This window comes from Modicisalibacter sp. (assembly GCF_055145905.1).
This window is the reverse complement of the sequence record NZ_JBSREH010000047.1, coordinates 56,102-102,826: the sequence shown is the minus strand read 5'-3', so window position 1 is coordinate 102,826 and position 46,725 is coordinate 56,102. Positions and strand designations below refer to the sequence as shown.

45 protein-coding genes (1 of these 45 running past the window's edge) are annotated in these 46,725 nt (G+C 66.3%); 27 read left to right on the top strand and 18 right to left on the bottom strand.

Features of this window, described 5'->3' with window-relative positions; all coding sequences use genetic code 11:
- Nucleotides 1-48 precede the first annotated feature (48 nt).
- Nucleotides 49-1,437: an STY4851/ECs_5259 family protein gene (locus ACTCB7_RS14360; protein WP_463007210.1), complete on the bottom strand. Its 1,389-nt coding sequence runs from the start codon at nt 1,435-1,437 to the stop codon at nt 49-51.
- A gap of 486 nt (nt 1,438-1,923) precedes the next feature.
- The gene (locus ACTCB7_RS14355) at nt 1,924-2,268 is read right to left on the bottom strand and encodes a DUF427 domain-containing protein (RefSeq protein WP_463007209.1); all 345 of its coding nucleotides are present in this window, start codon (nt 2,266-2,268) and stop codon (nt 1,924-1,926) included.
- A 208-nt stretch (nt 2,269-2,476) separates the two neighbouring features.
- On the opposite strand from ACTCB7_RS14355, the gene ACTCB7_RS14350 reads away from it, so the two are divergent.
- On the top strand, nt 2,477-3,124 hold the full coding sequence (locus ACTCB7_RS14350) for a 5'-methylthioadenosine/S-adenosylhomocysteine nucleosidase (RefSeq protein WP_463007208.1): 648 nt from the start codon (nt 2,477-2,479) through the stop codon (nt 3,122-3,124).
- Here the strand turns inward: ACTCB7_RS14350 and ACTCB7_RS14345 are convergent.
- The 3 genes from ACTCB7_RS14345 to ACTCB7_RS14335 form a co-directional block, all read right to left on the bottom strand.
- Complete coding sequence (locus tag ACTCB7_RS14345) at nt 3,115-3,612, bottom strand: hypothetical protein (RefSeq protein ID WP_463007207.1); 498 nt, start codon at nt 3,610-3,612, stop codon at nt 3,115-3,117. The two genes, ACTCB7_RS14350 and ACTCB7_RS14345, sit on opposite strands and share 10 nt — an antisense overlap.
- Nucleotides 3,609-4,829, bottom strand: a complete 1,221-nt coding sequence (locus ACTCB7_RS14340; RefSeq protein ID WP_463007206.1) for an AAA family ATPase — start codon at nt 4,827-4,829, stop codon at nt 3,609-3,611. The genes ACTCB7_RS14345 and ACTCB7_RS14340 overlap by 4 nt, the downstream gene beginning before the upstream one ends.
- A 115-nt stretch (nt 4,830-4,944) precedes the next feature.
- Complete coding sequence (locus ACTCB7_RS14335) at nt 4,945-5,814, bottom strand: LysR substrate-binding domain-containing protein (protein ID WP_463007205.1); 870 nt, start codon at nt 5,812-5,814, stop codon at nt 4,945-4,947.
- A 92-nt stretch (nt 5,815-5,906) separates the two neighbouring features.
- Here ACTCB7_RS14335 and ACTCB7_RS14330 point away from each other — a divergent pair, with 92 nt between their 5' ends.
- From ACTCB7_RS14330 to ACTCB7_RS14305, 6 genes are all read left to right on the top strand, one after another.
- Nucleotides 5,907-6,971, top strand: a complete 1,065-nt coding sequence (locus tag ACTCB7_RS14330) for an NAD(P)H-dependent flavin oxidoreductase (protein WP_463007204.1) — start codon at nt 5,907-5,909, stop codon at nt 6,969-6,971.
- A 187-nt stretch (nt 6,972-7,158) separates the two neighbouring features.
- Nucleotides 7,159-7,770 (top strand): hypothetical protein, encoded by a 612-nt coding sequence (locus tag ACTCB7_RS14325; RefSeq protein ID WP_463007203.1) that lies wholly within the window; start codon nt 7,159-7,161, stop codon nt 7,768-7,770.
- A gap of 236 nt (nt 7,771-8,006) precedes the next feature.
- A complete protein-coding gene (locus ACTCB7_RS14320; RefSeq protein WP_463007202.1) occupies nt 8,007-8,972 on the top strand; it encodes an ornithine cyclodeaminase family protein in 966 nt (321 codons plus the stop codon).
- Nucleotides 8,973-9,201: 229 nt separating this feature from the next.
- The gene (locus tag ACTCB7_RS14315) at nt 9,202-10,407 is read left to right on the top strand and encodes a GGDEF domain-containing protein (protein ID WP_463007201.1); all 1,206 of its coding nucleotides are present in this window, start codon (nt 9,202-9,204) and stop codon (nt 10,405-10,407) included.
- A 323-nt stretch (nt 10,408-10,730) separates the two neighbouring features.
- Nucleotides 10,731-12,017, top strand: coding sequence for an MFS transporter (locus tag ACTCB7_RS14310; RefSeq protein WP_463007200.1), 1,287 nt, complete (start codon nt 10,731-10,733; stop codon nt 12,015-12,017).
- Between the two features lie 119 nt (nt 12,018-12,136).
- Nucleotides 12,137-12,364: a DUF3820 family protein gene (locus ACTCB7_RS14305; protein ID WP_463007199.1), complete on the top strand. Its 228-nt coding sequence runs from the start codon at nt 12,137-12,139 to the stop codon at nt 12,362-12,364.
- Between the two features lie 42 nt (nt 12,365-12,406).
- On the opposite strand, the gene ACTCB7_RS14300 is transcribed toward ACTCB7_RS14305, so the two are convergent.
- Nucleotides 12,407-14,188, bottom strand: coding sequence for a sodium:solute symporter family protein (locus ACTCB7_RS14300; RefSeq protein WP_463007198.1), 1,782 nt, complete (start codon nt 14,186-14,188; stop codon nt 12,407-12,409).
- A 340-nt stretch (nt 14,189-14,528) separates the two neighbouring features.
- Between ACTCB7_RS14300 and ACTCB7_RS14295 the strand changes: the two genes are divergently transcribed.
- Genes ACTCB7_RS14295 through ACTCB7_RS14285 form a run of 3 tightly spaced genes read left to right on the top strand, consistent with a single transcriptional unit; the run spans nt 14,529 to nt 17,296 of the window.
- A complete protein-coding gene (locus ACTCB7_RS14295; RefSeq protein ID WP_463007197.1) occupies nt 14,529-15,443 on the top strand; it encodes a TRAP transporter substrate-binding protein in 915 nt (304 codons plus the stop codon).
- Nucleotides 15,440-15,991 (top strand): TRAP transporter small permease, encoded by a 552-nt coding sequence (locus ACTCB7_RS14290; RefSeq protein WP_463007196.1) that lies wholly within the window; start codon nt 15,440-15,442, stop codon nt 15,989-15,991. The genes ACTCB7_RS14295 and ACTCB7_RS14290 overlap by 4 nt, the downstream gene beginning before the upstream one ends.
- The gene (locus tag ACTCB7_RS14285) at nt 15,992-17,296 is read left to right on the top strand and encodes a TRAP transporter large permease (protein WP_463007195.1); all 1,305 of its coding nucleotides are present in this window, start codon (nt 15,992-15,994) and stop codon (nt 17,294-17,296) included.
- Here the strand turns inward: ACTCB7_RS14285 and ACTCB7_RS14280 are convergent.
- Complete coding sequence (locus ACTCB7_RS14280; RefSeq protein WP_463007194.1) at nt 17,293-18,651, bottom strand: HAMP domain-containing sensor histidine kinase; 1,359 nt, start codon at nt 18,649-18,651, stop codon at nt 17,293-17,295. The genes ACTCB7_RS14285 and ACTCB7_RS14280 overlap by 4 nt on opposite strands.
- Nucleotides 18,648-19,319 carry a winged helix-turn-helix domain-containing protein gene (locus tag ACTCB7_RS14275; RefSeq protein ID WP_463007193.1) on the bottom strand — a complete coding sequence of 224 codons (672 nt, stop codon included), beginning with the start codon at nt 19,317-19,319 and terminating at the stop codon, nt 18,648-18,650. Before ACTCB7_RS14275 ends, ACTCB7_RS14280 begins: the two co-directional genes overlap by 4 nt.
- 217 nt (nt 19,320-19,536) lie before the next feature.
- Here ACTCB7_RS14275 and ACTCB7_RS14270 point away from each other — a divergent pair, with 217 nt between their 5' ends.
- From ACTCB7_RS14270 to ACTCB7_RS14250, 5 genes are all read left to right on the top strand, one after another.
- A complete protein-coding gene (locus tag ACTCB7_RS14270) occupies nt 19,537-20,184 on the top strand; it encodes a hypothetical protein (protein ID WP_463007192.1) in 648 nt (215 codons plus the stop codon).
- Between the two features lie 20 nt (nt 20,185-20,204).
- Nucleotides 20,205-21,002: a COG4705 family protein gene (locus ACTCB7_RS14265; protein WP_463007191.1), complete on the top strand. Its 798-nt coding sequence runs from the start codon at nt 20,205-20,207 to the stop codon at nt 21,000-21,002.
- An 80-nt stretch (nt 21,003-21,082) separates the two neighbouring features.
- Nucleotides 21,083-21,406: an antibiotic biosynthesis monooxygenase family protein gene (locus ACTCB7_RS14260; protein WP_463007190.1), complete on the top strand. Its 324-nt coding sequence runs from the start codon at nt 21,083-21,085 to the stop codon at nt 21,404-21,406.
- Between the two features lie 4 nt (nt 21,407-21,410).
- Nucleotides 21,411-22,337 carry an oxidoreductase gene (locus tag ACTCB7_RS14255; protein ID WP_463007189.1) on the top strand — a complete coding sequence of 309 codons (927 nt, stop codon included), beginning with the start codon at nt 21,411-21,413 and terminating at the stop codon, nt 22,335-22,337.
- A gap of 283 nt (nt 22,338-22,620) precedes the next feature.
- Nucleotides 22,621-22,824: a cold-shock protein gene (locus tag ACTCB7_RS14250; RefSeq protein WP_163647714.1), complete on the top strand. Its 204-nt coding sequence runs from the start codon at nt 22,621-22,623 to the stop codon at nt 22,822-22,824.
- A gap of 6 nt (nt 22,825-22,830) precedes the next feature.
- Here ACTCB7_RS14250 and ACTCB7_RS14245 read toward each other — a convergent pair whose 3' ends face one another.
- Together ACTCB7_RS14245 and ACTCB7_RS14240 are read right to left on the bottom strand one after the other, a co-directional pair.
- Nucleotides 22,831-23,268: a hypothetical protein gene (locus ACTCB7_RS14245; protein ID WP_463007188.1), complete on the bottom strand. Its 438-nt coding sequence runs from the start codon at nt 23,266-23,268 to the stop codon at nt 22,831-22,833.
- 4 nt (nt 23,269-23,272) lie between these two features.
- The gene (locus ACTCB7_RS14240; protein ID WP_463007187.1) at nt 23,273-23,569 is read right to left on the bottom strand and encodes a YciI family protein; all 297 of its coding nucleotides are present in this window, start codon (nt 23,567-23,569) and stop codon (nt 23,273-23,275) included.
- A gap of 160 nt (nt 23,570-23,729) precedes the next feature.
- Between ACTCB7_RS14240 and ACTCB7_RS14235 the strand changes: the two genes are divergently transcribed.
- The 4 genes from ACTCB7_RS14235 (at nt 23,730) to ACTCB7_RS14220 (ending at nt 28,783) form a co-directional block, all read left to right on the top strand.
- The gene (locus ACTCB7_RS14235) at nt 23,730-24,512 is read left to right on the top strand and encodes an alpha/beta fold hydrolase (RefSeq protein ID WP_463007186.1); all 783 of its coding nucleotides are present in this window, start codon (nt 23,730-23,732) and stop codon (nt 24,510-24,512) included.
- Nucleotides 24,513-24,813: 301 nt separating this feature from the next.
- The gene (locus ACTCB7_RS14230; protein ID WP_463007185.1) at nt 24,814-26,358 is read left to right on the top strand and encodes a DHA2 family efflux MFS transporter permease subunit; all 1,545 of its coding nucleotides are present in this window, start codon (nt 24,814-24,816) and stop codon (nt 26,356-26,358) included.
- Nucleotides 26,359-26,397: 39 nt separating this feature from the next.
- Nucleotides 26,398-27,546 carry an HlyD family secretion protein gene (locus ACTCB7_RS14225; protein WP_463007184.1) on the top strand — a complete coding sequence of 383 codons (1,149 nt, stop codon included), beginning with the start codon at nt 26,398-26,400 and terminating at the stop codon, nt 27,544-27,546.
- Between the two features lie 7 nt (nt 27,547-27,553).
- Nucleotides 27,554-28,783: an MFS transporter gene (locus ACTCB7_RS14220; protein WP_463007183.1), complete on the top strand. Its 1,230-nt coding sequence runs from the start codon at nt 27,554-27,556 to the stop codon at nt 28,781-28,783.
- A gap of 62 nt (nt 28,784-28,845) precedes the next feature.
- On the opposite strand, the gene ACTCB7_RS14215 is transcribed toward ACTCB7_RS14220, so the two are convergent.
- From ACTCB7_RS14215 to ACTCB7_RS14195, 5 genes are all read right to left on the bottom strand, one after another.
- Nucleotides 28,846-30,408, bottom strand: coding sequence for an alkaline phosphatase D family protein (locus tag ACTCB7_RS14215; RefSeq protein WP_463007182.1), 1,563 nt, complete (start codon nt 30,406-30,408; stop codon nt 28,846-28,848).
- Nucleotides 30,409-30,531: 123 nt separating this feature from the next.
- Complete coding sequence (locus ACTCB7_RS14210) at nt 30,532-31,320, bottom strand: OBAP family protein (RefSeq protein ID WP_463007181.1); 789 nt, start codon at nt 31,318-31,320, stop codon at nt 30,532-30,534.
- 116 nt (nt 31,321-31,436) lie between these two features.
- Nucleotides 31,437-32,060 (bottom strand): cyclodeaminase/cyclohydrolase family protein, encoded by a 624-nt coding sequence (locus ACTCB7_RS14205; RefSeq protein WP_163647725.1) that lies wholly within the window; start codon nt 32,058-32,060, stop codon nt 31,437-31,439.
- Between the two features lie 115 nt (nt 32,061-32,175).
- A complete protein-coding gene (locus ACTCB7_RS14200) occupies nt 32,176-32,886 on the bottom strand; it encodes a DUF3581 family protein (protein WP_163647726.1) in 711 nt (236 codons plus the stop codon).
- 179 nt (nt 32,887-33,065) lie between these two features.
- Complete coding sequence (locus tag ACTCB7_RS14195; protein ID WP_163647727.1) at nt 33,066-33,797, bottom strand: glutathione S-transferase; 732 nt, start codon at nt 33,795-33,797, stop codon at nt 33,066-33,068.
- Between the two features lie 223 nt (nt 33,798-34,020).
- On the opposite strand from ACTCB7_RS14195, the gene ACTCB7_RS14190 reads away from it, so the two are divergent.
- Entirely contained in the window at nt 34,021-34,554 is a 534-nt protein-coding gene (locus tag ACTCB7_RS14190; RefSeq protein ID WP_463007180.1) for an Hsp20/alpha crystallin family protein, read from the top strand.
- Between the two features lie 47 nt (nt 34,555-34,601).
- On the opposite strand, the gene ACTCB7_RS14185 is transcribed toward ACTCB7_RS14190, so the two are convergent.
- Nucleotides 34,602-35,633, bottom strand: coding sequence for a zinc-dependent alcohol dehydrogenase family protein (locus ACTCB7_RS14185; protein ID WP_463007179.1), 1,032 nt, complete (start codon nt 35,631-35,633; stop codon nt 34,602-34,604).
- A 590-nt stretch (nt 35,634-36,223) separates the two neighbouring features.
- Here ACTCB7_RS14185 and ACTCB7_RS14180 point away from each other — a divergent pair.
- The 5 genes from ACTCB7_RS14180 (at nt 36,224) to ACTCB7_RS14160 (ending at nt 42,850) form a co-directional block, all read left to right on the top strand.
- On the top strand, nt 36,224-36,643 hold the full coding sequence (locus ACTCB7_RS14180; RefSeq protein WP_463007178.1) for a hypothetical protein: 420 nt from the start codon (nt 36,224-36,226) through the stop codon (nt 36,641-36,643).
- Nucleotides 36,621-37,814 carry a hypothetical protein gene (locus ACTCB7_RS14175; RefSeq protein WP_463007177.1) on the top strand — a complete coding sequence of 398 codons (1,194 nt, stop codon included), beginning with the start codon at nt 36,621-36,623 and terminating at the stop codon, nt 37,812-37,814. Before ACTCB7_RS14180 ends, ACTCB7_RS14175 begins: the two co-directional genes overlap by 23 nt.
- 40 nt (nt 37,815-37,854) lie before the next feature.
- Nucleotides 37,855-40,743 (top strand): bifunctional diguanylate cyclase/phosphodiesterase, encoded by a 2,889-nt coding sequence (locus tag ACTCB7_RS14170; protein WP_463007176.1) that lies wholly within the window; start codon nt 37,855-37,857, stop codon nt 40,741-40,743.
- A 46-nt stretch (nt 40,744-40,789) separates the two neighbouring features.
- Nucleotides 40,790-41,554: a PEP-CTERM/exosortase system-associated acyltransferase gene (locus ACTCB7_RS14165; RefSeq protein ID WP_463007175.1), complete on the top strand. Its 765-nt coding sequence runs from the start codon at nt 40,790-40,792 to the stop codon at nt 41,552-41,554.
- A 90-nt stretch (nt 41,555-41,644) separates the two neighbouring features.
- Nucleotides 41,645-42,850: an EAL domain-containing response regulator gene (locus ACTCB7_RS14160; RefSeq protein ID WP_463007174.1), complete on the top strand. Its 1,206-nt coding sequence runs from the start codon at nt 41,645-41,647 to the stop codon at nt 42,848-42,850.
- Here the strand turns inward: ACTCB7_RS14160 and ACTCB7_RS14155 are convergent.
- Together ACTCB7_RS14155 and ACTCB7_RS14150 are read right to left on the bottom strand one after the other, a co-directional pair.
- Complete coding sequence (locus ACTCB7_RS14155) at nt 42,847-45,078, bottom strand: ATP-binding protein (protein ID WP_463007173.1); 2,232 nt, start codon at nt 45,076-45,078, stop codon at nt 42,847-42,849. The two genes, ACTCB7_RS14160 and ACTCB7_RS14155, sit on opposite strands and share 4 nt — an antisense overlap.
- 19 nt (nt 45,079-45,097) lie before the next feature.
- A complete protein-coding gene (locus ACTCB7_RS14150; RefSeq protein ID WP_463007172.1) occupies nt 45,098-45,610 on the bottom strand; it encodes a putative pterin-binding protein in 513 nt (170 codons plus the stop codon).
- A gap of 135 nt (nt 45,611-45,745) precedes the next feature.
- Between ACTCB7_RS14150 and ACTCB7_RS14145 the strand changes: the two genes are divergently transcribed.
- Both ACTCB7_RS14145 and ACTCB7_RS14140 read left to right on the top strand, forming a co-directional pair.
- A complete protein-coding gene (locus tag ACTCB7_RS14145) occupies nt 45,746-46,432 on the top strand; it encodes a response regulator transcription factor (protein WP_463007171.1) in 687 nt (228 codons plus the stop codon).
- 277 nt (nt 46,433-46,709) lie between these two features.
- Nucleotides 46,710-46,725: the 5' portion of a Crp/Fnr family transcriptional regulator gene (locus tag ACTCB7_RS14140; RefSeq protein WP_463007170.1), read on the top strand. The gene runs 839 nt beyond the window's last position; only the first 16 of its 855 coding nucleotides appear in the window; it begins with the start codon at nt 46,710-46,712; its stop codon lies beyond the right edge, outside the window.

The following is a 46,725-nucleotide window of genomic DNA, read 5'->3' as shown; positions in this document are numbered from 1 at the left end:
TTCGATCAACCACTGATCCAGGCGGCCTGACGCCTGATGACAACCCGGTCAGAGCTTAGCTCGCCTGTCAGGTGGTCCAGTGAATGGGGTCCACTTCAGCCCGGGTTCAATCACATAGCGAGCCTCTCCTTCTGCCAGTACGCAACCTTCATAGATGCGATACCAATGCCCACCTTGGTCATCCGTTTGCAGTGCTTCTGCATACGGGGCCTGCATACCTGGCGGTACACGCAACAGAGCGTCAGCGGCCTGATACTGTACCGAGGCAATGCCAGCCAGCCGGGTGACATCGTCATCTTCCACAAAGACCGTTGGCAGATACTGCCAATCAATCTCGCTCGACTGAATCACTCGGGTATCCAGGCGCTCCCCCGCACAGGACGCCACCAGCAAGAGCGGCCTCTCCGGCTGTTGACGGGGGACACGGGCTGTTTCAGCAGGAAGCCTGACCGTCATCAGCTCGCCTTCCACTCGCCCGTAATCAACCCCCAGCTTGAGCGCCAAGCGTTCGCCCTCATAAAGCGCCAGCTCAACCCGGCTGTTGGTAATGGAATGCCCCTCCAGGTTTATCTGAAGGGAAGTGCCTAGCCATACGTTAGCTTCCAGCTGTGGTGTATCCAGGGTACCTCTCAGCCAATGCTCACAGGTAAAAGCACGCGCCATATCACGAGCATGCTTGCGCCTTTCAAGCTGCACACTGGCATCCACCAACCACTCATTGACAAGGGCCACGCCATTATCTTGCTCAAGTGGCAGGGGAAACTGTTCACGCCAATAAGATGCATGTTGATTTAGGAAGGCCGCCGGATCATTTTGCTGATCAAGCTCATACTCACTAGCCAATTTTTTCAAAGTTTCAACAATACTGGCAAGCAGGTGATAGGTATCATCGTTTTGGAAAGACTTCGGGAAATACCGCCTAAACTGACGAATAACAGAAACAGCTTCCTGGCCCGCATTTTTATGACTGAGACCCGCCTTGATAGCACGACCAAAACCATGTTGCTCACTCTGCAGCAGCCTCCATGGTAAACCACCTTCCGCAAACAGAGACCCCAGATAGTCAGCGCGCTGATCGCGATAACGCAAGGGGCGCTCCCAGAAACTCAAACCCAACTTGACCAGCTCTGCCCGATCGTTAGGCTGCAACTCAATATCCAGCTGTTTATCGAAGGCTTGCCAGGACCAGTGAGCGTCATACTCACGCCGATAGGTATCCGCCACAAACAGGCAAAACCCCGCAGCCCAATAGATGCCATACGTTGGGCTCAAGCGTTCCTCAGCATTCATGGTTAGCAGGGCTGCCAGAAACTCCCGCTCGCTTTCCCTGGTGGCATAACGATATAGCGGCTGACCATTAGGAGAAGTTCGACCTCTTCTGGCCAGATAAGCCCTGATCCACGTTTTAGCCGACTCACCTTCCACCGGATTTACCATGTATGAGCATCCTTTCCTCGTGAGTATGAAAACCGTGGCGCTTCTTTTAGTAAATACCTATTAATTAGCCAGGTAGCACACGTGCGCTATCACTCTTTAAAGACGATTTTCTAGCTGTAATATTCAGCCCATAGCCACCGCCTCTTCGTGCACGGGCATGCTTGATACCGGCATCATCAAAATACAGTCCCGGTGCCCACCGTGAGGCAATGCCAGCTGGCAGTGCAGCATTCAAGCGGCGTTTGATACGGTTCGTCGCCTAGCTGACATCCAGCCCGCGAACATACTGTATTCAAAATGCACCGGGCGTATGCACGCTGCTTCCAACGTGGTTTCATGCTGGTCAAATCACTCCTCAAAGCTATGGGGTAGCCACGGTTTACAGAGGTGCGCAATCAAAACATCGATCATCGTGCCGGCTGCATAACGCGGCTGAACGTGCATGCCTAGCTTGCCGGGAGGTCCGCTTTGGGTCGATAGCGGACATCACTCCACAAGCTCCGTCACCTTTTCCGCATCGAAAGCCAACCGCCCGGCAATCGCCTGCATCTCATCGATTGACCGTTCATAGCTCCAGGCTACATCGGCGATATCAGGCAGCGAGTAATAGGTGGTATCGCCCTTGAACGGGCAGTGGGTAACGGTAGAGGAAACCGACAGCTTCGATATAGCCACATCCGCACGCAGCAGATAGTGTCTCGGTGGATAACCACGCTCGCGCAGTTCGATGGCCCGGCAGGTATCGGCAATCAGCATGTCGCCATCGAAAATGCGAACCCGGCGGGTATGCGGATGCAGGGTAATGCGGGGTTCGGCGGTGTGATCGGCCATCGTCAGTCCCTTGCTGGTCGGCTGGTTCCTCAGCCTAGAATTAGGGATACATAATGTCACCGCCTGGAGACAATTTCACTTCGGCTTTTGATCCAGATCGGTCTTGCGGGTCTGGTCCGTTCAGCATTCGCCGAGCCATCCCACGCTTGGCGCCAACGCCCCCGCCCGCCATGATGGTGGCGCTCATAAGCTGCGGGAGACTCTCGGGATGCACCAGACACCACGCACACCGGCACCGCTGACGAACTTGGGCCGCCGCTCCGTGCTGTTCGTGATGGCGGCGGATGCCGAATACGGCCCGCATCTGCGGGAGCGGTTCACGCCCGTGATGATTGGCGTGGGGCCGGTCGAGGCGGCGGTGGAACTCACCGCGGCGCTGGCGGAGCTTTCAGCGCGCGGGCAACGGCCGGACCTGGTAGTGTCGCTGGGCTCGGCGGGCAGCCGGGATCTCGAGCAGACCGAGGTCTATCAGGCGACCTCGGTGGCCTACCGCGACATGGACGCCTCGCCGCTCGGCTTCGAGAAGGGCGTCACGCCCTTCCTCGACCTGCCGGCCACCCTGCCCCTGCCGCTGCGTATTCCCGGGATTCCCGAGGCCACGCTCTCGACCGGCGCCGATATCGTCTCGGGCGCGGCCTATGCCGCCATCGCCGCCGACATGGTGGACATGGAAAGCTACGCCTGCCTGCGTGCCTGCACCCGCTTCGACGTGCCGCTGGTGGTGCTGCGCGGCATCTCCGACGGCAAGGCGGAGCTGAACCATATCGACGACTGGACGGCGTATCTCCACGTCATCGACGAGAAGCTGGCCACGGCTGTGGATCGGCTGGGTGAGATGCTCGACGATCAGAGATAGTCCCGCATCTCCGGGATCGGCGAGCTGGCTTCACAGTGTATGACCGCCATCACGCGGATGCCGTGGTGATTCTCCAGCCGCTCCTGCTCCGGTTTGGATAGCAGGCCGTTGGTCACCACCACGGCTTTTTCCGCTACCCGCCCGCGGGCCCCCTCTTCCAGGCGAACCACCAGCTGCCGATATTCCGCCCGATGATGCTTCACGTAAGCCAGCTGCTCGAAGGCATGTGGGATATCGCCGGCTCCCTTGAGTTCGACGAGTACGGCGGCATGACGTTGATTGCCCTGCCAGAGGAAGAGGCCATCGCACTTCGGTTGGTTGTCGCGCAACACGCAGCCATCCAGCACCACGGCGACGGCCCGCTCCCCTGCCTTGGGGGTCAGGCGAACCAGCTTGCCCTGTTCACCGAGCGTGTACTCCCCGAGGCACTGCGCCTGTGTGTTGCCCATCTTCCGACACACGCAGCCCTGATACTCGCCCAGATTCATGCCTCGCGATGCTCCCACTCGATATCCCGCATCTCGTCATAGAGACGATTGATGGCATTGAAGTGGCTGAGCAGCGTGTCATCGAGCAGCCCCAGGTCGGCCGCCATCAGCGACTGGGCCTCGTTCGGCGTCACGTGATAGGCGGCTACTTCTTCCGGCGCTAGCGGCAACAGTGACCGGATGGGCTCGCTGGTGATCTCAAAGCCGTCGATCTGACTGCGCTTGAGGTGATTGTTGAGCGCCTCGACGATAAAAGGGCTATGCGTGGTGACGATGAACTGGGTATTGGGGAAGGTGGCGAGCAGGTCCCCCAGCACTCGCCGCTGCCACTCGGGATGCAGGTGCAGATCGACTTCGTCGATCATCACCACCGCTTCGGCCGCCAGCGGATCGTCCAGCTGCGGATTGGCCATGGCCATTCGAGAACTGAGGTCGATGACCAGCCCCAGCAGGGTCTGATAGCCATCGCTGAGCTGAGCGATATTCAACCACTCGCCTTCCTGCTTCACCGCGAAACGCAGCGGGTTGAGCTCGATATGCGGCTCGGAGAGGTCCGGGAATAACCGCGTGATGGCACGGCGGACGGCGTCCAGCTCGGGCAACGTCACATCGAAGCTCTTGTGCTGCTTCTGCAGGCGATGCTCCTCGTTCTCCTTGTTGTAGAACCAGACGAAGGCCGCCTTGAAACGCGTATCGGCGTTCAGCGCATTGGCCAGGGCATCGAAGCGTTCGTGTGACTTGGGAAACCCCTTGCGACTCAGGGGAATGTCCAGAAGGGCACGGCTGACGCCGTAATAGGCAAACACCGGCAGCTCGAAGGATTCACCGGCAGCCCAGGGCTCGATCACGGCACTGTCGAGATGCTGCTTGAGCGCCTTCACACCTCGCCCCGGAGGAATCTCGCCGGCCGTCTTCCTGCTGTTGTCGCGTCGCTGCAGACGATCCCAGCCCAGGCCCTGAGGGGTTTGCAGGGTAATCCGCGTGTAGGGAGCCAGGTGGTTATCCTGCTGATGGATGTCACCGCGTTTCTTGAAGGTCATGCCCGACACACCAGGCAGATAGGTGAGGATTTCACCGAGCCCGATGGCGATACCGTCCAACAGCGTGGTCTTGCCGCTGCCATTCGCGCCCATCAGCAGGGTCAGGCGCGGCCCCAATGTCATCGACAGAGAGGGCTTGGCGCGAAAGTTTTCCAGTGTCAGGCACTTGAGCTTCATTCAGAGGCATTCCGCCGGTAAGGGTTAGGCATAGAAGTCTGGCATGTTAGCGAAGGACGGTCGACTGATCGCCCGGTATCGCAGAATCAAGGAGCGCGCCACGCGGGCGTGTCGTTCATGCCTCCCCCAGGAACTGTCGAGCGAACGCCTGGAACGCGGGCGTCTCGTAGCCGCAGCGCCACAGCAGACGCGTGCTGACGGTGCCCATCTCCAGCGTGGCCAGGTCGTCCGACACGCGGCTCACGTCCAGCACGCTGCGGGGCAGCAGGGTGACGCAGGCGCCCGCCGAAACGGCCGCCACCATGGCGTGGTAGGAGCCCAGCTCCTGGATGCGCCATTCGCTTCCGGCGACGATGCCGAGTCGCTGTTCCGCCATGGCGCGGTAGGTGCAGCCCGGCCGGAAGGCGGCCAGAGTGCGGGTGCCAAGCTCCGCCGGCACGGTGGCTTCGGCATCGGCGGGCGGCAGCAGCAGCAGCAGCGATTCCTCCCAGACCGGCGCGCTTTGCAGCCCCATCTCGGCCAGGGCCGGTTCGTTCTCGAGCTCGGCGGGCAAGGCCACGAAGGCGCAGTCCAGCCGCCCGTCGCGAACCTCATCCACCAGCGGCCCCGAGGGGCCGGTGCTGACCTCGAGCCGGGTCGCCGGATGGGCGCGGTTGAAGGCCGCCAGCGGCACCGGCAGCCGGCTGGCCGCCGTGCTTTCCATGCTGCCGATGCGCAGGCTGCCGCCACCGCTGCCGCCCACGGCCTGCCGGGCCTCGTCCTCCAGCGCCAGCAGGCGCTGTGCGTAGGTCAGGAAGCGCTGCCCCGCCGTCGAGAGCGTGATGCGCTTGCCGAGGCGAATGAACAGCTCCGCGCCCAGCTCCGCCTCCAGCTGCTGTATGCGCGTCGTGACGTTGGAAGGCGCCCGCCCGAGCCGCGCGGCGGCGCGGGTCACGCTCAACTCGGCGGCGACAGCCTCGAAGATTCTCAGGGTTTCCAGATCCACATCATTCGCCTTTTGAAATTCATTGATCTATTTTATTCTTAATTTGAGAATAAATGAAAGCCATCGTTCCCGCACTCGTGGAGGCCTTTCCCATGACAGCGTCGAATCCCCTGACCGACCGGCTCGGCATTCAGCCCATCATCCAGGCGCCGATGGCCGGCGTGGCCACGCCGGCGCTGGCCGCGGCCGTGTCGAATGCCGGCGGCCTGGGCTCCCTGGGTATCGGCGCCAGCGGCGTCGAGCAGGCCCGAACAATGATCGAACAGACCCGGGCGATGACGTCCCGCCCGTTCAACGTCAACGTCTTCTGCCATGCGCCCGCACTGCGCGACGCGGCCCGGGAATCGGCCTGGCTCGCCCACCTGGCCCCGCTGTTCCGGGAAAGTGACCGCGAGCCGCCGGACGAGCTCGACGAGATCTACCGCAGCTTCGTGGAGGACGATGCGACCTTCGAGATGCTGCTCGAGTCGCGCCCCGCCGTGGTCAGCTTTCACTTCGGCTTGCCGTCCGAGGCTCGGATACGCGCGTTACGGGAGGCGGGCATCTACACGTTGGCGACGGCCACCAGCCTGCAGGAGGCGCGAGATAGCCAGGCGCGGGGCGTCGACGCGATCGTTGCCCAGGGCGATGAAGCAGGCGGGCACCGCGGCTGCTTCGACCCGCAAGCCGACGATGAACAGCTGAGCACGTCCGTGCTCGTTCGCTGGCTCGTCAAGGAGTTGGCCCTGCCGATCGTCGCGGCCGGCGGCATCATGGACGGCCAGGGCATCCGCTCGGCCCTGGCGCTGGGCGCCTGCGCCGCCCAGCTGGGAACCGCCTTCATCCTGTGCCCGGAATCGGCGGCCAACGAGGGCTATCGCGCGACCCTCAAAAGCGAACGTGCCGGGGTGACCCGCATGACCACGGCGCTTTCGGGGCGTCCGGCGCGCGGCATCCTCAACCGCCTGATTCGCCATGCCGAGGCCACGCCCGAGGCAACGCCCCCCGCCTATCCGGTGGCGTACGACGCGGCCAAGCGGCTCAACGCGGCGGCGGCCGGCCACGGCCATCATGACTTCGCGGCGCACTGGGCCGGACAGGGCGCGCCACTGGCACGCGAACTCCCCGCCGGCGAGCTGGTGAGCCAGCTGCTCCAGGAATGGCACGACGGCGCCTGACGCCACCGGCACTCGCCTGCCCGCTTCGCGTTTCGCGGCACCGCCGAAGGCCCCGGCTCTCCTATACTGATTGGGTTGGTCGACGCGTGCCGGGCCCTCTCACCCTGGGCCGCAAGCGGGCTCGGCGATAACGCTGGCGGGCGCCTGCCCGATGCGGCCGGCCCGGCGATGCCGGGAGGAGAGTCCCATGCGTGCAGTCATGTGGGGTGGTGTGATCCTGGCGGGTCTGACGGCGGCCCCACTGGTAACGGCGAGCCCGCCTCCGGGCCAGAACATGGAGGCGACGGCGTTGATCGAATCGGTGCGCGCCGCCACACGGCGCTTCGAGGATGTCAACGCGGCCCTGGCAGCGGGCTACGTGCCGGACCCGTCCGGTGAATGCGTGACGGCCGAGGCCCATGGCGCGCCCGCCGAGCTGGGGGCCATGGGCATCCACTACCTGCGCCCCGACCTGCTCGGCTTCACGGTCACCGCGCCGCGGGTGGATGGCACCGGCACCCATACCGACTTCATGAACCCGGCCATCCTGCTCTACGAACCCCAGGAAGACGGTTCCCTGGTGCTGGTCGGGGTCGAGAATCTGGTGTTCCGCAAGGCCTGGGAGAGCGCGGGCCACGGCGCGCCGCCGGTCCTGGCCGGGCGCAACTGGGAGTACATGGTCGATGACCCGACCACCCCCACCGAGGAGGCCCACCACTTCGAGCCCCACTACGATCAGCACCTGTGGTTTCGCGACAATCCCAACGGCAACCTCGAGCCGTTCAACCCGACGGTGACCTGCCGCCACCACAAGGTGTGACACCCCGCGGCCGGGCCTGGAAACCCGGCCGCTTCCACACTGGATGCGCCCCTCCTGATGAGTCGGGCCCTCATCGACTGCCGTAAACGCTCATCACCCGTTCATCGTCCCGGGCCGCCATCGGCGTTCAGACGACGACGTGACTCGGCGCCCGCATGGCATAATCGGCCGACCCGGGCATGGCGCCACACGGCGGGCGCGCCATCCCGACACACAGCAAGGAGGGGAGGCACCACATGAGCCTGAACGTCATCGATTATGAAGCGGCCATCGATCACCTGTCATGGGACGGGGCCATCGAGGCGCTGCGTTCCGGCCACCGGGCCGCCAGGGCCGAGGTCAACGACCTGGTCCTCGGCCCGCCGGAAGGCGCCCTGCTCAACCGCGCCGCCTATATCGCCGGCACGGGTTACGGGGTAAAGGCGGTGACCGTCTTCGACGACAATCCGGCCCACGGCCTCGCCACGGTCCAGGGAGCAATGCTGGTCTTCGAGCCCCAGCACGGCTGCCTGTCGGCGGTGATCGACAGCCGGCTGGTGACCGAATACAAGACCGCCGGCGATTCCGTGCTGGGTGCCCAACTGCTGGCACGGCCGGACAGCCGGCAGTTGCTGATCGTCGGCGCGGGCACCCTGGCACGCAGCCTGGTCAAAGCCTATGCCGCCGGCTTCCCGGCGCTGGAGCGCATCGCCGTCTGGGCCCGCAGGCCGGAGCAGGCGCAGAAGCTGGCCGAAGAAATGCAGGACATGACGGTCGAGGTCGCGGCGGTCGATGACCTGCCCCAAGCCGCGGCCCAGGCCGACATCATCTCGACCGCAACCATGGCCCGCACGCCGGTTATCCAGGGAGCCTGGCTGCGGCCCGGCACCCATGTCGACCTCATCGGGGCCTACAAGGCGGACATGCGCGAGGCCGACGATGAACTGCTTACCCGGGGCAAGCTCTACGTCGACAGCCGCGAGACCACGATCGGACATATCGGGGAATTGATGATCCCCATTGCCGCGGGGGTGATTACCGCCGACGACGTGCAGGGCGATCTCTACGATCTGGTGCCGGGCACCGCCGGCCGCCAGACCGACACGGAGATCACCGTCTACAAGAACGGCGGCGGCGCGCACCTGGACACGATGATCGCCCGCTATATCGCCCAGGCCATGGCCGACCGGGATCTCGACCGCCCCCGACCCGGCGTTGACTAGCGCGTTGGTCTATACAGGCATCACTCGCACCAGGGACTGGTTTATCTTGGTGGCAAGCGGTCGCGGGGTACTGGCTGAGGCTGGCAGGGGCATTCATCTCGAACCCCATGGCGGGGAGTTCAAGCGACACGCGAATGGGATATTTCGGCCCTGTGCCGGCGGCCTTGGCGCCGGCACAGGGCAAGGCGCTGCACTGGCTCAATGCGTGCAGGATGGGGAGAAATGACCGTTGTCGTCACCAATAATAAAACACCAGCTGCACTGGCTGACCGGCCAGTTTCACGAGCCGGACAAGGAAGCGATGTATCGCCGGGAGAGCGAGCCCAGAGTTCGCGCTGAGTCCTGCCTGACGCTGAGCGTGGCGGCTCTGATCTTCGGCATGTTTGCCATTTCCGATTATTACTATATCGGCCCCGGTACCGCGCTCTATCTACTGCTCGTCGTGCGGGCCCTGGTGGTGGTCTCGTGCCTGACCCTGGCATTCGTGATCAGACGCCGGGGCGGATATGCCCGCAGGATATGGCTCCACGCCCTGCCGCTGTGGATACTGGCTACGGGAATCATCCTGATCATTCCCCTGCGGCCCGAAAGCCTCTCCACCCAGGTCACCTCCTTGGTGGTGGCCATCATGGCCTTCTACCTGCTGATCCCCAACCTGCTTCCCATCGTGGCAACCGCCAGCCTCTACCTGAGCGTGGGCTTCCTCGTCGCCGCGGTGATGGCGGCCGATATTTCCGCTGTGGTAGCACTGCGCCTGTTGCTGTTGCTTGTCATGGCCAACGCCGTCGGCTTCTTCGCCCTGCTCCGTCTGGAAAAGCTGCAACGCAAGCAGTTTGCGCTGCTGCAGGAAGAGCGTGTCCAGAACCATCAGCTGGTCGAGGAAATCGCTCACCGGAAGTCGCTGGAAAAACAGCTGCGCATGGTCGCCGAGCGAGATGCGTTGACGGGCCTGGACAGTCGGCTCTACTTCATGCAGCGAGCGCAGGAATTGCTGGCACAGTCGCAGCGTGAAAACACCCCGTTCAGTCTTTTCATGATCGACGTGGATCACTTCAAGGCCATCAACGACACCTGGGGGCACAGCCAGGGAGATCGGGTACTGACCGCGATTGCGGGCACCTGCATGAAATCCCTCAGACCCCAGGATGTGATAGGACGCTTCGGGGGCGAAGAATTCATCGTGGCCCTGCCGAATACCCAACCGGAAGACGCTCAAGGCGTGGCGGAACGCCTGAAGCAGCAAGTCGCCGAACTCTCGGTGATAGAGGCCATGCCCGAACATCGCCTGACCGTCACCATCGGTATCGCCGGGGCCGCCACCGCGGAAACCGACTTGCCCGCCCTGATCAAGCAGGCAGACCGGGCCCTGTACGCTGGCAAGCACGACGGGCGAAACCGGGTCGTGATGCAAAACCCCACTATGCTGAAAACGTAACACCATGCGCCCCTGCCGACGGACGGCTTGAAGCGTGCCGTGAGTCCTCCTAGGATTCGGCGGGGCTTGTCTGCGCGTGCACAACAACCGCCCCGGGTCCACACCCGACGGCACCGAACGCGCTTTCTCGTGCAGCTCGGTATCCGCTCCGAGAATGATCCGACCGGCCTTCGTCCCCCATCCCCTTCCCTGTCAGGCGAGGACCGCATGGCAATCACGACGAAAACGGATTTCACCCAGCCCCGGGCAGTCATCGCACCACCAAGGGCCCGCCTGAATGCGGAACGGGCCGGCATCCACCACGCCTGCCGGAGGGAGACGCCATGAGACCCCTTTCGAGTACCCAGTTCGCGCTCTTCGGCGCTGCGCTGATTGCCATCAGCTACGGCCTCGCGCGCTTCGCCTTCGGGCTTTTCGTCCCCCAGATTCGCGCCGAGCTGGACCTCACTCCCTATGTCATCGGCATCATCGGCGCGCTGCCGCTAATCAGCTTTCTGCTCGCCACGGCAGTCGCGCCGCTCACCACCGATTACCTGGGTGCTCGCTACGCGGCGGTGCTGTCCGGCGCCTTCGGTGTCGGCGGCCTGGCACTGATCAGTCAGGCCCCCAACGCCCTGCTGCTCGGCGCCGGGGTATTCGCGTGCGGCATCTGCACCGGCCTGATGATGCCGGCCCTCACGGCGGCCATGCAGGCGCTGGTAAAACGCTCGCTGCACGGTCGCGTCAGCTCGGTGATGAATGCGGGGACCAGCATCGGCGTGATGGTGGCCGTGCCCACGGTGCTGTTTTTGGCCGATGCCTGGCGCCTCGCCTACCTATCGTTCACCGTCCTGGCCGGGCTCGGGGTGATCGGCGCCTGGCTGTTCCTGCCCTCGGTCGTGCGCATCGTGCCGGCCAATGCCGCCCCGCCGGCGCCGTTCAGCGAACTGCCCTGGTCGCGCCTGATCCGCCTTTCCCTGTTTGCCTTCGTGATGGGCTTCGTTTCCTCCGCCTACTGGATCTTCGCACCCGATCTGGTGGTCAACCTCGGCGATCTTTCGCCCGGCACCACCGGGTGGCTCTGGCTGGCGGTGGGCGTTGCCGGGCTCGGCGGCGCCGTGGTGGCCGATCTGGCCGATCGCAACAACCCGCCCATCACCCATGCCCTGATGCTGATGATGCTGGCCGCGAGCCTGGCCCTGCTCGCGGCGAGTCCGAGTCAACCGTTGCTGGCGGCGTTCTCCGCGCTGGTCTTCGGCTTGGCCTACATGAGCCTGACGGGGCTCTATCTGATGACCGGCATCCGCCTGTTGCCGGGCCGGCTGTCGGCGGGGCCGGTACTGCCCTTCATGGCGGTCTCGCTCGGCCAGGCGACCGGCTCGCCGGCCGTCGGCGGGCTGGTGAATGCCTTCGGTTACGCCGATGCGTTTTCCATGTTCGCCGCGCTCGGCATCCTGGTGGCCATCCTGTCGCCCTTCTACCCGGGCCATATCGAGCTTGGTGCCGAGGAGGAAGCCGAGGAGGACACCGGCCTGCAGGCAGCCTACGACCACCAGCTCCAGAACGACGAAGGCGAGCCGCTGGAAGAGCCCGCCGAGGACGACGCGGACAAACCGGCAGTCAGCCAGTAAGGCCGATGCCACGACCTTCTGCACCGGGGGTCGCCCATGGTCCGGCCCGATAGGCCGGGCCGGCGGCGAGGCGCCAGCGCCTGTATGGCATAATCGCGCCATCGACACAGGAGCCCGCCATGAAGCCCGAGGATCTGGAAAAGCTGGTCACCCGCCGCATGCCGTTCGGCAAGTACGAGGGGCGGCTGATCGCCGACCTGCCCGGCCCCTACCTCAACTGGTTCGCCCGCGAGGGCTTTCCACGCAGCGAGATCGGCCAGTTGCTGGAGTTGATGCACGAAATCGACCACAACGGCCTGAGCGACCTGCTCGAGCCGTTGCGGCAACGCCATGATGCGACGAATTGAGTGACGCGGCGGCCCCGTTCATTCACGGGGCCGCCGCCCGGCTCAGGTCTCCCCGGCGCGCGCGGCACTCATGGCCGGCTTGCGGGCACGGACCACCCAGTACCCGGCGGCGCCGGCGATGAACAGCATGCCGCCACAGCCGACCGCCAGGGCATAGGCGCCCCACACCGCACTATCGGAAATCGCAAAGCGTCCGGCAAGGCCGGACAGCGTCTCGGCGTACTGGTACCAGAGAAATACCCCGACGCCGATGCCCGCCAGCATGGTGCACACCGCCACCCAGCGCGAGCCGGTCATCCAGCCGGCATTCAGACTCTCGTCGTCCTGGTGCAGGAAGGCCAGGTAGTCACGCTCCGACTGGCTGACCCGGGTCATCCGCGAGGCCACGATGATCGCCACCAGGGCCGCCACGGTGCTGATCACGACCGGGTGCAGATAGACCGGCAGCGAAATCCATCCGGCCTGATCGGCCAGCGAGAGCAGCAGGTTGCCGACGAAGCCGACCACCAGCCCCCAGCCTGCCCCGGCGGCGGTGATGCGGCGGCTCCAGATGCTCATCAGCGCCACCGGCCCCCAAGACGACGCAAACAGGGTGGCCGCGAACCACACCACGGCCATTACCGCCGGTGGCTGGAACAGCGCCAGCACCAGCGCGATCAACCCGGCCGCCAGCACCGCAAGCCGACTGGTGCGCATGGCGGTCTTCTCGTCGCGCGACGGCGGCAGGATGTCGTTGGAGAGGCTGAAGCCGATGATCGACAGGAAGGTCGAGCAGGACGACAGCCCGGCGGCGAAGACGCCGGTGAGAATGACGATGCCCAGCCAGGTCGGCAGGATGTTGAGCGCCGACCAGACCATGGCATGCTCGGCATCCAGGTCAGGCTTGTAGAGGTTGATGGCCGCCCCGGTAATCATCATCAGCGCGTAGAAGATCGCCAGTGCCACGGCGGTGAACATCGCCGAGCGCATCACCACGTGCTCGTTGCGGGCCATCAGGTAGCGGCTGGCCTGCCAGGGGCTGGCGGCGAGCACGGCGGCCCACACCAGCCCCAGTGTCAGCCCCCAGGTCAGCGATTCACCCGGCGAGGCGAAGTTCGCGTCGCTGCCCTGGATCACGCCGTGCCAGAGCGCGATGCCGGGCTTGTCGGACTGGCTCATCAGGCCTTCCAGAACACCGTGCCAGCCGCCCAGGTCGTTGATGATGTAGAGCGACCCGCCCAGCGCCGCCAGCGAGAAGATGACGAACATCACCGTGTCGGTCAGCACCACGCCGGGCGATCCCGAATAGAGAATGAAGCCGGTGTAGGTCAGCCACACCAGCACCAGCCCCACCCAGTAGGGCAGCCCGGTGAGTTCCTCGAACATGATGCCGGCGCCCTGCATCACCCCCAGCAGATAGGCCCCCAGGCCGAACACGGTGGTCAACCCGGCAATGGCCTGCACACGCCGCGAAGCGAAGCGCTTGCCGAAGAACTCGGGCACCGTGAGCGCACCGCTGCGCCGCAGATAGCGACCGAAGGCCAGCGCCCCCAGCAGGCAGCCGGAGGTACTGACCGAGGCGAAGATCAGCATCACGAAGGGATAGCCGCTGTAGGCGAAGCCGGTCTCGCCGAGGAAGGCGCTGGTACTCAGGTAACTGGCCACCAGCGTGCCGAGGATGAGGAAGGTCGGCGCGTTGCGGCCGGCCACCAGATAGTCATCGAGATGCTTGACGCGTCGACCGGCCAGATGGCCGATGACGAAATAGCCGATCAGGCTGAGCAGAATGGCAATGGTATAGACCATGGCAATACCCGTGATTGTGGACTTGTTGGTGTTTGCCATGATGCAAGCCCGAGCCCATATCAACGTTCTGTGTGCGTCATGCCAGGAGGCCCTGGCGACACCCGCTCCACGCCCCCGGACACCACGCCATAGTTATAAAAGCGGATTATCGGGCATCATCTTCGAACGTCGCTGGGCGCGTCGTTCATGAAACATCGAGTATCGTCACGAAGCCTTCCTGGTCGGGAGTTTTCCATAAACCTCATTGTACAAACGACTACAAACAAGGATTCTCCCGATGCGCATGACAACACTGTTATCGTCGAAAACGCTTCTGAAAGGCTCACTGCTTCTGGCCGGCCTGGCCGTTGGCTCATCATCCGCCTTTGCGGCCACCCGCATGGACTTTTCCAACGAATACAATGCCAGCTCGATCCATGCTCAGGGCGACGCCTGGTTTATCGATCGGGTCAAGGAACTGACCGATGGCGAGGTCGACATCACGCTGCACACAGGGGGCTCGCTGGGCTTCCGCTCGGCGGACAACTTCTATGCCGTGGCGGACAATGCCGTACAGATCGCCGACAGTCTTTCCGGCACCCTGGGCGGCATCGATCCCATCTTCCTGCTGTCCTCACTGCCCTTCGTGGCCGATGATGTCGAGTCCGCCCACCGGCTCTACGACATCGCCCGCCCCGAATATGCCAAGGTCTTCAAGGACAATAACCAGATCCTGCTTTACGCCTCACCCTGGCCGGCCAGCGGCATCTGGTCCAAGAATCCGGTGACCAGCATGCAGGATCTCCAGGGACTGAAGATCCGCAGCTATGATCGCAACGGCACGGAAACCCTGATGAATGCCGGGGCCTCGCCGGTCAAGCTGTCCTGGGCCGATGTGGTTCCACAGCTCGCCACCGGCGGCATCGAGGCCGTGCTGACCTCGGCCGAGGCCGGCGCCAATGGCAGTTTCTGGGAACATCTCAATGACTTCAGCGCGATCAATTACGCGGTCCCGCTCAACATGGTTCACATGAACCGGGATGTCTTCGATGATCTCAGCAAGGCCAACCAACAGGCGATCCTGCAGGCGGCGAAGGAAACCGATGCCCATAACTGGGACGTGGTGAAGCAACGCCTGAAGAAGAACTACACCCAGTTGCGTGAGCATCAGGTAGCCATTCACGATCCCATCCCGTCCGATTTCCAGGCCGGCCTGGAAAAGGCGGCCAAGCCCGTGGTCGCGAACTGGGTCGAGACGGCCGGCAAGCGCGGCCGCGATATCCTCGAGCAGTATCGCAGCCAAGAGGCCGAATGATGGCGGCGCCCGAATCGCCCGCCAGCGACCGGCCCGGCCCCGTACTCATGGCCCTGACCCGGCTGTCCAGCGCCCTGGCGGCGCTGGGCGCCGGCATCGCCATGCTGCTCGTGGTCTACATGCTCGGGCACATCCTGCTCGAGATCGGCCTGCGCCTGTTCGGGCACTCCACGTTCATCCTCGACGAGTACATTGGCTACAGCGTGGCCGCCATGACCTTCCTCGGCCTGCCGTATGCCCTCGAAAAGGATGGATTGATCCGCGTGTCACTCGTTCTGGAGCGGCTGCCCCGGGCCTGGCGCTGGCCGCTGGAGCTGTTCGCCAGCGTGTCGGCACTGCTTGCCTTCGGCTGGCTGGCCCGCTACTGGACGCTGGCGGTGGAACGCAGCTACGCCCGCGGCATCATCAGCGAGACCATGGCCAGAACCCCGCTGTGGATTCCGCAAGGCGCGGTCCTGCTGGGCCTGTACCTGCTCTGCTTCGCGCTGGCCGTGCGCACGCTGCAAGTCCTCGCGCAACGTCAGGCCTTCCGTCCCGGAGGACAATGAATGGACATGCTACTCACGGGTGCCGGCGTCGTTGCCCTGCTGCTCGGCGTGCTGGCGCTCGGCAGCTGGGTCTTCTCCGGCCTGGTCATCGTGGCCATGCTCTCGTTGTGGGGGCTGGGTGACTTCGATACCCAGCGCATCGGCCTGATTCTTTCCAAGATTCTCTTTCGCGCCGCCAACAGCTGGGAACTCTCGGCCATTCCGCTGTTCATCCTCATGGGCGAGCTGATCTTTCGCTCCGATATCTCCGAACGGCTGTTCCGGGGCCTGACGCCGCTTACCCGGCACCTTCCCGGCGGTATCCTGCACACCAACGTCATGGGCTGCACGCTGTTCGCCGCCGTCAGCGGCTCGAGCGCCGCCACGACCGCCACCGTCGGCAAGATCACCACCCAGGAGCTGGCCAAGCGCCACTATGATCGCAACCTGTCGATTGGCTCCCTGGCCGGCGCGGGTAGCCTGGGGCTTCTGATACCGCCCTCGATCGTGATGATCGTCTATGGCGTCCAGGCCGAGGTCTCGATCAGCAAGCTGTTCATGGCGGGTGTGCTGCCAGGGCTGTTGATCGCTGCGCTGTACATCGGCTATGTGGCCATGCGCAGCCTGATCGATCCGAGCATCGCCCCTCGCGGAGAGGATGACGCGACCGGCCTGGGCGGCGCTCTGCTGAATCTCGCTCCGGTACTGGGACTGATCGTGATCGTCCTCGGCGCCATCTACAGCGGTATCGCCACGCCCTCCGAGGCCGCCGCGGTCGGCTGTGCCGCCACCCTGGTGCTGCTCTTGTGGGAGCGCCAGCTGACCCTGCGGCTGTTCATCGATGCCCTGAGCGGTGCGCTGATCAGTGCGGTGATGGTCTGCAGCCTGCTGATCGCGGCCGCCCTGCTGTCCACCGCCATGGGCTACCTGCACCTGCCGCGGGAACTGGCGGGCTGGATCGCCGACCAGGCATTCTCGCCGATCGCCCTGCTGCTGGCCCTGGCGGTGTTCTACATCGTGCTGGGGCTGTTCCTGGATGGCATCTCGATTACCGTGATGAGCCTGCCGATCACGTTGCCGATCATCGTCCAGGCCGGTTACGACCCGCTGTGGTTCGGGGTCTTCCTGGTCATCATGGTGGAGCTCGGCCAGATCACCCCGCCGGTGGGTTTCAACCTCTTCGTGCTGCAGGGCCTGACCGGTGAGAGCATCGGTCGCGTGGCGCTGGCCTCGGCGCCGTTCTTCGTGCTGATGTGCATCGGCGCCCTGATCGTCTGCCTCTGGCCGTCGATTGCCCTGTGGCTGCCGACGGTGCTGTCGGGTTAGCGATCGCCCCCCACAGCGGGCGACAGGCCGTCGAAACGCACCGACACTCGCAGCCCGGGTCCGGCGTCTTCCAGTGTCAGGGTCGCCTCGTGAAGCTCGGCGATGGCGGCGACCAGGCTCAGACCCAGGCCGCTCCCGTCGCTCGTCCGGCTGCGCTCCATGCGGTAGAGACGTCGCAATACCCGGGGGCGCTCGCCCTCGGGGATGCCGGGGCCCTCGTCAATGACCTGCAGCACCGGGGATGGGCCTCCCTCGACGACCAGCTGAATCCGGCCGGGCGGAGTGTGGCGCAGGGCATTCTCGATCAGGTTGGCGATCAGGCGGCCAAGCAGGGTCCGGTCGCCGCTGACCACCGCGGCACCGTTGACCCGGGCCTCGAGACGATGGCCGCTTTCCTCGCTGGCCGGCTCGTAGACATCGGCCAGGCTGGTGGCCAGCGAGGCGAGATCGACCGCCGTGAAGTTGGCCCGCGCCTGGCCACCTTCCAGCTGGGCAATCTGCAGCAGCGACTGGAACGTCGCCACGATATGTGCGGTTTCGGCCCGCGCTTCGGCGATCGTGTCACGCGCCGATGCCGTCAACGAGCCGTCATCCAGCCGGTCGAGCAGCACGGCGACCCGCTGGATGGGCGTTCTCAGGTCGTGGGCGACATCGGCGGAAACCTGCCGAAGCGCCTCCATGGAGGCTTCCTGTGCTTCCGCCATGCGATTGACCGCCACCCCGATCTGGCCGAGGTCATCGTCGACCGCCCCCGAAATCGCTACCCGGGCGTCATGGTGGCCGGAGGTCAGTCTGGCGAGCGCCGAGCGAATGGCCTCGACGCGATCGCGGGCCCGGCGGGCGACCAGCGCACCGATGGCGGTCACCAGCAGCAGTGCCGGCACCAGGCTGAACAGCAGGACCTTGGCAAACGTTTCGCCCAGCTCGTTGAGGCTGTCGCGACCGACCAGCAGTGTCAGCCTGCCCTCGCCGACGGGCCCCTGCCAGGCGAGATAGCTGTCCGCCAGCGTGGATGACGGGCGCGGGATCGCGTCATGGCCGATCACGCTGTACGCCGACGCCTCGATGGGAACCGTGAGATTGCCCAGGACCGGCTGGCCCGGCTCGGTATAGCGCAGCAGCAGATCGCGAGGCTGCGCCCCGGCGGCAATTTCGCCGATCCGCTCGCGGATTTCATCCGGCTCCGCAATGGCGCGCAGCATATCCACGGTCTGCTCGAGCTGGGCGTTCACCTCACGGGACAGGGATGTGCGCGTGACCAGATAGGCGGTGGCATAACCGGCCAGGGTGAAGAGCACGAACACCACGACCAGCGTGGCCGTGAGCCGCAGGGGGGTCGAACGCAGCCTGTTCATGCCGGAATCCGGTAGCCGGCGCCCCGCACCGTTTCGATCAGCTCCTGGTCGAAGGGCTTGTCGACCTTGCCACGCAGCCGGCTGACGTGCGTTTCGACGACGTTGGTCTGCGGGTCGAAATGGATGCCCCAGACCGTTTCCAGCAGCATGGTCCGGGTCTGGACGCGGCCCTTGCGACGCAGCAGGCATTCGAGCAGGGCAAATTCGCGGGGCAGGAGGTCGATGACCTGCCCGGCCCGGGTCACCCGACGGGTCAGCAGGTTCATCTCGAGATCCCGGGCCCGCAGCACCGTCGGCTCTTCCGCGGGCGGCGGGCGCCTTGCCAGGGCGGCGACCCGGGCGGAGAGTTCCCCGAAGACGAAGGGTTTGACCAGATAGTCATCGGCCCCGGCGTTGAGCCCCTCGATGCGGTCTTCCACCCCGTCGAGTGCCGTCAACAGCAGGATAGGAACGGGAAGCCGGGCGCCGCGCAGCGTCTGCACGATGGCCAGCCCGTCCAGGCCCGGCAGCATCCGGTCCACGACCAGCACGTCATGGCCGCCCGCTGCCGCCTGCACCAGGCCTTGCGCGCCATCCGTCAGCAGATCGACGACATGCCCTTCTTCGCGCAAGCCATCCACGATGTACCGACCGGTCAGGCGGTCATCTTCGATCACCAGTATTTTCACGCCGTACTCGCCATCCGTTTCCCGAGCCCGGCATCAGTGTACACCCCGCCTGGCGAGCGTCTTCGCCCTGACTCTATCTGGCGATGTCATGCCATCGGCGCAGGGCCCGTTCCATGGGGCCCGCCGCGACCATTACAAATCTGTATAGCCCGGCGAAGCCGACCGTATTCAAGCGCGCACAGGCTGGGTGGTGTCCATCAACCATGTGGAGCCACCCATGAAACAGATCCTGCTTGCCGCGCTGCTGATCGTGGTGCCGGTCAGCGTGTTCTCCGCCACGGAACTCTGGCTGTCACCGGGCCAGAAACCGTCTGCCAGTGCCGGGGCGGACGCCCCCAACCCGCTCGGCGACCTGGCGGAGTATCAGGCCATCGTCTCCGACACCCGGGCGCTCGTCGATGCCGGGAAGCTGAACGCGGCCGAGCACCGCGCCACCGACTTCGAGACCAAGTGGGACGACGCCGAGTCCTCGCTGCGCCCGAAGGCACCCGCTGCCTGGGGGAACGTCGATGCGGCGGCCGATCGCGTCTTCGCGGCACTGCGCACCCCGTCTCCCGATGCGAAGACGGTGAAAACGCGGCTGACGGCACTGTCGGACCGGCTCAGCCACCCCTCGGACGGCGGGCCGAAAGGCGGCGTCCAGCAGGTGGCCGGCATCGCCGTGACCGATGCGAACGGCCACGCCATCCCCTGCGAAACCCTGCTCGGCAAGCTGCGCAGCGCCCTGGCGAACGGCGCAATCGGTGATGCGGACCTCGCCACGGCAAGAAGCCTGCAATCCCGGGCCACGGAGCGCTGCAACGCCGACGACGACGTGCATTCCGACCAACTGTCCGCCCGGGCACTTGCCCTTTCCAGCCAATGACGCGTTATCAGGAGACAGCCATGCACACCGAGGCACCGACATCCGAACCCACGGCCCAGGACGGCTTGCGTCCCAACCGGGTCCCGCAGGTCACGGCCGGCTTCTGGCTCATCAAGCTCATGGCGGTGACCATGGGGGAAACCGCCGCGGACTACCTGGCCGTCAATCTGGGGCTGGGCCTGACGACCACCTCGCTGCTCATGACCGCGGTGCTGATCGTGGCCCTCGCCCTGCAGTTCTCGCGCAAGCGCTATGTGCCCTGGTCCTACTGGCTGGCCGTGGTGCTGGTCTCCATCGTCGGCACCCTGATCAGCGACAACCTGGTCGACAACCTCGGCGTCAGCCTGCTGACCTGCACGCTCGCCTTCAGTGTGCTGCTGGCCCTGACCTTCTGGCTCTGGTTCCGGAAGGAGGGCACCCTGTCGATTCATTCCATCACCACCACACGGCGCGAGGCCTTCTACTGGCTGGCGATTCTCTTCACCTTCGCGCTGGGGACGGCCGTGGGCGATCTGGTCTCCGAGCAGTTCGGCCTGGGTTACCTGGCAACCGGCATCCTGTTCGGCGCCATCATCCTCTCGCTGGCGATCGGCTATTTCTTCCTCGGCCTGGATGCCATTCTCGGTTTCTGGCTGGTGTATATCCTCACCCGCCCGCTGGGTGCTTCCTTCGGCGATCTGCTGTCGCAACCGGTGGCCTACGGCGGCCTCGGCTTCGGTACCGTCATCACCAGCCTGCTGTTTCTGGGTGTGATCGTCGCCGTGGTCGTGTGGATGACCCTGACCGGCAGGGATCAGGAAATGGTGGCGACCGGCTAGCCCGGCGTCGCCTTGCTCCGCTCCGGGGAAGGTGTCATCGTCCCCGGACATCCACCACTCAGGCCGTGAGGCACGCCACCATGTTCATCGCCATGAATCGTTTCCGGGTCAATCCCGAGAGAACAGACGAGTTCGAGCAGATCTGGCTGGAGCGCGAAACCCACCTCCAGGGCCTGCCCGGCTTCATCGAGTTCCACATGCTGCGCGGCCCCGAGGAGGAGGATCACGTCCTCTACGCCTCGCACACCCTGTGGCGCTCGCGGGAGGACTTCGAGGCCTGGACGCACTCCGAGGCCTTCCGCGCCGCCCACGCCAATGCCGGCCAGACGCGGCGCGAGGGGCTGTACCTGGGGCCGCCGAAGTTCGAGGGCTTCGAGGTGATCCAGACGGTCGGCAACGCCTGACCCCATGAATGACCGTCACGAAGCCGCCCCGCTGGCGATCGTCACCGGGGCCAATACCGGGCTGGGGTTCGAGACCGCTCGCGGTCTGGTGCAGCGGGGCTATCGCGTCATCGTCGCCGCGCGCCACCCGCAAAAGGGCCGCGCCGCCGTCGAGACCCTGTGCACCAACTTCCCCGAGGCGGCGGTGCGCTTCGAGCCGCTCGACCTGGACAGCCTGGACTCGGTACGCGACTTCGCCGCCACGGTGCAGGCACAGGAAGCCAGGCTGGATCGGCTGGTCAACAACGCCGGCCTCCTGGCGCCGCCGACGCGGGAGGTGACCCGCGACGGCTTCGAGCGCCAGCTGGGCGTCAACTACCTGGGGCACTTCCTGCTGACCAGTCGGCTGCTGCCGCTGCTGCAGGCCGCACCGGCACCGCGGGTCGTGCAGCTGTCGAGCCTGGCGCACCGCAGCGGGCGCATCGCCTTCGATGATCTCAACGGCGAACGCGATTACGATCCCTGGCGCGCCTATCGCCAGTCCAAGCTGGCCATGCTGCTGTTCAGCCAGGCGCTGCAACGCCACAGCGACGCCCGAGGCTGGGAGCTGGTCAGCGTGGCGGCGCATCCCGGCCTGTCGCGCACGGCACTGTTCGAGCATGGCGTCAGAAGCCGCGCCCTGGTGGGCAGCCTGTTCCGGCTGCTGATGCCTCTCATCAGCCAGTCCGCCGCCGACGGTGCCCGCCCGGTGCTGCATGCGGCCACCGCCGACGAGGTGCGCCCGGGCGACTATTTCGGCCCCGCCGGCCCCTGGGAGGCGCGCGGCGCACCGAAACGCGCCCGGATGACCGCCGCGGCACGCGATTCGATGCTGGCCGAGCGGCTGTGGAAGGTCTCCTGCGACCTGACCGGGGCGAGGTGGGAAGCCCCGCCAGTCGCCACCACGCCATGAACGGCTTCATCGGCTGGCGGCGGGGCGCCCAGGCCCCGGGGGTTCCCTCATGCTGCGCGGACCCCCGTCGACCGATATAGCACCGTCTTTTTGGGCTGGCCGGCAAAAATTGTTTGACTCCAGAACGAAAGGCCCGCACTATGCCGTCAGTTGGTTAGCAAGTCGCATATTGTCAGTTGTACTCGAAGCATTCGGTTACCTGGACATATCTCTTGTCTCACCCACTTCATTCCGGGGTGTCCCCGGTAACCGCAAAAGCGTTCAACGCATAAGGAATTCGATCATGGCAACTGGCACAGTCAAGTGGTTCAACGACTCCAAGGGTTTCGGCTTCATTTCTCCCGCTGACGGCGGTGACGATCTGTTCGCCCACTTCTCCGAAATTCAGGCTGACGGCTTCAAGTCTCTGCAGGACGGTCAACAGGTTTCCTTTGACGTCACTCAGGGCAAGAAAGGCCTGCAGGCTGCGAACATCAAGCCGCTCTAATATCGATTAGATCGCGCTTTCGAGCCGCAAGGCTTCGAGCACCAGGGCCCGCTTCGGCGGGCCTTGGTGTTTTTGCGTTCCTGAAACATGAGTCAATGGCTTTCCCCTCGCCGCCAGGGCCTGCCGATACGCCTCCTGCCAGGCCTCGACATGCCGTGACGGTTCCTCGGGGAAGCGCCCCAGCGCCACGGCGAGATCGAAGAAGCCTCGGGCGGGCAGGCCCTGCCCTTGTCGACTGACGACCAGCGCCGCCATCAAGGGCCGCTCCGCTTCGGCGTCTTCCCGCATCGTTTCCTCCAGTGCCAGAGCCACCTGCTGAATGGTTCGCGGCGGCTCGAGCCCGAGTGCTCCGGCGACCTGCTGATAGGTCATGGGAAGCGCCTCGCGGGGCGTCGTCCCGAGAAGGTGACGAATGCGCGCGGCGAGCGGTGTCCGATCGGTCATGGCATCAGGCGCCTGGATCGAAGAGCTTGACCTCACGGATCTCGATCCGCTCCCAGACCTTCCCGGTCACGTAGGGCTCGGTCGCCAGCCAGTCGTCCAGTTCCCGACGGTCGGGAAACTGAACATGCACGCTGGAACCGACCATGCGCCCGGCATCATCGAGAATCGCCCCGCCACTGATGAATCGCCCCTGACTGGCGAGCTGCCGGATGCCTTCCAGATGGGCTTCCCGACGGCTCAGGCGTCGCTCAAGCGCCTCGTCATCCGAGTAATCGTGCGCCACTACCGCGTACTGCTTCATGCCGTCCCCTTCCTCTCGGATTGATCGCGTCGGCCAACATAGCCCGCGCAACCGATGGCGGCAACGCGAAAGGGCGCATTACGGCATGGCTCGACGCCGGCACATCGGGGGTGTCACGCTGACGCCAGCGCCACCACACGCCACATCAGGGACTCATCGCATGACGCCACCCACCATCCACGATACTCGGGTTCCCACCCCCCGGGGCCGCCTTTTCGTCCGCAGCTGGCAGCCGTCGGGTGTCGCCGATGCCCCGCCCATCGTGCTGTTCCACGAGTCGCTGGGATGCAGCGCCCTGTGGCGCGACTTCCCCGCGCAACTGGCCGAGGCCACGTGCCGCCGGGTGATCGCCTACGACCGGCTCGGCTTCGGTCGCTCCGATCCCTGCCCCGGGCGACTGCCGCTCGACTTCATCGAGACGGAGCCGCAGGAGGCCTTCGCGGCGATACACACCCACCTGGCCCTGACGCACTTCATCGCCTTCGGCCACAGCGTGGGCGGCGCCATGGCCGCACATGTCGCGATGGCCTTCCCCGAAACCTGCCGGGGCCTGGTGACCGAGTCGGCCATGAGTTTTGTCGAAACACGCACGCTCGACGGCGTGCGCGAGGCGAAACGGGCCTTCGCCGCGCCGGAGCAGCTGGCGCGACTGGCTCGTTATCACGGCGACAGGGCCCGCTGGGTCCTGGATGCCTGGGTGGACACCTGGCTGGACGAGGCGTTTCGCGACTGGGACCTTGCCGGCGTGATGACCCGGGTGCCCTGCCCGCTGCTGGCCCTGCACGGCGATCGTGACGAGTATGGCTCGCCTCGCCATCCCGAACGACTCGTCGCGCATGCCGCCGGCCCCGCCATGCTGCGTCTGCTGCCCGGCTGCGGCCATGTCCCCCACCGGGAACGTCCGGAAGCGGTTCTCGCCACCGTCGCGGCGTTTCTCGAGTGAAGCCCCCGGGCCGTGCCCGCACGGCTTGTTCACCCGTGTTGCCGACGACGGGTACCCGGCCTCTGTGACACATCGCCCGGATACGTTATGATATTTAGCTATCAAACGATGTTTAGGCTACTTGTTAGCGCCTGACTTGTGCCACTGCTGGCTGTTCGAGGCTTCGGGCCGGTTTCCCGTCATTCCCGGGAAACCGGCCCGCCTGCTTGCGCGAGCGGTGGCCCGGCACAACACGAGGAGAGGTTCCTGTGTTCGATAACGTCCCTTCCTGTCCGGTCCTGCCGCCGGGGAGGTATCGGTCATGAGCCAGGTGGATCTGCTGTTCGAACGCTACGGCCCCCGCTACAAGCTGTGGGTCACGCTCACGGTGATGCTGGGGCTGGTGGCGCTGGGCATGTCGATCACCATCGTCAACGTGGCGATCCCCTACATCAAGGGCGCCTTCGGCATGAGCGCCTCCCAGGTGCAGTGGCTGTCCACCGGCTTTCTGGCCTCGACCACGGTGTCGCTGCTGATCGCCCCGTGGCTGGTCTCGGCGGTCGGCCAGCGGGCCACCTTCATGGGGCTGCTGCTGGTGTTCATCGCCGCGTCGATTCTCGGCGGGCTGGGCCAGGGCATGACGATGCTGATCGCCGCCCGCGTCATCCAGGGCGCCATGACCGGGCTGATCCGCCCGGTGGCGATGCAGGCACTGTTCGCCGCCTACCCGCCCGAGGGCCGCGGCATGGCGGTGGCCATGTACGGCATGTGCCTGGGTCTGCCGCTGACGCTGGCCACGGTGATCGGCGGCTGGCTGGTGGAGAACTTCACCTGGCGTTACGTGTTCTTCATCACCCTGCCGATCTGCGCGGCCGCCGTGGCGATGGGCTACTTCTTCCTGCCGCCCCGCGAGGGCAAGGGGCCGCGCCCGCCCTTCGACTGGGCCGGCACGATACTGCTGTTCATCGCGGTGTTCGCGCTGCTCGCGGCACTCTCCAACGGCCAGCGCTGGGGCTGGTACGACCCGCGCATCCCCGAGCTGATCGGCACTTCGCTGCTCTGTGGCACCATCTTCGTCGCCTGGCAGCGGCGCACCGCGCATCCGCTGATCGACCTGGCGATCTTCCGCTACCGGATCTTCATGGTCGGCATCCTGGCGATGCTGCTCTTCGGTGGTTCGTTCTACGGCATCATGTACCTGCTGCCGCAGTTCGTGCAGTCGGTGCTGCACTACAGCCCGGTGAGCGCGGGGATGATCTTCGTGCCATCGACGGCGGTACTCGGCGTACTGGTGCCCCTGGTCGGCTGGCTGAGCGACCGCTACCCGCCGCACTGGATCACCCTGCCGGGACTGGCCTGCACGATGATCGCGGTCTGGCACATGGCGCAGATGGACTGGAACACCTCCTTCGCCTTCCTGGCCGGCAACATGGCGATCATGGCCATCGGCATGGCGGCCTTTCCGCCGCCCACGCTGTCCAACGCCATCGCCGCCCTGCCCCGCGAGCTCACCGGGCACGGTTCCGGGGCGATCAACTTCGTCATGCAGCTGGGCGGCGCGCTGGGTACGGCGGGCCTGGTGATCCTGCTCGACCGGCGCACCGCCCTGCACGGCCAGCATCTCAATGCCGGGGTCACCGCCGACAACACCCTGGCCCGGGAGCAGCTCGGCCAGCTGTCGCAGCTGGCCGGCCACCTGGGGGTACCGGATATCCACCAGTCGGCCATGGCCGGCTATCTGATGGGCCGTGTCGAGGCGATCTGGGCCTCGATCCTCGCCTACCAGGACGGCTTCTGGCTGCTGGTCGGCAGTCTGCTGATAGTGGCGGTGCCGTCGATCCTGCTCAGCCGCTGGCAGCGTGCCTGACCCGTTCTTCCCGTTCGTTCGCTCAAGGATTCCGTCATCATGACATCATCGACGTCGAATGCCGTTTCCCGCCGCCCCGGCAAGGGCACCAAGCTGACGCTACTCGCCGTGGCATTGCTCGCCTGCGCGGTGTGGGCTGGCTTTGCCATCCATCATCGCCTGACCCACGTCAGCGCCCAGGACGCGCGGGTAATGGCCGACCAGGTCACCGTCAGCAGCCGCCTGGCAGGCTGGGTCACCGACTTTTCCATCACCGAGGGCGACCGGCTGGACAAGGGCGATACGGTGGCCCGCCTCTACAGCCGACCCGACGAGGAAAAGCTCAAGACCCTCAAGGCCGGCGTGGCCGCCATGCAGGCCCGCCTTGATTACCAGCGCGAGCGGCTCAAGCTTGCCGAGAAGCAGTTCAAGGGCGGGTTGAACATGACCCAGCAGGAACTGGCCGCCAGCAAGGCCGCCATGGCCGCCGCCAAGGCCCGGCTGGTGCAGGCGCGCAAGGACTACAAGCGCTCCGATGCCCTGCTCGACCAGCACTCGGTGTCGCAGCAGCAGCGTGATGCCAACTACTATGCGTATCTGGCCGCCCAGGCGGAGTACCAGCAGGCCCAGCAGGAAGTCGCGGTCAGCCAGGCCCAGGCCGACAACGCCGAGGTCGGCTTCACGCAGATGCCGCTGCCCAACCCCTCGGTGCTGCGCTCCCAGCTGAAGGTGGCCAAGCAGGAGCTGGCCCAGGCCAGGGCCAAGCTGTCGCAGGAGAAGCTGCGCATCGCCGACCTGACGGTGCCCAGCCCGATCGGCGGCGTGGTCAACAAGACGCTGGTCGATGCGGGCGAATACGTCAGTGCCGGCCAGCCGATCCTGATGATGCACAACCCCGACAAGCTCTGGGTGGAGGCCAACATCAAGGAAACCGACATCGGCGAACTGCGCGTCGGTCAGCCGGTCGACATCACCGTTGACGCCTACCCGGATCGCCCCTTCCATGGCCACGTGACGGTTATCGGCCGCGCCGCGACCAGCCAGTTCGCGCTGCTGCCGGATCCCAACCCCTCCGGCAACTTCACCAAGATCACCCAGCGCATCCCGGTACGCATCGCCCTCGACGACGGCCCCGCCCAGCTGATCGGCCCGGGCATGATGGTCGAGGTGGACATCGATGTCAGCAACGACGGCACCCAGCACGGTTGAGGCGGAGATGGACAACGTGACCGACACTCCGGCAGCCCCCGCGACGTCCCTGCGTCCCAACGCCCTGCTGACCTTCGTCATGGCGCTGGCCTGCGGGGTGGCGGTGGCCAACATCTACTACGCCCAGCCGCTGCTCGATACCCTGGCCCGGGATTTCTCGGTATCGCGGGGCACGGCGGGCATGATCATTACCATGACCCAGCTCGGCTACGCGGCCGGCCTGGTGCTGCTTGTCCCGTTGGGCGACCTGATCGAGCGCCGCCGGCTGATCGTCACGGTGTCGCTGGCCACCGCCGTGGCGCTGGTCGGCACCGCCCTGGCCCCGACCATCGAGCTGTTCATCCTCTGCGCCCTGGCCACCGGCCTGACCGCCGTGGTGGCGCAGATCCTGGTGCCCTTCGCCGCGCACCTGGCCGACGACGACCAGCGCGGCCGCGTGGTGGGCCGGGTGATGACCGGACTGCTGCTGGGCATCCTGCTGGCGCGCACCGTCTCCGGCGGGCTCGCCGATGCGCTGGGCTGGCGGGCGGTCTACTGGCTGGCGGCCGGGGTCATGGTCTGTCAGGCGCTGCTGCTGGCCCGCCTGCTGCCGCGCGAACCGGGCCAGACCTCGCTGTCCTATGCGTCGCTGCTGGCCTCGGTGCTGACCCTGATGCGCGAGGAGCCGCTGCTGCGCCGGCGCATCGTCTATGGCGCGGCCGGCTTCGCCACCTTCAGCGTCTTCTGGACCACCCTGCCCTTCCTGCTCGCCGAGGCGCCCTATGGCTACCCCGACTCGGTGATCGGGCTGTTCGGCCTGCTCGGCGCCGCCGGCGCGCTGTGCGCCAACGTCGCCGGCAGCCTCCACGATCGCGGCCTGTCGCGGATCGGCACCGGCAGCTTCCTGAGCCTGATCACGCTGAGCTTCCTGAGCCTGATCACGCTGAGCTTCCTGGTGATGGCGCTGTTCGCCCATGAGCTGGCGGCGATCGTGCTGGGCATCGTCCTGCTCGACATCGGCGTGCAGGGCAACCAGATCCTCAACCAGGGCGCCATCTACCAGATTCGCCCGGAAGCCCGCAGCCGTATCACTACCGCCTACATGACCTGCTACTTCCTGGGCGGCGCGCTGGGCTCGGCGGGCGCGGCCTGGCTCTACACCCTCGCCGGCTGGACCGGGGCCTGCGCGCTGGGCGCGGCGTTCGGGCTGATCGGCGTGCTGTTCTGGCTGACCGAGTGGCGCGAGCCAACGCGGTGACCCGCCACTCGACCATCGCCAGGCACCGCCGCCTGCGATTGTCGGGCGATGGCAGGCTGCCGTCAGGCCGGTGCGCGCTGCGGCTCCAGCATCTTCCGATAGAGGGCCGTGCCGTCCATGTCCTTGAGCGTCACGGTGAGCGCCTCGCTCTCGCCATCGAGATCGACCTGGCCGAAGAACTGATAGCCCGCCGAGGGCGGCAGATTGGCCTGGCCGTCGGGCGGCGCCTTGCTGAACACCACCTCGGGGCCGAAGGTGCCATCGAGGGTGTTGGGCCCGTAGGTGCCGGCATTGAGCGGACCGCTGACGAACTCCCAGAACGGCGCGAACTGCCGGAAGGCGGCACGCTCCGGCGCGTAGTGATGGGCGGCGGTGTAGTGGACATCGGCGGTCAGCCACACCACGTTGCGGATGTCGTCGTCGCGGATCGCCTTGAACAGCCGGGCCAGCTCCAGCTCGCGCCCCAGCGGCCGGCCGTCGTCGCCGTTGGCCACCGCGTCGAAGCTGTCGCCATCCGGCACGTTCAGGCCGATCGGCATGTCGGCGGCGATCACCTTCCAGGTCGCGGTGGACTGCTTGAGCGCCCGGCGCAGCCAGGCGAACTGGCTCTCGCCGAGAAAGGCCGTGTCGTCGGAGGCGGTGTCCTGACGATTGTCGCTGTTGGGGCCGCGGTAGCTGCGCATGTCGAGCATGAACACCTCGAGCCCGGGGCCATAGGCGAAGCGCCGGTAGATGCGCTGCGGCGCGTCGGGCGCCAGCCGGATCGGCGCATACTCGAGAAAGGCCCGGCGGGCGCGGGCGGCGAGCAGCGAGACGTTCGTCTCGGTGTAGCGCGGGTCGTCGAGGATCTCGCCCGGATACCAGTTGTTGAGGGTCGCGTGGTCGTCCCACTGGGCCAGCATCGGCACCTCGGCGGTGAAACGCCGATAGTTGACATCGAGTCGGTTGTAGGCGTGCTGCCCCCGGTACTCGGCCAGGGTCTCGGCGACCTTGCGCTTGGCCGGGGTGACCCGGTTGCGCCAGAGCTCGCCACCGCCGAGGTCCACCGTTTCCTCGAGCGGCCCGTCGGCGTAGACGCTGTCGCCGGAGTGGATGAAGAAGTCCGGTTGCTGGCGGCGCATGGTCTCGAAGATGCGCATGCCGCCGCGCGACTCGTCGATGCCCCAGCCCTGGCCGACCACGTCGCCCGACCACACGAAGCGCACGTCGCGCGGCTGGCGTGGCGGCAGGCGCAACCGGCCGGTCACCGGCTCGCTGACGGCGCGCTCATCGCCCAGCGCGGCGAAGCGCAGCCGATAGTGCAGCGTGTCCCGGCCGCCCAGCCCGGTGGCATCGACCTTGCCGATCAGGTCGGTGTCCGGCAGCACGTCCAGCGACGGCAGCGTCCGGGCACCGCGGAACTCGGGATTGTCGGCCACCTCGAGCCACATCCGTGCCGGGCGGTCCGCCTGGCCCCAGAGCATCGCCCGATCCCTGAGCATGTCGCCGCTCATCACGCCGGACACCACCTGCGGCCGCCGCGCCTCGGCCATCACGATCGCCGGGGCGCCGAGCAGGCTGCCGCCCAGCACCCCGAGTCCCAGGCGCGAGCCCCGGGCGAGAAAGTCTCTGCGAGTCAGGGTCATGTCGCGTTCTCCTCCGTGTCGTCACGCTGACCGGAGTATCCGCGACGCAGATGACAGGCCCGGGACCACACGATGACGTTTCCGTCACGCGTCGCCCGCCGGCCCGGCGCGGCCGACCTGCCCTCAGCGCTTGAAGGGGCGCGCCTCCAGCGAGGTCTGGACGCTCTGGCCGCTTTCCCAGACATTGGCGCCGGGTGCGACCGCCGGCTCGGGGATGTCGCTGCGCTTCTCGCGCCGCCAGTCGGTCGAGAGGCCCAGCCGCCGGTCACGGGCCGCCACCAGCGCGGGATCGGCCTGGCCGTCCCCGGTGAAGCCCATCATCAGCTGCGGCACGCCGTAGGGGAAATCGTCACGATCGTACTGCCAGGTGTGGAAGGTCTTGCCGTAGGTGGTGACGAGATCCTCGAAGTAGGCGTGCTCGGCCAGCTCGGGAATGCCCGGCGCCACCAGCAGCCCCGACTTCACCTCGTAGTGATGGCTGTGCCAGAGGCGCTTTTCCGCCTCGGGCAGTGCGCGAAAGCGCGCCTCGCTGATGATGTACTCGATGCCGATCAGCCGCGCATCGGGCCGGTTGGAGTCGAAGATCACGCACTGATGGAGGTCGGGCTCGAGGTGAATGCAATAGTGCGAAGCCTCGACCTGACGCCCCATGTCGTCGGCATACATGTGAAAGCCGTTGAGGTAGGTGCTCATGGCCTCCAGCGGAATCTTGCGCTGCAGGGTGCTGGAGGCGGCGTCGAGCAGGCGATGCTTGCGCGGATGGCCCCGGCTCAGCCGCGCGGTGGTGGCGGCCCTGCGCCCCGCCAGCACACCGGCCGCCGCGGCCACGCCGGCCACCAGCCCCAGGCCGATGGCGCCCGCCGCGCCGAGGGAAGAACAATGCGAACAATGCCTGCCGTGATGGAGTGACATGACTGGCTCCTTGCCATGGGTGAAGGTCTTCCCTGGAGCGGCACTTTCATGACGACGCCGCTCACTCCTCAACAGCGTAGTCACTCATTCGGGCCTTGCCCGTCAGGTCTGTCCTGTCACCGGGCGCCCTGCCGCAGCAGCTCGTCGCGGCAGCGATCGGCGGCGTCCTGCAGATCATCTCGCGTACGGGTCAGCGCCTCGCGCTCGGTGTCGTCATCGAGACTCGCCAGATTGGCGTCGACACCGAGCAGCAGCGCGCTCAGCCCCGAGTGCAGCATCAAGGCGCCGGCGCGGGTATCGCTCTGCAGGTTGGCATCGGTGAGCGCCAGGACCTCGACGCTCAGGGCCAGGCCTTCGCGACAGACCCGCGCGGCTCCCAGCGGCACGGCATTGGCCCGCTCGGCGGCGTGGGCGATGGCCCGCTCACGCCGCTCGCCTGCGGCCTCGTCGTCGTGGGGCAGCCTCACGGCCGCCAGATAGGCCTCGAAGGCGTTGACGTCCTCGTCGGCGTAGTCGCCGAGCCGGGCCAGCAGCGCGTCGGCGCGCTCGATCGCCCGGTGCATGGCGTCCGGCGCATCGTCGTGCTTGCCCCGGGTGATGCGCAGCCCCTTGAGCACCAGCGCCAGCCCGAGCCCTGCCGAGGCCGCCGCGGCGGCACCGCAGCCCGGCGTGGAGCGCGATTCGATGGCATCGCGAAAGCCCGCCAGCGTCATGTCCCAGAGACTGGACGATACGGTCATGACGTTTCCCTCCTGATGGATGGCCGTTCGGGACCCGTGGTGCAGCCCTCCACCATAGCAGCGACTGCCCCGGCCGGGGCGAGGGACCCCGACAAGCCGTCTTCAGAGCACGCCGTCAGGACGCCTCGTATTGCGCCTTGCGCCGGTTGAAGGCCTCGACGAATTCGTCCATCACCGTCGCGTCGTAGGGCTGCAGCCCGCTGACCACCAGCTTCTTGGCGCCGGTGCCGATCGGCTCGCCGCCGGCGGTCATGCGGAAGGCCAGGCGGGCCTCGCCGCGCTTGCCCTGGACCTCGAACGAGGCCCCGTCGAACTCCACCGCCAGGCTGGCATCGGGCAAGGCGTCGAGAGTGAAACCCATGCTGTCGTAGATCACCAGCGGCCGCCGGGGGTTGAACATCACGCCGTTTTCCTCCAGCAGGGGCTTGAGGAAGTGCGGGAAATTGCGCCCGGAAAAGGCGATGTAGCGGCGGGTGAAGGCCTCGATGGCGACGTCATCGTGGCTGATGGCACCGCCACGCTCGACCACCAGGAACGCCTTGCCGGCGGCATCGACCACCTGCAGGGTGCCATCGTCGTGTTCCTCGACCGCCAGCGGAACGTCGTCGCCGACCATGCCGCGGAAGTGGAAGGTCATGCGTTGAGAGAGCCCGTGACGCGCCAGCACCAGCGCGAAGAGCAGGTCACCGGGAACGCAGAAGCGTCGCGCTTTTGCATCATGGAGGGGGTTGTAGTCACCGGCCATCTGCTTGGCGAAGCGGCTCGCCTGCGCGGCGGTGATACGGATCCAGCCTTCCGCCACCGTATGGAAATCGTCGAGAAACATGCCAGTCCTGATACCTTGAAAGCCCGGAGCCCGAGGGGATGCTCGGCGAGTCATGGATTGGCGTTGTTGTGCGCGACCCGGCCGACCTACGCTGGCGTTCTACCATCGTTGGGCGGTCCGTGGCCAGTCGGGGCGCGAAAAAACCGCAGGGGTACTTCCGCACCGCCGGGTTGCTCCGGCTAGGTCGGCGGTGGCGAGTCCAGCTCGGGGTAGTGGCGAAAGATGCCCTGCTCGCTGAACGGCAGCCGGCGCTCGGAACTCAGGTAGGCGGCGATGCGCTCGCGGCGGGCGACCCGGCTGACCAGCGCGGCGATGCCCGGGTGATTGGGCATCGCGCCCTCCATGGCCCGCGGAAAGGCATAACGCAGGCCACTGACGACCTGGAACAGCGACAGGTCGACATAGCTGTGCCCGCCCTCCACCAGGCAGTCGTCGCTGCCGGGATTCTGCGCGATCACCTGCTCGAAATAGCCGAGGAAGCGGGGAAGGCGTGATTCGAGGAACGCCTCGGCGCGCGCCTGGGCGGTATCGCGCTGCGCCTCGTAGTAGTCGTCGGAACTGATCGGGTGGTGGACATCGTGGATCTCGGCGACGAAGTCGGTCACGGTGAGCTGAAGCCCGTGGGCCCAGAGCCGGATCGCGTCACCCTCGGGCACCAGCCCCAACCGCGGCCCCAGGAACTGCAGGATGTTGGCCACGTGGGAGACGAGGATCTCGCCGGCCCTGAGAAACGGCGGCGCGAACGGCGGGTAGAGCGTGCTCTCGCCGTCCAGGAACTCGCTGATCTCGGTGATACCGGCATCCGAGGCGTTGCCCACGTCGATATAGTCGGCACCGGCATCCTCGAGCGCCAGACGCACGAACTCGCCGCGCCCCTGAATGGTCGGCCAGTAGTAGAGCTCATAGCGCATGTCGCCTCCTATGCAGCCGCCTCCCGCCGAATCGCCTACTCAAGGTAGCAGACCCTTGCGCCCTGTCATCTTCCCTGCCGATTCACCGCACGCCATCACCGTGTCTTGACGGCCATCAAGCCATCCCCTCGCCTGGCATGACTATCTTTTTATCCGCAAGCCGGCAAGGGCTTGCCCGCGTCTTTCACGTTTTCCGGATCGCCACCATGGCGGGAGGGTCATCATGGCCAAGCCAAGCAGTGACACGAGCAACGTCAGCGAGATGAAGGAAGCCGCACCCGCACGCGAGCCGTCGCCCACGGCCCGCCCGAGCGGCCAGGCACTCACCCCCTTCGAGGAGTTCGACCACATGCTGGAACGCTTCTTCGATCGTGGCTGGATGCGTCCGCTGTTCCGGGAGCGCCAGGCCTGGGATCGCTTCGACCTTGCCGCCCCGCGGGCACCGCGGGTCGATCTCATCGAACGCGACAACGAATTCGTGCTGCGTGCCGAGATCCCCGGCATCTCGCGCGACGAGCTGGACGTGTCGATCAGTGACAATCGGGTCACCATCAAGGGCGAGCACAAGAGCACCGAGGAGGAGGAAAGCGGCGAGTTCTATCGCAGCGAGATCGCCCAGTCGTCCTTCGCCCGCACGCTGACGCTGCCCGGTGACATCGATGCCGACAATGCCAGCGCCTCCTTCAAGGACGGCATGCTGGAGCTGGTCCTTCCCAAGCTGCGGGAAGCCCGTCGCCGGCGTCTCGACATCCAGTGATGCCCCGCCGCGCCGGACCCCGACGGCCCGGCGCGGCAGCGGCGCGATCATGAACCGATTCGCAGTACCTTGGCCCCGCGTACCGCGCGGGTCTTGAGTTCGAGGAGCGCCTGGTTGGCGTCCGCCAGGTCGAAGCAGCGCACCGTGGGCCGCAGGCCGATCTCCGCAGCCAGCGCCAGGCACTCGACGATATCCCGCCGCGTGACGTTGGCCACCGACTGCAGGGACTTTTCCCGCCAGAGGTGCGTCGGGTAATCCAGCCCCAGCAGGGCCTCGAGATCCCGCCGTTCCTTGCGAATCGCATTGACCACCAGCCGTCCGCCCGGCGCCAGATAGCCGAGCGCGGCGACGATCGGCTCCCAGGCCGGGGTGGTGTCGATGATCGCCGCCGGCGGGCGCGGCGGCCGCTCATGGGTATGGCCGGTCCAGTGCGCCCCCAGCTGTCGGGCGAACTCCCGCTCCGCGGCGTTGCGCGCGAAGACGTACAGCGGCGAGTCCGGATAGCGATGCCGGGCCATCTGCAGCACCAGGTGGGCACTGCCGCCGAAGCCGGTCAGCCCGAGCGGCTCGCCGTTGTCGAGTGCCGCCAGACGCAGGGCGCGGTAGCCGATCGCCCCCGCGCACAGCAGCGGCGCCGCCTCGGCGGCATCCAGCGCCTCCGGCATCGGACAGGCGAAGCGCGCATCCACCACCATCCGCTGGGCATAGCCGCCGTCGATATCGCACCCGGTGGCGGTGTACTCGGGGCACAGGTTCTCGCGCCCCGCCCGACACGCCGGGCAGTCGCCGCAGGCCGAGGCGATCCAGCCGACGCCGACGCGCTCATTGAGCCGCTGACGATCCACGCCCTCGCCGACGCCGATGATGCGCCCCACGACCTGATGGCCCGGAATGACGGGCAGGCGCGGCGGCGGCAGGCGCCCTTCGATCTCGTCGAGCTCGGTATGGCAGACACCACAGACCGCCACGGCGATGAGCACCTGACCTGGAGCGGGGCTCGGCTCCGGCACTTCGCGACAGGCGAGAAGCGCCGCCCGATGGGACACGTTACCCAGCTGTTGCAGTTGCATCGCACGCATGGCGGCCTCCGAGGATCGCTCCCGACTCGCTCGAGTCTAGCCGGGCCCGCTTCACCGCGCGTTGACCCCCGTCATGCCCGCTCCGCGAAGGTATCCCGAGGCAATCGCGCCCGGACTGTTAACTTATGTGATTTTTTCCATCTATATCACTTCATAATATTGCCGACTCCCGCTTATATTGTCATGCTCTTGCGCCAAGCATGATGCGATCTGGTACCGGAACCACGAGAAATCCAGCCCATCATGCGCGAAGTTTAATTAGCACAGTCACTGATAAAGCAACGTACTCTTGTCAGACTTTTTTCCGAGACTATCCAGCTGCCGGCCCTGCGTTGATGACGAATTCACCCGGCACGCTAGTATGAGAAAGTACCGGGAAAGAATGCCGGGAAAAGGAGTACCGGGAAGGCATACCGGGAACGAGTACCCCGCTTGACAATGACAAGGCAGCAGGGCGACGAGATCACGCCATGAGTTCGAGACGGGCAGGGAGAACACGCCGCGCCGTTTCCCGCATACGGAAACCGTCCCGTGGCCATGCGTCCCGCGTGGCATTCGGGAGCTACCGCCTGCCCGAAATAGGGAGGCTGGTGCAGCGCTGGCTGTGTCTGTGGCTGCTATGGCTGCCGATGGGCGCGGCCGGGGCCGACGAGGTCGTAGTGATCGCCAACCCGGACGTCGAGGTGACCACCCTCTCCCATGACATGGCCCGCGCCATCTTCGCCATGCGCCAGCGCACCTGGCCGGACGGACGAGGCGTCAGCGTCTTCGTGCTGCCGGGCAACCACCCCGTGCACAAGCGCTTTGCCAAGTCGCGGCTCAATGTCTATCCGCATCAACTGCAACTGGCCTGGGACCGAGCCGTCTTCTCGGGTACCGGGCAGGCGCCTTATCAGGCCGACGACCAGCAGGCCATGCTGCAGCAGGTGGCCAGCACCCCCGGCGCCATCGGCTATCTCGAACGTGATCACCTGGAGGACAGCGTGCATGTCATATCGCTGGCGAACTGAACGCCTCGTCGCGGGGCTGGCGCTGGTGCTGCTCGGCGCCCTGCCCACCGCGTCCCGCGCCGGCGACGCCATGGACACCTTCCAGGTGCACGGCTTTCTCAGCCAGGCCTGGCTGATCAGCGACGACAACGACCTTTTCGGCCCCAGCAGCCAGGGGGGCGGCAGCTTCGATTACACCGAACTCGGCCTCAACCTGTCCCTGCGCCCGTATCGCGACGTGCTGGTCTCGGCCCAGTGGCTCAGCCGTCGCACCGGTGATGGCGATGCCACGCCGGTGCTGGATCACGGCGTGGTCGACTATCAGGCCCTCTCCAGTCGCGACCGGCGGCTGGGCATCCAGCTGGGGCGCTTCAAGAACCCCTTCGGCTTCTACAACCAGACGCGGGACGTGGCCTTCACACGCCCCAGCATCCTGCTGCCACAGTCGATCTACTTCGAAAGGACCCGTTCGCTGGCGCTGGCCGCCGACGGTGTCTCGCTCTACGACGAGGAATACCTGGACGCCGGCACCCTGCGTTTCCAGGCCGGCGTCGGGCAGCCGCAGACCGGTGACGACCTTGACGCCACCCTGGGACTCGCCGCGTCGCCCGGCTCCTTCGACGGCCGGACCTCCTACATCGGCCAGGTACTGTTCGAGGACGACGGCGGCCACTGGATTACCGCCCTGAGCGCCGCCGATGTCCGCGCCGGCTACGAGCATGGCACGGCCACGCTCGACGACGGCCGCTTCCGCTTCCAGCCGTGGATCCTCTCGGTGCAGTACAACGAGGCGCTCTGGAGCCTGACCGCGGAGTACGCGCTGCGCCGCATTGCCCTCGATGGTTTCGCCAACCCGGCCTACAACACCAGCCAGGTGGGCGAAAGCTGGTATGTGCAGTACACCCGCCGCTTCGCCGACGACTGGCAGTGGCTGCTGCGCTACGACAGCCTGATCAGCGATCGCGACGACCGCGACGGCTCGGCCTTCGAGGCCGCCGGCGGCGGCCCGGCCTACGCCCGTTACGCCCGCGACGTCACCGGGGGCCTGCGCTGGCAGCCCTCGCCCCGATTCATGCTGGCCGCGGAGTGGCACAACATCGAAGGCACCGCCTGGCTGCCCGTCACCACCGCCTCGCCACCGCCGGCCAAGTACTGGAACCTGCTGCTCTTCCAGGCCTCCTTTCGCTTCTGAGCCGAGGCCCGCTTCGTGAACCCGATGGACGATGCTGCCCATGCGACACCGCACCGCTAGCGACGACCGCCCCCGCTTCAGCCTGACCTGGCGCGCCATCGTGCTGACCAGCCTGCTGCTGCTGGGTACCGCCTCGCTGTTCACGTTCATCGGCCACGAAAGCCTGACCGAGCAGTTTCGCCAGTCCCGCCAGACCATCTACCAGGCCCGCCAGCGCGAATACCGGCTGGCGGTAAACCGCTCGGCCGGCATGCTGGCCCAGCTGGCGAGCCTGGCCGCGGCCTCGGACAACCTGGGCGCCGCCGTGCGCTCCGGCAGTCCGACCCGGGTGTCGCTGGCCATCGACCCCTTCTGGCCCACGCTGCAGCTGGATGTCGGGGTCGACGCCCTGAGCATTCTTGATGACCGGGGCGTGCTGCTCGGCCAGCGCGGTCAGCCGCTTGCCGATGACGACCCGCCCCTGGCGGAATGGACCCGCACCGTCATGGCGGACGAGCAGCCGCTCACCCAGCTGCGCTGCGTACGCGACTGCCGTCAGTATGCGGTGGTTCCGGTACTGGCACGCGGGACCAGCGTGGGTGTGGTGGTACTGTCACGTTCACTGGCCGACCTGACCCGCGTCGCGCAGCGCATGAGCGACGGCGATGTCGCCCTGCTGGTCACCGGGCCGCCACGGGTGATCATCTCGCCCCAGGCACCGATTTATCCGCGTCAGGAGCGCTATCTTGCGGACTGGCAGGGCGCCCTGCTGACCCTGACGAATCAGCAACAGAGCATGCCGGTGCTGCGCGAGGCCGCCAACCAGGTACCGCTGTCGCGCCTGACCGATCGCCCCTGGACCTTCGAGCGCGGCGACCGAACCTACGAGCTCACCGCCTTCCCGCTGGACGACGCCACCCGTTTTCCCTCCAACGGCTATCTGGTGATGCTCGCCGACATCACCCCGCAAGTACACGCCATCCGCCGCGACACCCGCCATATTCTGGTCCTGGCGCTGGTCGGCTGGCTGGCGGCCGAGGCACTGCTGCTGCTGATCCTGTGGCGGCCCATGGCGCGCCTGCGCCTGCTGTCCACGCTACTGCCGCGGCTGGCACGGCGCGACTTTACCCAGGTCCGCCAGGCCCTGCCGCCCGGCACCCGCCTGTATACCGACGAGATCGATACGCTCGAACGCACCACCCTGCAACTGGCCGAGCAGCTGGAAACCCTCGAGCACACCGTCTCCAGCCGTGACCGGGAGCTGACCCAGCGCCTGACCGAGCTGGGCCAGGAGCGCGACTTCGTCGCCGGGCTGCTGGACACGGCGCACGTGCTGATCCTCACCCAGGACGCCCGTGGCTACATCACCCTGGTCAACCACTTCGCCGAAACCCTCTCGGGACGCCCGCGGGAAGACTTGCTGGGCCAGACGTTCGCTGCCTGCTTCCGGGTGGATCAGGCACCGGGAACGCCGGCGCGCCCCGGCCAGGAAGAGGGCACGCTGATTACTCCCGACAACGAGCGGCGGACCATCGCCTGGTTCCATGCCCCGCTGCCCGGCGAGGGGCATGCTGCCGGCACCCTGATCTCGGTGGGGCTGGACATCACCGACCGCAAACAGGCCGAGGACCGCCTCTCCTGGCTGGCCCATCGCGACCCGCTGACCAACCTCTACAACCGCCGCTACTTCCAGGAGGTCCTCGAAAAGTCGCTGACGCCCGAGGCCCGGGGTGCCGTTCTGTTCCTCGATCTCGATCAGTTCAAGGAGGTCAACGAGCTCAGCGGCCACAACGCCGGCGACCAGCTGCTGAAGCTGGTCGCCGAGGCGCTGTCCCAAGAGCTCGGCCAGGAGGCGGTCATCGCCCGACTGGGCGGCGACGAGTTCTCGATCCTGCTTCAGGATGCCCGGGAGGCCCAGGCCGACCAGGTGGCCCGGCGCATCGTCCAGGTACTCGAGATGATCGATTTCTCGGTCGCCGGGCGCCGCCATCGGGCCATGGGCAGCATCGGCATTGCGCTCTACCCCGAACACGGACTGACCCCCACCGACCTGATGGCGAGTGCCGACCTGGCCATGTACAAGGCCAAGGAAAACGGCAGCCAGCGCTGGCACCAGTTGTCGATGGTGCACCGCTCGCGGGAGGAGCTGCAGCAGCGCGTCTACTGGGTGGAGCGCATCCGCCAGGCCTTGCGCGACGACGACTTCGAACTGGTGCTGCAACCCATTCTGCACCTCGCCGACAACCGTGTCCGTCACTACGAGGCGCTGCTGCGCATGCACGGCGACAACGGCAATCCGGTGATGCCCGGTCTGTTCATCCCCATCGCCGAACGCAGCGGGCAGATCGTCGAACTCGACCGCTGGGTACTGCGTCACAGCCTGTCGCTGCTGGCGCGCCTGCAGCAGCGCGGCATCAGTCTGGCGGTCAACCTGTCCGGCCAGTCGCTCCACGATCCGGGGCTGACCGGTTTCCTCGCCGACGCCCTGGCGGCCTCCGGCGCCGACCCGCGGTGGCTGATTCTCGAGGTCACCGAAACCGCCGCGGTCACCGACTTCGCCACCGCCCGCGGCGTCCTGCAGGGCATCCGCGAGCTGGGCTGCCGGACGGCACTCGACGACTTCGGGGTCGGCTTCAGCAGCTTCCACTACCTGGGTCAACTGCCCGCCGACTACATCAAGATCGACGGCTCGTTCATCCAGAAGCTGATCGACAGCCCCGAGGACCGCCTGATCGTCAAGGCCATCGCCGACATCGCCAACGGCTTCGGCAAGCGCACTATCGCCGAGTTCGTCGATCGCGAAAGCATGCTGCCGCTGCTCGCCGCCTACGGCATCACCTATGCCCAGGGCTTCTACATCGGCCGCCCCATGGCGGTGGCGGACGTCATCGATGTCGACCGCTCCCCGGCGACCGAGTACGTGCAGGGCGGTTCGGAAGACTCACCATAATCACAACCAATCGGGGCCCAGCGCCCCTTTCAGAAAGGGACTTGTCGTGAATGCACTGGATCGTTTCGAGGCGACGTTTGATTTCCATCTAGCCACTACCCCCGTGCTGCGGGAACGGGCCTATGCCCTGCGTCACGCCGTCTTTCGCCGGGAACTCGATTACCGGATGCACGAGGACCCCGACGCGCACCTGGAGTACGACGAGCACGACACGGCGTCCCTGATCGTGCTGCTCGAGCACCGCGCCAGCGGGATTCCGGCAGGCTGCGTGCGCCTGGTACCGGCCCTGACGGACGGCCCCGACGCGCTGCGCCGGCTGCCCCTGGAGGCGCACTGCCGGGACAGCCTGACCCATCCCACCCTGCATCCGGAGCGTCTGCCGCGCGATCGTCTCTGCGAGATTTCCCGGCTGGCCATCTCCCCGGCCTTTCGCCACCGGGCGGACACCCGCGGCCGTCCCGACGCCCCCTCGCTGTTCCCGCCCGAGGAGCGCGCCGGCTTTGCGCTGATCGGCGTCGGCCTGTTTCTGGCGGCGACGGCACTGGTCGGTCTGGCCGGCCGGCATCATGTCTTCGCCATGATGCAGCACCGCCTGCCGCGGCGCCTGGCGATCCACGGCCTGCGCTTCACCTGCGTCGGCGAGCCCGTGACCTTCCACGGCCTGCGTCGCGCCTACTACATCGATCAGCGCCGTGCGGTCGCCGAGCTGCCCGGCGATTTGCGGGCGCTTTACTCACGCATCGAGACAACACTGACGCGCCAGTCCCGGACGGCGACGCCTCACCGGGTCAGCCTGTCGTCGCAAATGTGAACTTCTGTGACATGTGTCGCCTGAGCCGAACGATCGAGCGCCGTCATGCCGTATGCTGAGAGGCTGACTCGACCCATGAGATCGCATGCCATGTCCTCGACGCCCACTCTCGACGATTCGCCCCGAGCCGCCTCCACGGCCCGGCGGCTCCGTGCACTGATCGTCGATGACGATATCGAGATCCAGCTGCTGCTGCGCGCCCTGCTGGAGCGTCACGGCTATCGGGTCGAGGTGGCCGGCGGGCTGGAGGAGCTGGCCTGGCACAGCGAGCGGCTGGACGCCGAACTGATCTTTCTGGACATGGACCTGGGCGATTTCACCGGCCAGGATGTCATGCACTTCCTGCAGGAAAAGCGGGTCCGCGCCGATGTGGTGCTGATCAGCAGCGCCTCGGTGGCAACCCTCGAGCGCGCCGTCGCCCAGGGACGCGGCACCGGCCTGGCGATGCTGGGCTTTTTGCAGAAGCCAATTCAGCCCGGCGTCCTGCAGCACCTGCTGGAAAACCGCCGTCCGGCGCCGCCACCGATCGCACCGTCGCAGCTGACCGCGGCGATGGCCGGCGACGAGCTGTTTCTGGCCTTCCAGCCCAAGCTCGAACTCGCTACCGGCCAGCTGACCGGGGTGGAGGCACTGGTCCGCTGGCAATCCGCGCAGCGTGGGCTGGTCTTTCCCGACAGCTTCATCCCGCTGGCCGAGCGCAGCCAGCAGATCATCACGCTGACCTGGCACATCATGGAGCTGGCGTTTGCCCAGAAGGCGCGCTGGGAGGCAGCCGGCCACGTTTTTGACCTGGCCATCAACCTGCCCCAGCAGTTGCTGCGCGCACCCGACTGTCTGAGTACCATCGAGGCCATGGCGGCGCGCCACGGCGTCGATCTCGGCGGCATCGTGCTGGAAATCACCGAAAGCGGTGCCGTGGAGTGCCTGTCATACTCGCGGCACGTCCTCAACAGCCTGCGCGACAGGGGTTGCACGCTGTCGATGGACGACTTCGGTACCGGCTACTCGTCGCTGGCCCAGCTCTACCGCCTGCCCTTCGACCAGATCAAGATCGACCGCAGCTTCGTCGGTTGCTGCGACATCGACCCCGAAGCGCTGGCCATCACGCAGACCATCGTCGACCTCGGGGAACGCCTGAATCTCTGCGTCGTCGCCGAGGGCATCGAGACCGCCGAGCAGCAGGCTTTGCTGGCCGACATGCATTGCCGGCTCGGCCAAGGGTACCTGTTCGGCCGGCCGATGGCCGCCGGCCCCTTCAGCGCCTGGCTGGCCCAGCACCACCTCGAGCGCTTCTAGTCATTTCCCGCCACCAGCGCCATCTCCGGCACCAGTCCTCTCTCTACCAGCCTATCCTGTGTGGCCGCCTGGAGCGTCTCGAGCTCGGCGATCATCGCCTCCAGCTGTTCGGTGGATGCCTCGCCGGCCTCCGTCTCGAGCCGGGCCGCGGCACGCGCGAGCCCTGCGCAGCCCATGGACGATGACGCCCCCTTCAGGGAGTGGGCCTCGGCGGCGATGGCGGCGCGGTCCTCGGCGTCACGGGCGGCACGCAGCCGCGCCAGCCGACCCTCCAGGCGCGTCAGGTAGGTACTCAGCAGGCTCTCGAGCACCTCGGGCGCCAGCGCCTCGTGAAGCTCCTGCATGGTCGCCGCGTCGAGCAGGGCGCCCTGTGTCTGCGGCGCCGATTCCCGGGTGCCGGCATCGGCTCCCTCGTCGCTCGCCGCGGGCGTCCCGGAAGGCGCCCGCCCCAGCCAGCGCGCCAGCAGCTCGCGCAGGTCGGCCCGCGTGAACGGTTTGAAGATCATGTCGTCCATCCCCGCTTTCTGACAGCGTTCCCGATCGGCCGGCATGACATTGGCGGTCATGGCGACAATCGGCAGGCGATGCCCGATTTCCCGGGCTCGCCAGCGCCGTGTGGTTTCCAGACCATCCAGGATGGGCATCTGCATGTCCATCAGCACCAAGTCGTAGGACGTGGCGGCCAGTGTCTCCAGGGCCGCCTCGCCGTTATCCACGATATCGGCCGTCTGCCCCAGAAACTCCAGCATGGCCTGCGTCAACGCCTGGTTGACGGGGTTGTCCTCGACGATCAGCAGCCGGTGCCGGGCCAGCGCCGCGTCCTGTACCGGCAGCTCGCTGCTGTCGGCCGGATCTTCGGCTTCCGGCAGCGGGATCCGGAACCAGAACAGGCTGCCCAGCCCGGGGTGGCTCTCGACGCCGATCTCGCCGCCCATCGCCGATACCAGACGCTGGCAGATGACCAGCCCCAGCCCGCAGCCTTCGTGCCGGCGCGCAATCGAGCTGTCGACCTGCGAGAATGGCGCGAACAGCCGCGACAGCATGGCAGGCTCGATACCGCAGCCGGTATCGCGTACCGCGAAGCGAATGCCCTGATCCCCGTCGCACGTGACGCGGAAGCACACAAACCCCGCATCGGTGAACTTGAAGGCGTTGTTGAGCAGGTTCATCACCACCTGGCGCAGCCGGTTGACATCGCCACGGACCCGATCGGGCAACCCGGCGTCCATCTCGCACTCGAAGCGCAGCCCCGTGCTCCCGGCGTGGCGGGCCTGATAGCTGGCGCAGACCTGCTCGAGAAACCGGCTCAGCGAGAAGGGCCGGTCATCGAGATCCAGCGAGCCGGCCTCGATCTTGGTGTAATCGAGAACGTCGTTGATCACCACCTGAAGCCCCATGGCGCTGTCCCGCAGAGTCTTGAGCAGCTCGGTGCCCCGCCGGCTGCGAACCTCCACGTCGAGGAGATCGGCGACCCCCACCACCCCGTTGAGAGGCGTGCGAATCTCGTGGCTCATGACCGCCATGAACTCCGACTTGGCGCGGCTGGCCGCCTCGGCCCGTGCCAATGCCTCGTCGAGCTCCCGGGTGCGCGCCTCGAGCTGCTCGGTCTTGAGCGCCCGGCCGCGTATCTGGCGCACCAGTACCCGGACCAGCAGCCCGCCGGCGCCCACCATCAACAGCACCATCAGCAGCACGACGCCATACAGCCGCAGCAGTTCCTGGCGCGATGCGGTCCGGGTCGCCGCCACGTGGGCGTTGGTATTGACCAACGTGGTCTCGGTGGCGTCCTGCAGACGCTGCATCTTCACCGCCAGCTGCTGACGAAAGGCCGGTGTCAGGCGCTGCTCGCCCGAGGCCAGCGCCTGAAAGTCCGCATCCATCGCCTGAATGGCCGCCAGCGCCTCGGCCAGGGGCTGCTTGACCGAGGGTATGCCGGCCATGCCCCGGGCGATCTCGCCACGACCAAACAGCTGGCCGCGGCTGTAGAGAATCTCGTAGCGGGTCAGCAGTTCGTCGAGGTCGTCGGCTTGCGTGTGCCCGAGTATCAGGCGCAGCTCGCGGACTTCACGATCGAACTGATAGGTGGCCCAGACCAGGTCCTCGAGCAGGCGGTTCTCGAGCGCCTGCTGGCGCTGATAGACCACGCCGCCGGTCACCATGGCCGACAGGAAGAACAGCAGTACCAGCAGGCTAATGATCCGGAATCGCGGCAGCAGCAGAGCACGCACGAGCGATGGACTCGGCGCGTCAGCGTACGTCGATTCGCGAGAGCTGCCACACCGAGCGGGTCATCACCGTCTCGTTGAGCAGGTCCGGCTCGTCGTCGAAGGGATAGATCACGAACAGCGGCCCCTGGTCGCGGATGCGCAGCCGCTTGCCGTCGGCCGACATGGCGAGAATCACGTCATGCTGGCGGAAGTCCGAAACCGGAATGGACGAGGCATAGTCATTCAACGCCGTGACCCGCAGCTCGCTGCCACGGGCTCCGACGGCATCGAGCAGATCCCGCCCCAGCGGTCCGCTGAACACGACCCTGCCATCGTGCCAGGGGGTGTGGGTGGCGGTCTCATGCTGGGGCAGCGCCAGCAGCATGGCGCGATCGAAGCGCGCCTCGCCCGGCGCATTGGTATTCGCGATATCGCCCGTGACGGTGAGAATCACCGGCCCTCCGGGCGTTTCCAGAGCCAGCGCCTGCCCGCCGAACAGAACACACAGAGCGATACCCGCCAAGGCCAGTGATTTGCCGAAAATGGTTGGCATAACATCCCCTCCCGATGGATGGGATCAGTATACGGCGTGTACGATCGGCAACTGTGAACCTTTGTGACAACATCAACGGTCGGCTGTGGTACAACCGAAGACAAATTAGCCAAAGCCGAAAGGGTGGCCACTCTCATGCATATCGGCGTTCTCGACGACGACCTCGACCAGTGCGACTTCCTGCAGCACTGCCTGATGCAGGACGAGACCCGGGTCAGCACCTATCAGCGCGCCAGCGAGCTCAACCGGGCGCTGCTCGAGCAGCCCTTCGACCTGCTGATCATCGACTGGCACCTGCCGGATGCCTCGGGGATGGATCTCGTCGACCAGCTACGCCGTCACCACGGCTGGGAGGGCCCGATCCTGTTCATCACCGCCAGTGATGCCGAAGAGCATGTGGTACGCGCTCTGGAAAAGGGCGCGGACGACTTCCTCGCCAAACCCCTGCGCCCCTCGGAACTGCGCGCCCGGGTAGGTGCGCTGGCGCGCCGCGCCGGGCTTCACGCCCCAGCCAGCCCCAACCGCATCGGCGCCTACCGGCTCGACCACGACAATCACCGCATCCATCTCGACGGCCGGGAAATCCGCCTCACCGAGCGCGAATTCCGTCTGGCCAGCCTGCTCTTCAGCCGCATCGGCCAGCTATTCTCCCGCGCCAATATACTCGAACTGGTGTGGGGTATTCGCGCCGACGTCTCGACCCGCACGGTCGACACCCACATCAGCCGCCTGCGCCACAAGCTGGAACTCGACGGCAGCCACGGCCTGCGCCTGAAGAGTGTCTATCAACACGGCTACCGGCTGGAACGCCGGGCCGAATGAGGGGGGCGGCCGGGGGCCTGAGGATCACATCCTGCCCGTTTCCATCTTGGCAGGATGCCTCTCCGGGGGAGCATGACACTGACGCAACTCCCACCTGTCCACACTCGGGTTGGACTTCTCCCACACCTTAACTATCCTTAATCACCGGCCCTCATGAACAACCCATGTTATGCATGGCGCCGACGAGAGCCGGCAGCGCTCATTGCAGACTGTCCTCACGAACAGGCCGCACGACTCTCCTGCTATACCATTTCCCGACCCCCAAGTTGGTTCCTCGATGCCTCATGGCCATA

Bases quoted from the DNA above. Each gene is read 5' to 3' on its own strand.
- ACTCB7_RS14360 (WP_463007210.1), bottom strand. From the start codon at position 1,437: ATGGTAAATCCGGTGGAAGGTGAGTCGGCTAAAACGTGGATCAGGGCT.
- ACTCB7_RS14355 (WP_463007209.1), bottom strand. From the start codon at position 2,268: ATGGCCGATCACACCGCCGAACCCCGCATTACCCTGCATCCGCATACC.
- ACTCB7_RS14350 (WP_463007208.1), top strand. From the start codon at position 2,477: ATGCACCAGACACCACGCACACCGGCACCGCTGACGAACTTGGGCCGC.
- ACTCB7_RS14345 (WP_463007207.1), bottom strand. From the start codon at position 3,612: ATGAATCTGGGCGAGTATCAGGGCTGCGTGTGTCGGAAGATGGGCAAC.
- ACTCB7_RS14340 (WP_463007206.1), bottom strand. From the start codon at position 4,829: ATGAAGCTCAAGTGCCTGACACTGGAAAACTTTCGCGCCAAGCCCTCT.
- ACTCB7_RS14330 (WP_463007204.1), top strand. From the start codon at position 5,907: ATGACAGCGTCGAATCCCCTGACCGACCGGCTCGGCATTCAGCCCATC.
- ACTCB7_RS14325 (WP_463007203.1), top strand. From the start codon at position 7,159: ATGCGTGCAGTCATGTGGGGTGGTGTGATCCTGGCGGGTCTGACGGCG.
- ACTCB7_RS14320 (WP_463007202.1), top strand. From the start codon at position 8,007: ATGAGCCTGAACGTCATCGATTATGAAGCGGCCATCGATCACCTGTCA.
- ACTCB7_RS14310 (WP_463007200.1), top strand. From the start codon at position 10,731: ATGAGACCCCTTTCGAGTACCCAGTTCGCGCTCTTCGGCGCTGCGCTG.
- ACTCB7_RS14305 (WP_463007199.1), top strand. From the start codon at position 12,137: ATGAAGCCCGAGGATCTGGAAAAGCTGGTCACCCGCCGCATGCCGTTC.
- ACTCB7_RS14300 (WP_463007198.1), bottom strand. From the start codon at position 14,188: ATGGCAAACACCAACAAGTCCACAATCACGGGTATTGCCATGGTCTAT.
- ACTCB7_RS14295 (WP_463007197.1), top strand. From the start codon at position 14,529: ATGGACTTTTCCAACGAATACAATGCCAGCTCGATCCATGCTCAGGGC.
- ACTCB7_RS14290 (WP_463007196.1), top strand. From the start codon at position 15,440: ATGATGGCGGCGCCCGAATCGCCCGCCAGCGACCGGCCCGGCCCCGTA.
- ACTCB7_RS14285 (WP_463007195.1), top strand. From the start codon at position 15,992: ATGGACATGCTACTCACGGGTGCCGGCGTCGTTGCCCTGCTGCTCGGC.
- ACTCB7_RS14280 (WP_463007194.1), bottom strand. From the start codon at position 18,651: ATGAACAGGCTGCGTTCGACCCCCCTGCGGCTCACGGCCACGCTGGTC.
- ACTCB7_RS14270 (WP_463007192.1), top strand. From the start codon at position 19,537: ATGAAACAGATCCTGCTTGCCGCGCTGCTGATCGTGGTGCCGGTCAGC.
- ACTCB7_RS14265 (WP_463007191.1), top strand. From the start codon at position 20,205: ATGCACACCGAGGCACCGACATCCGAACCCACGGCCCAGGACGGCTTG.
- ACTCB7_RS14260 (WP_463007190.1), top strand. From the start codon at position 21,083: ATGTTCATCGCCATGAATCGTTTCCGGGTCAATCCCGAGAGAACAGAC.
- ACTCB7_RS14255 (WP_463007189.1), top strand. From the start codon at position 21,411: ATGAATGACCGTCACGAAGCCGCCCCGCTGGCGATCGTCACCGGGGCC.
- ACTCB7_RS14250 (WP_163647714.1), top strand. From the start codon at position 22,621: ATGGCAACTGGCACAGTCAAGTGGTTCAACGACTCCAAGGGTTTCGGC.
- ACTCB7_RS14245 (WP_463007188.1), bottom strand. From the start codon at position 23,268: ATGACCGATCGGACACCGCTCGCCGCGCGCATTCGTCACCTTCTCGGG.
- ACTCB7_RS14240 (WP_463007187.1), bottom strand. From the start codon at position 23,569: ATGAAGCAGTACGCGGTAGTGGCGCACGATTACTCGGATGACGAGGCG.
- ACTCB7_RS14235 (WP_463007186.1), top strand. From the start codon at position 23,730: ATGACGCCACCCACCATCCACGATACTCGGGTTCCCACCCCCCGGGGC.
- ACTCB7_RS14230 (WP_463007185.1), top strand. From the start codon at position 24,814: ATGAGCCAGGTGGATCTGCTGTTCGAACGCTACGGCCCCCGCTACAAG.
- ACTCB7_RS14225 (WP_463007184.1), top strand. From the start codon at position 26,398: ATGACATCATCGACGTCGAATGCCGTTTCCCGCCGCCCCGGCAAGGGC.
- ACTCB7_RS14220 (WP_463007183.1), top strand. From the start codon at position 27,554: ATGGACAACGTGACCGACACTCCGGCAGCCCCCGCGACGTCCCTGCGT.
- ACTCB7_RS14215 (WP_463007182.1), bottom strand. From the start codon at position 30,408: ATGACCCTGACTCGCAGAGACTTTCTCGCCCGGGGCTCGCGCCTGGGA.
- ACTCB7_RS14210 (WP_463007181.1), bottom strand. From the start codon at position 31,320: ATGTCACTCCATCACGGCAGGCATTGTTCGCATTGTTCTTCCCTCGGC.
- ACTCB7_RS14205 (WP_163647725.1), bottom strand. From the start codon at position 32,060: ATGACCGTATCGTCCAGTCTCTGGGACATGACGCTGGCGGGCTTTCGC.
- ACTCB7_RS14200 (WP_163647726.1), bottom strand. From the start codon at position 32,886: ATGTTTCTCGACGATTTCCATACGGTGGCGGAAGGCTGGATCCGTATC.
- ACTCB7_RS14195 (WP_163647727.1), bottom strand. From the start codon at position 33,797: ATGCGCTATGAGCTCTACTACTGGCCGACCATTCAGGGGCGCGGCGAG.
- ACTCB7_RS14190 (WP_463007180.1), top strand. From the start codon at position 34,021: ATGGCCAAGCCAAGCAGTGACACGAGCAACGTCAGCGAGATGAAGGAA.
- ACTCB7_RS14185 (WP_463007179.1), bottom strand. From the start codon at position 35,633: ATGCGTGCGATGCAACTGCAACAGCTGGGTAACGTGTCCCATCGGGCG.
- ACTCB7_RS14175 (WP_463007177.1), top strand. From the start codon at position 36,621: ATGTCATATCGCTGGCGAACTGAACGCCTCGTCGCGGGGCTGGCGCTG.
- ACTCB7_RS14170 (WP_463007176.1), top strand. From the start codon at position 37,855: ATGCGACACCGCACCGCTAGCGACGACCGCCCCCGCTTCAGCCTGACC.
- ACTCB7_RS14160 (WP_463007174.1), top strand. From the start codon at position 41,645: ATGTCCTCGACGCCCACTCTCGACGATTCGCCCCGAGCCGCCTCCACG.
- ACTCB7_RS14150 (WP_463007172.1), bottom strand. From the start codon at position 45,610: ATGCCAACCATTTTCGGCAAATCACTGGCCTTGGCGGGTATCGCTCTG.
- ACTCB7_RS14145 (WP_463007171.1), top strand. From the start codon at position 45,746: ATGCATATCGGCGTTCTCGACGACGACCTCGACCAGTGCGACTTCCTG.